This window comes from Bradyrhizobium forestalis, assembly GCF_002795245.1.
In the GTDB taxonomy this organism is placed as follows: domain Bacteria; phylum Pseudomonadota; class Alphaproteobacteria; order Rhizobiales; family Xanthobacteraceae; genus Bradyrhizobium; species Bradyrhizobium forestalis.
Map to the genome: position 1 here is coordinate 1 of NZ_PGVG01000025.1, position 56034 is coordinate 56034.

General features: G+C 64.9%; 53 protein-coding genes and 1 riboswitch (1 of these 54 only partly in view). Of the genes, 33 read left to right on the top strand and 20 right to left on the bottom strand.

The annotated features are described in order from the left end of the window. Positions 1-257: 257 nt before the first annotated feature. The 9 genes from CVM73_RS25630 to CVM73_RS25670 all read right to left on the bottom strand — a co-directional run bounded on the left by CVM73_RS25630 (position 258) and on the right by CVM73_RS25670 (position 9264). A complete protein-coding gene (locus CVM73_RS25630; protein ID WP_100234620.1) occupies positions 258-2129 on the bottom strand; it encodes a bifunctional sugar phosphate isomerase/epimerase/4-hydroxyphenylpyruvate dioxygenase family protein in 1872 nt (623 codons plus the stop codon). After that, positions 2126-2863 (bottom strand): ABC transporter ATP-binding protein, encoded by a 738-nt coding sequence (locus CVM73_RS25635; protein WP_100234621.1) that lies wholly within the window; start codon positions 2861-2863, stop codon positions 2126-2128. The genes CVM73_RS25630 and CVM73_RS25635 overlap by 4 nt, the downstream gene beginning before the upstream one ends. Positions 2864-2873: 10 nt before the next feature. After that, positions 2874-3617 carry an ABC transporter ATP-binding protein gene (locus CVM73_RS25640; protein WP_100234622.1) on the bottom strand — a complete coding sequence of 248 codons (744 nt, stop codon included), beginning with the start codon at positions 3615-3617 and terminating at the stop codon, positions 2874-2876. Next, positions 3614-4612, bottom strand: a complete 999-nt coding sequence (locus tag CVM73_RS25645) for a branched-chain amino acid ABC transporter permease (protein ID WP_100234623.1) — start codon at positions 4610-4612, stop codon at positions 3614-3616. The genes CVM73_RS25640 and CVM73_RS25645 overlap by 4 nt, the downstream gene beginning before the upstream one ends. Beyond that, positions 4609-5484, bottom strand: a complete 876-nt coding sequence (locus tag CVM73_RS25650) for a branched-chain amino acid ABC transporter permease (protein ID WP_100234624.1) — start codon at positions 5482-5484, stop codon at positions 4609-4611. The genes CVM73_RS25645 and CVM73_RS25650 overlap by 4 nt, the downstream gene beginning before the upstream one ends. A gap of 76 nt (positions 5485-5560) precedes the next feature. Next, positions 5561-6691 (bottom strand): ABC transporter substrate-binding protein, encoded by a 1131-nt coding sequence (locus CVM73_RS25655; protein ID WP_100234625.1) that lies wholly within the window; start codon positions 6689-6691, stop codon positions 5561-5563. A gap of 56 nt (positions 6692-6747) precedes the next feature. Further along, complete coding sequence (locus CVM73_RS25660; protein ID WP_100234626.1) at positions 6748-7626, bottom strand: shikimate dehydrogenase; 879 nt, start codon at positions 7624-7626, stop codon at positions 6748-6750. 132 nt (positions 7627-7758) lie between these two features. After that, positions 7759-8697, bottom strand: coding sequence for a LysR family transcriptional regulator (locus CVM73_RS25665; protein ID WP_100234627.1), 939 nt, complete (start codon positions 8695-8697; stop codon positions 7759-7761). Between the two features lie 390 nt (positions 8698-9087). Then, the gene (locus tag CVM73_RS25670) at positions 9088-9264 is read right to left on the bottom strand and encodes a hypothetical protein (protein WP_100234628.1); all 177 of its coding nucleotides are present in this window, start codon (positions 9262-9264) and stop codon (positions 9088-9090) included. Between the two features lie 168 nt (positions 9265-9432). Between CVM73_RS25670 and CVM73_RS25675 the strand changes: the two genes are divergently transcribed. The 7 genes from CVM73_RS25675 to CVM73_RS25705 all read left to right on the top strand — a co-directional run bounded on the left by CVM73_RS25675 (position 9433) and on the right by CVM73_RS25705 (position 14749). Beyond that, complete coding sequence (locus CVM73_RS25675; RefSeq protein ID WP_100234629.1) at positions 9433-10170, top strand: helix-turn-helix transcriptional regulator; 738 nt, start codon at positions 9433-9435, stop codon at positions 10168-10170. 85 nt (positions 10171-10255) lie between these two features. Continuing rightward, positions 10256-10912 carry an acyl-homoserine-lactone synthase gene (locus tag CVM73_RS25680; protein WP_167407052.1) on the top strand — a complete coding sequence of 219 codons (657 nt, stop codon included), beginning with the start codon at positions 10256-10258 and terminating at the stop codon, positions 10910-10912. 1 nt (position 10913) lies between these two features. Beyond that, positions 10914-11132 (top strand): hypothetical protein, encoded by a 219-nt coding sequence (locus CVM73_RS25685; protein ID WP_100234631.1) that lies wholly within the window; start codon positions 10914-10916, stop codon positions 11130-11132. Between the two features lie 292 nt (positions 11133-11424). Continuing rightward, on the top strand, positions 11425-12342 hold the full coding sequence (locus CVM73_RS25690; RefSeq protein WP_100234632.1) for a branched-chain amino acid ABC transporter permease: 918 nt from the start codon (positions 11425-11427) through the stop codon (positions 12340-12342). Continuing rightward, positions 12339-13283: a branched-chain amino acid ABC transporter permease gene (locus CVM73_RS25695; protein ID WP_100234633.1), complete on the top strand. Its 945-nt coding sequence runs from the start codon at positions 12339-12341 to the stop codon at positions 13281-13283. The genes CVM73_RS25690 and CVM73_RS25695 overlap by 4 nt, the downstream gene beginning before the upstream one ends. Beyond that, positions 13276-14043, top strand: a complete 768-nt coding sequence (locus CVM73_RS25700; protein ID WP_100234634.1) for an ABC transporter ATP-binding protein — start codon at positions 13276-13278, stop codon at positions 14041-14043. Before CVM73_RS25695 ends, CVM73_RS25700 begins: the two co-directional genes overlap by 8 nt. Next, on the top strand, positions 14036-14749 hold the full coding sequence (locus CVM73_RS25705; RefSeq protein ID WP_100234635.1) for an ABC transporter ATP-binding protein: 714 nt from the start codon (positions 14036-14038) through the stop codon (positions 14747-14749). The genes CVM73_RS25700 and CVM73_RS25705 overlap by 8 nt, the downstream gene beginning before the upstream one ends. Before the next feature lie 71 nt (positions 14750-14820). Here CVM73_RS25705 and CVM73_RS25710 read toward each other — a convergent pair whose 3' ends face one another. The 3 genes from CVM73_RS25710 to CVM73_RS25720 form a co-directional block, all read right to left on the bottom strand. Further along, on the bottom strand, positions 14821-15201 hold the full coding sequence (locus tag CVM73_RS25710; protein WP_100234636.1) for a hypothetical protein: 381 nt from the start codon (positions 15199-15201) through the stop codon (positions 14821-14823). A 288-nt stretch (positions 15202-15489) separates the two neighbouring features. Further along, complete coding sequence (locus CVM73_RS25715; RefSeq protein ID WP_100234705.1) at positions 15490-16926, bottom strand: glutamine synthetase family protein; 1437 nt, start codon at positions 16924-16926, stop codon at positions 15490-15492. A gap of 211 nt (positions 16927-17137) precedes the next feature. Continuing rightward, positions 17138-18496 (bottom strand): aromatic ring-hydroxylating dioxygenase subunit alpha, encoded by a 1359-nt coding sequence (locus CVM73_RS25720; RefSeq protein ID WP_100234637.1) that lies wholly within the window; start codon positions 18494-18496, stop codon positions 17138-17140. Positions 18497-18608: 112 nt separating this feature from the next. Here CVM73_RS25720 and CVM73_RS25725 point away from each other — a divergent pair, with 112 nt between their 5' ends. Then, positions 18609-19394, top strand: coding sequence for an IclR family transcriptional regulator domain-containing protein (locus CVM73_RS25725; protein ID WP_100234638.1), 786 nt, complete (start codon positions 18609-18611; stop codon positions 19392-19394). Positions 19395-19459: 65 nt separating this feature from the next. Continuing rightward, positions 19460-19792 carry a PRC-barrel domain-containing protein gene (locus tag CVM73_RS25730; RefSeq protein WP_100234639.1) on the top strand — a complete coding sequence of 111 codons (333 nt, stop codon included), beginning with the start codon at positions 19460-19462 and terminating at the stop codon, positions 19790-19792. Between the two features lie 36 nt (positions 19793-19828). Here the strand turns inward: CVM73_RS25730 and CVM73_RS25735 are convergent, their stop codons facing one another. Together CVM73_RS25735 and CVM73_RS25740 are read right to left on the bottom strand one after the other, a co-directional pair. Next, a complete protein-coding gene (locus CVM73_RS25735) occupies positions 19829-20224 on the bottom strand; it encodes a group II truncated hemoglobin (RefSeq protein ID WP_100234640.1) in 396 nt (131 codons plus the stop codon). A 131-nt stretch (positions 20225-20355) separates the two neighbouring features. Further along, complete coding sequence (locus CVM73_RS25740; RefSeq protein ID WP_100234641.1) at positions 20356-21264, bottom strand: helix-turn-helix transcriptional regulator; 909 nt, start codon at positions 21262-21264, stop codon at positions 20356-20358. A 121-nt stretch (positions 21265-21385) separates the two neighbouring features. On the opposite strand from CVM73_RS25740, the gene CVM73_RS25745 reads away from it, so the two are divergent. The 4 genes from CVM73_RS25745 to boxB all read left to right on the top strand — a co-directional run bounded on the left by CVM73_RS25745 (position 21386) and on the right by boxB (position 27398). Continuing rightward, on the top strand, positions 21386-22927 hold the full coding sequence (locus CVM73_RS25745; RefSeq protein ID WP_100234706.1) for a benzoate-CoA ligase family protein: 1542 nt from the start codon (positions 21386-21388) through the stop codon (positions 22925-22927). A gap of 230 nt (positions 22928-23157) precedes the next feature. Beyond that, entirely contained in the window at positions 23158-23976 is an 819-nt protein-coding gene (locus CVM73_RS25750; protein WP_100234642.1) for an alpha/beta fold hydrolase, read from the top strand. Between the two features lie 132 nt (positions 23977-24108). Further along, positions 24109-25797, top strand: coding sequence for a 2,3-epoxybenzoyl-CoA dihydrolase (gene boxC / locus CVM73_RS25755; protein ID WP_100234643.1), 1689 nt, complete (start codon positions 24109-24111; stop codon positions 25795-25797). A gap of 149 nt (positions 25798-25946) precedes the next feature. Next, entirely contained in the window at positions 25947-27398 is a 1452-nt protein-coding gene (gene boxB / locus CVM73_RS25760) for a benzoyl-CoA 2,3-epoxidase subunit BoxB (protein WP_100234644.1), read from the top strand. Positions 27399-27576: 178 nt separating this feature from the next. On the opposite strand, the gene CVM73_RS25765 is transcribed toward boxB, so the two are convergent. Next, positions 27577-28377, bottom strand: coding sequence for an SDR family oxidoreductase (locus CVM73_RS25765; protein ID WP_100234645.1), 801 nt, complete (start codon positions 28375-28377; stop codon positions 27577-27579). A 275-nt stretch (positions 28378-28652) separates the two neighbouring features. Continuing rightward, a complete protein-coding gene (locus tag CVM73_RS25770) occupies positions 28653-29711 on the bottom strand; it encodes a polysaccharide deacetylase family protein (protein WP_100234646.1) in 1059 nt (352 codons plus the stop codon). 164 nt (positions 29712-29875) lie between these two features. On the opposite strand from CVM73_RS25770, the gene CVM73_RS25775 reads away from it, so the two are divergent. The 10 genes from CVM73_RS25775 (at position 29876) to phoB (ending at position 39864) form a co-directional block, all read left to right on the top strand. Continuing rightward, positions 29876-31270, top strand: a complete 1395-nt coding sequence (locus CVM73_RS25775; RefSeq protein ID WP_100234647.1) for an OmpA family protein — start codon at positions 29876-29878, stop codon at positions 31268-31270. A 2-nt stretch (positions 31271-31272) separates the two neighbouring features. Then, on the top strand, positions 31273-31575 hold the full coding sequence (locus tag CVM73_RS25780; RefSeq protein WP_167407053.1) for a hypothetical protein: 303 nt from the start codon (positions 31273-31275) through the stop codon (positions 31573-31575). A 451-nt stretch (positions 31576-32026) separates the two neighbouring features. Beyond that, positions 32027-33082: a lysylphosphatidylglycerol synthase domain-containing protein gene (locus tag CVM73_RS25785; RefSeq protein WP_100234649.1), complete on the top strand. Its 1056-nt coding sequence runs from the start codon at positions 32027-32029 to the stop codon at positions 33080-33082. A 60-nt stretch (positions 33083-33142) separates the two neighbouring features. Further along, positions 33143-34435, top strand: a complete 1293-nt coding sequence (locus CVM73_RS25790; RefSeq protein WP_100234650.1) for an ATP-binding protein — start codon at positions 33143-33145, stop codon at positions 34433-34435. 150 nt (positions 34436-34585) lie between these two features. Continuing rightward, positions 34586-35599 (top strand): phosphate ABC transporter substrate-binding protein PstS, encoded by a 1014-nt coding sequence (gene pstS / locus CVM73_RS25795; RefSeq protein WP_100234707.1) that lies wholly within the window; start codon positions 34586-34588, stop codon positions 35597-35599. 160 nt (positions 35600-35759) lie between these two features. Next, positions 35760-36749, top strand: a complete 990-nt coding sequence (gene pstC / locus CVM73_RS25800) for a phosphate ABC transporter permease subunit PstC (RefSeq protein WP_167407065.1) — start codon at positions 35760-35762, stop codon at positions 36747-36749. Position 36750: 1 nt separating this feature from the next. After that, positions 36751-37596, top strand: a complete 846-nt coding sequence (gene pstA / locus CVM73_RS25805; RefSeq protein ID WP_100234652.1) for a phosphate ABC transporter permease PstA — start codon at positions 36751-36753, stop codon at positions 37594-37596. Further along, positions 37593-38414, top strand: a complete 822-nt coding sequence (gene pstB / locus CVM73_RS25810; RefSeq protein WP_100234653.1) for a phosphate ABC transporter ATP-binding protein PstB — start codon at positions 37593-37595, stop codon at positions 38412-38414. The genes pstA and pstB overlap by 4 nt, the downstream gene beginning before the upstream one ends. Positions 38415-38425: 11 nt before the next feature. Next, complete coding sequence (gene phoU / locus CVM73_RS25815; RefSeq protein WP_100234654.1) at positions 38426-39142, top strand: phosphate signaling complex protein PhoU; 717 nt, start codon at positions 38426-38428, stop codon at positions 39140-39142. A gap of 14 nt (positions 39143-39156) precedes the next feature. Next, positions 39157-39864, top strand: coding sequence for a phosphate regulon transcriptional regulator PhoB (gene phoB, locus CVM73_RS25820; protein WP_008143479.1), 708 nt, complete (start codon positions 39157-39159; stop codon positions 39862-39864). A gap of 255 nt (positions 39865-40119) precedes the next feature. Here the strand turns inward: phoB and CVM73_RS25825 are convergent, their stop codons facing one another. Beyond that, complete coding sequence (locus CVM73_RS25825) at positions 40120-40632, bottom strand: GcrA family cell cycle regulator (protein WP_100234655.1); 513 nt, start codon at positions 40630-40632, stop codon at positions 40120-40122. Between the two features lie 456 nt (positions 40633-41088). On the opposite strand from CVM73_RS25825, the gene CVM73_RS25830 reads away from it, so the two are divergent. From CVM73_RS25830 to CVM73_RS25845, 3 genes are all read left to right on the top strand, one after another. After that, positions 41089-42297, top strand: a complete 1209-nt coding sequence (locus tag CVM73_RS25830) for an aspartate aminotransferase family protein (RefSeq protein WP_100234656.1) — start codon at positions 41089-41091, stop codon at positions 42295-42297. Next, on the top strand, positions 42297-43232 hold the full coding sequence (argF, locus tag CVM73_RS25835; RefSeq protein ID WP_100234657.1) for an ornithine carbamoyltransferase: 936 nt from the start codon (positions 42297-42299) through the stop codon (positions 43230-43232). The genes CVM73_RS25830 and argF overlap by 1 nt, the downstream gene beginning before the upstream one ends. A 260-nt stretch (positions 43233-43492) precedes the next feature. After that, positions 43493-44500, top strand: a complete 1008-nt coding sequence (locus CVM73_RS25845) for an Hsp33 family molecular chaperone (RefSeq protein WP_100234659.1) — start codon at positions 43493-43495, stop codon at positions 44498-44500. A gap of 1161 nt (positions 44501-45661) precedes the next feature. Here the strand turns inward: CVM73_RS25845 and apaG are convergent. Next, positions 45662-46054, bottom strand: a complete 393-nt coding sequence (apaG, locus tag CVM73_RS25860) for a Co2+/Mg2+ efflux protein ApaG (protein WP_167407066.1) — start codon at positions 46052-46054, stop codon at positions 45662-45664. 208 nt (positions 46055-46262) lie between these two features. Here apaG and CVM73_RS25865 point away from each other — a divergent pair, with 208 nt between their 5' ends. From CVM73_RS25865 to CVM73_RS25875, 3 genes are read left to right on the top strand one after another with little or no spacing between them, the layout of a single operon-like run. Beyond that, the gene (locus tag CVM73_RS25865; RefSeq protein WP_100234661.1) at positions 46263-47504 is read left to right on the top strand and encodes an OpgC domain-containing protein; all 1242 of its coding nucleotides are present in this window, start codon (positions 46263-46265) and stop codon (positions 47502-47504) included. After that, positions 47504-48283 (top strand): SGNH/GDSL hydrolase family protein, encoded by a 780-nt coding sequence (locus CVM73_RS25870; RefSeq protein WP_100234662.1) that lies wholly within the window; start codon positions 47504-47506, stop codon positions 48281-48283. Before CVM73_RS25865 ends, CVM73_RS25870 begins: the two co-directional genes overlap by 1 nt. 12 nt (positions 48284-48295) lie before the next feature. Continuing rightward, positions 48296-49294: an SGNH/GDSL hydrolase family protein gene (locus CVM73_RS25875; RefSeq protein WP_100234663.1), complete on the top strand. Its 999-nt coding sequence runs from the start codon at positions 48296-48298 to the stop codon at positions 49292-49294. 69 nt (positions 49295-49363) lie between these two features. On the opposite strand, the gene CVM73_RS25880 is transcribed toward CVM73_RS25875, so the two are convergent. Next, complete coding sequence (locus CVM73_RS25880; protein WP_167407054.1) at positions 49364-50551, bottom strand: O-succinylhomoserine sulfhydrylase; 1188 nt, start codon at positions 50549-50551, stop codon at positions 49364-49366. Between the two features lie 72 nt (positions 50552-50623). Then, positions 50624-50703, bottom strand: a riboswitch (SAM riboswitch). Positions 50704-50783: 80 nt separating this feature from the next. Between CVM73_RS25880 and CVM73_RS25885 the strand changes: the two genes are divergently transcribed. From CVM73_RS25885 to CVM73_RS25900, 4 genes are all read left to right on the top strand, one after another. Continuing rightward, positions 50784-51920: a 2'-deoxycytidine 5'-triphosphate deaminase gene (locus CVM73_RS25885; protein WP_100234665.1), complete on the top strand. Its 1137-nt coding sequence runs from the start codon at positions 50784-50786 to the stop codon at positions 51918-51920. Between the two features lie 216 nt (positions 51921-52136). Continuing rightward, complete coding sequence (locus CVM73_RS25890; RefSeq protein ID WP_100234666.1) at positions 52137-52550, top strand: PAS domain-containing protein; 414 nt, start codon at positions 52137-52139, stop codon at positions 52548-52550. Positions 52551-52654: 104 nt separating this feature from the next. After that, positions 52655-53707, top strand: coding sequence for a hypothetical protein (locus tag CVM73_RS25895; protein ID WP_100234708.1), 1053 nt, complete (start codon positions 52655-52657; stop codon positions 53705-53707). Between the two features lie 266 nt (positions 53708-53973). Further along, positions 53974-55416, top strand: a complete 1443-nt coding sequence (locus tag CVM73_RS25900; RefSeq protein WP_100234709.1) for an MATE family efflux transporter — start codon at positions 53974-53976, stop codon at positions 55414-55416. A 209-nt stretch (positions 55417-55625) separates the two neighbouring features. On the opposite strand, the gene CVM73_RS25910 is transcribed toward CVM73_RS25900, so the two are convergent. Next, a protein-coding gene (locus tag CVM73_RS25910; RefSeq protein WP_167407056.1) for a hypothetical protein crosses the window boundary here: on the bottom strand, positions 55626-56034 show its 3' portion. Its footprint extends 56 nt past the window's final position; 409 of the gene's 465 nt are visible here — the last part of the coding sequence; its start codon lies beyond the right edge, outside the window — the gene reads right to left on this strand; it ends in the stop codon at positions 55626-55628.

Here is a 56034-nt window from a genome sequence, read left to right on the forward strand (position 1 = left end):
CCCAGTCGACCAGCTCGCAAATCCGCCTCAGCACCGGGCTCCCTTTTCCTCGCCGCGACACCAGCGCGTCCGCAAAACTCGGTTGCCCAACCTGTCGATATGCCATCCCGAGCCCCCTCCGAACCTAGGCCCTATGGAATCGCTGATTCGCCTTTGTGCAAAGCTCTCGCAAGCGGGAGAGGCGAAGCAAGCTCGCAGACAATCCCCGTGAAATCGATATGCGATCGCCCGCCGCAGGCGGGGAGAGGCGGAGACAGTCACACCCGCGGCATGCTCGCGGGCCGCACCTCGCGGGCCTGCGCTGCGAGCCTGATGCCGGCGTTGGCCGCGCCGAATCCCTGATAGTTCCTGCGCTCGACGATCTCGAAGAAGAAGCGCTCGTCGAAAATGTGGGTGTAGACCTGGAAGAACTCGCCGTCGCCGTCGCGATCGTAGAGGATGTGGTTGGCGCGCAGCTGTGCCATCAGCTCGGGGGCGAGGTCGTACTTGGCTTCGATGTCGTCGTAGTAGTTCTCGGGGATATCCAGGAAGTCCGCGCCGCGCTGGCGCATCGCGGCAACGGTCGCGAAGATGTCCCGGCACGCGAAGGCGACGTGTTGCACACCCGAGCCGAAGAACTCGGAGATGAAGCGCGCCGGCAGGGTGCGGTTGGCCGAGGAGCCGTTGAGGACGAAGCGCAGGCTCTGGTCGGCGTTGATGATGGCCTGGCTTTGCACGAGGCCTCTGGGATCGGCGATCTCCATCTGCGGCAGCCGCTTCAGGTCGAGAATGCCGGTGTAGAACAACAGCCAGGACAGCATCTCGTCATAGGGCATCGACTGCGCGATATGGTCGACGGCGATCAGGGCGTCGGCGCTTGCATCGCTTGCGACTGGTTCGAAATCGGTGTCCCAGTTCTTGCCGGCCTGATCCAGGAAATAGAGCAGGCTGCCGCCGACGCCGTGGATGGCCGGGATTTCCAGCTCACCCGGCCCGACCGGCTGGTAGAAGGTGCGCGCCTTCAACGCTTCGGCGCGCTGCATGGCAAGGCCCGCATCGTCGACGTCGAGCGCGATGGCGCAGACACCGGGGCCGTGAGTGACGTAGTGCGAATGCGCGAACCCGTCGGTCTCGCAATTGATGACGAGCTCGACCTTGCCCTGTGACCAGCGCTCCACCGCCTTGCTGCGGTGCTGGCCGGTCTTGCGGAAGCCGAGCTGCGAGAACAGGCGGGCAAGCTCGCCGGCCTTGGTCTCATTGACGGCGAACTCGACGAAGCCGGTGCCGCGGCTTTTCGCCTTCTGTGCCAGCGGCTCGCGGGCAAGCTTCGGCCAATCCGGTGCAAGCTGGTCCTCCAGCAGGATCAGCGAGCGCAGGCCGTCCACCGCGGTCTGCGCGGCTGAGCCGGCGCGGAACTGGTCGTTGAAAATCTCGAGCGAGAGCGGCCCGGCATAGCCGGTCGCCGCGATCGCGGCCATGAACTCGCCGACCGGCAGGTCGCCCTGGCCGGGGAAGGAGCGGAAGTGCCGGCTCCAGGACAGCATGTCCAGCTCGAGCTTCGGCGCGTCCGCGAGCTGCACCAGAAAAATCTTGTCGCCGGGGATCGAGGCGATCGCGCGGGTCGGAAAGCCCGGCGCGAGCGCATGGAAGCTGTCGAGGATGACGCCGATCGCGGGATGATCGGCACGACGCACGATCTCCCAGGCGTCGCGATAGTCGTCGACGTGGCGGCCCCAGGCCAGCGCCTCGTAGCCGACGCGCAAGCCACGTTTGGCGGCGCGCTCGCCAAGCTCGCGAAAATCGTCTGCGGCGCGGTCGATGCCGCCGAGCGAGGCCGGCGAGACGTTGGAGCAGATCAGCAGGAGGTCGGTGCCGAGCTCCTGCATCAGATCGAACTTCCGCTCCGCACGTGCAAAGTTGCGCGAGCGCTGCGGCTCCGGCATGCCCTCGAAATCGCGGAACGGCTGGAACGCGCAGATCCCGAGATTGAGATCTTTGCAGAGCTTTGCGATGTCGCGCGGGCCGGCGCCGAACGACAGCAGGTCGTTCTCGAAGATCTCGACCGCGTCGAATCCGGCGGCCGCGACGGCACGGAGCTTTTCGTCCAGCGCCCCTGAGAGAGAGACGGTCGCGATCGATCGCTTGTTCATGCTGCGCTCTCCTCCATGGCGCCCCCGAGGAACAGTTGCCCGATGCGGGGATCGCCCAGGATGCGTTTCGCATCGTCGACCATGCGGGTCTGGCCGAGCTCGAGCACGATGCCGATGTCGGAGATCTCCAGCGCCGAGCGCGCGTTCTGCTCGATCATCAGGATGGTGACACCGCGGTCGCGCAAGCCTTTGAGGATGTCGAATGTCTGCTGCACCATCAGCGGCGACAACCCGATCGAGGGCTCGTCAATCAGCACCAGCTTTGGTTCGAGCAGCAGCGAGCGGGCGATCTCGAGCTGCTTCTGCTCGCCGCCCGAGAGCGTCGAGGCCTGCTGCGTCGATTTGCGGCGCAGCGCCGGGAAGAGGTCCAGCGCGGCCTCGATCCGCCTGGGCAGGTCGAGGCCCTTCTCGGCGGCGACGCCGCCGAGCTCGATATTGTGGCGCACCGACAGCTCGGGGAAGATGTTGCGGCCCTGCGGCACATAGCAGATGCCGGCATTGAGCAGCGCGCGTTGGCTCAGATTGGTGACGTCGCGCCCCGCAAAGCTGATCTTGCCCTCACGCAGCTTGAGCAAGCCGAAGATCGCCTTGAACACGGTGGATTTGCCGGCGCCGTTGGGGCCGATGATGGTGGTGATGGTCGCCTCCGGCACGGCGAAACTCGTGCCGTTCAGGATCGTCATCTTGCCATAGCCGCCGACGAGGTTGTGAACCGAGAGGATCGGGTCGCTCATGGTCGGCTCCTCAATGCCCTAGATATGCTTCGATCACGGCGGGATTCTTGCGGACCTCGTCCGGCCGGCCCATCGCCAACACCTTGCCTTCCGCCATCACCATCACGCGCGAGCACAGCGACATCACGAATTCCATGTTGTGCTCGATGACCACGAAGGTGGCGTTCTTCTCGCGGTTGATCGCGACCAGGCGCTCCTTCAGGTCAGCCAGCATCGACGGATTGACACCGCCGGCGGGCTCGTCGAGCAGCACCAGGCGCGGGCCACCCATGAAGGCCATGGCGGCATCGAGCAGTTTTTGCTGGCCGTACGAGAGACCACCGGCTGGCTCGTCGGCGAGATGATCGAGCTTGAAGAAGCCGATCATCTGGTTGGCGGCGTCGGTCAGTCCGGCATCGGAGCGGCCGACGAGGCGCGAGGCCATGTTGCCCTGGTGCTCCTGGCCCGCAAGGATCAGGTTCTCGCGCACCGAAAGCTTTGGGAATACCTGCAGCAGCTGGAAGGTGCGGCTGACCCCGAGCTTGTTGAGCTCGGAGGGGCGCAGGCCCGTGACCAGCTTGCCATCGAGCTTCACCTCGCCGCCCGACGGCGTGAGCTGGCCGAGGATGCAGTTAAACAGCGTCGACTTGCCGCAGCCGTTCGGCCCGATCAGGCCGAGGATCTCTCCTTCGCGTACGTCGAAAGAGACGCCGTTGACTGCGTGGATGCCGCCAAAGCTCTTCTTGATGTCAGTGACTTCGAGGACCGCACTCATTGCGCCGTCTCCAGGCGGGATTTTGCGACGGCGCGGAGCGCGGACGCCGCCTTGGTGCGCCGTTCAGCGAGATATCGATCCAGGATTCCCAGAATGCCGGTCGGCGACCAGATCAGCAGCAGCATCACGGCGATCGCGTAGAGCATCAGATAATAGCCCTCGGTGAAGCGCAGCCATTCCGGCAACAGCACCGCGATCATCGCCCCCAGGAACGGACCGAAATAGAAGCCGGCGCCGCCGACGATCACCATCATCAAGAGGTCGAGCGAGAGCGACAGGTTGAACGGAACGGGGTCGATATATTGCGTCAGCGGCGCATAGAGCGCGCCGGCGACGCCGCCGAGCGCCGAACCGATCGCGAACGCCATCAGCGTATAGTGGCGCGTGTCGACGCCGAGCGATTGCGCGCGCAGCGGATTTTCGCGCAGCGCCATGAAGGCGCGGCCCCAGGGCGAGCGGATCAGCCACCACACGGCGAGCGAGACGATCGCAAGCGAGCCGAGGCAGACATAATAGAACGGCAGCGGCTTGTTGGTGGCGATGCCGAAGATGTGCGGACGCGGGATGTTGGAGATGCCGTAGATGCCGCCGGTGAGCCAGCTCTCGTTGCGGAACACCAGGAACGCCAAGGTCGAGAAGGCGAGCGTGACGAAGGCGAGATAGTGGTGCTGCACGCGCAGCGCGGGATAGCCGAGCACCCAGCCCACCGCGAAGCTCAACGCGATCGCGACCAGGATCGCGGCCGGCAGCGGCCAGCCATGGGTGGTCATGATCGCGGCGGCATAGGCGCCGATGCCGACGAACGCGCCCTGCGCCAGCGAGACTTGGCCGGCATAGCCGAGTGTGAGGTTCAACCCCATCGCGGCGATGCTCATCACCGCCCACTGGCTCAGGATGAACAGGCCGTAGCGGTTGAAGTTCATGGGGACAACGATCAGCGCGGCGACGACGGCAAGGCCGAGCGCGATCTTCAACGGTTTGGCGAAGCCGCTCATACGGTGCGCTCCTCGGCGCGGCCGAGCAAGCCCTGCGGCCGGAACAGGATGACGGCGATCAGGAAAATCATCGGCACGGCGGCGCGATACTGCGTCGAGACATAGGCGGCCGCGAGATTGTCGAGCACGCCGATCAACAGGCCGCCGGCGATCGCGCCGCGCACCTGGTTGAAGCCGCCGACGATCGCAGCAATGAAGGCAGCCTGGCCCAGCACCTCACCGGAGGAGAATTTTGCGAGGTAGATCGGCGTGATCAGCAGCGAGGCCAGCGCCACCAGGAAGGCGTTGATCAGGAAGGTCAGCAGGATCATGCGCTCGACCGGGACGCCGATGATGCGCGCCACCGTCGGGTTCTGCGCCGCCGCCTGCATCTGGTGGCCGAGCGAGGTGCGGTTCAGCAGTGTCGTCAGTCCAAGGACGGCCAGAATGGCGACGACGAGGACGCCGATGCTTTGCAGCGAGACGGCGTGGCCGAGGATTGAGATATCACCGGTCGGTACGATCGACGGGAAGGGCGAGGCCTCGGCGCTGAAGAACTGCTTGACGGCCTCCTTGATGCCGATCGCGAGCGCCATGGTCGCGATCGCGAGCGGCAGCACGCCATGGCGCATCATCGGATCGACCAGCAGCAGCTTGAAGGCAAGGCCGAGCAGGATCATCGACATGAGGATGCCAAGGATGATCGCGAGCCAGAACGGCGCGCCCACATGCATCGCCGCCAGCATCAGGAACGCCGGCAGCATCACGAACTCGCCTTGCGCGAAATTGATGGTTTGCGAGGTCTGCCACAGCAGCGTGAAGCCGACCGCAACCAGCGCATAGATCGCACCAGTGGCAAGTCCCGCGACCAGAAGATCGAATAGGCTGGACATTTTCCTCTCTTTCCTCTCCCCGCTCTATCGTCTCCCTCACCCCGCGAAGAGCGGGGAGAGGGAGAAGGGCAGCGCCTCACTTCACTTTCGGCAGCACCTGCTTCACCACCTGCTTGCCTTCGACCACCTCGACCAGAAAGCTCTGGCGGTCGATGTCGCCGGTGTCGCTGAAGGTGACGTCCATCAGGATGCCCGGCTCGTCCGCGGCCTTGATGGTGAGGCCGTGCAGCGTGTCGGCGAACTTCTTCGGGTCGACCTTGCCCATCTTCTCGGTGGAGGCTTTCACCATGTAGACGGCGAGGTAGCCCTTCAGGCCGTTATGATCAGGGACGTAATTGTACTTCTTGGAGAACTTCTCGCGGAACGCCTTGATCAGGTCGACCGGGGCGTCGGTGGTGAGGCCGACATGGCCGCGCGCGCCGTTGGCGGCATCGCCGGCGAGCTCGATCACCTTCTGGCCGATCAGCGTGGTCTCGCCCATCAGCGGCGCGGTGACGCCCTGGCGCTTCAGCTCTTTCAGGATGCGTGCGCTCTCTTCTTCGTTGAGATAGACGAACACGGCATCGGGATTGGCGGCCTTGATCTTGCCGACGTCGGCGGCGAAATCGGCCTGGCCCGCTTCGGTCGAGAGATCGGCAACCACCTTGGAGCCGAGCCGGTCGAGCTCCTTGACGATGACGTCGCGGCCGCCGCGGCCGAAGTCGTTGTTGACCCAGACCACCGCGACCGTCTTCGCCTTCATCTCGTCATGGATGTACTTTGCGACCTTCGGCATCGAGGACTGCTGGCCGAACGAGGTGCGGAACAGGAACTTGTTGCCTGCTTGCGTCAGCTCGGCGGCTTCGCCGCCCATGATCTGCGCGATGCCGGCTTCGTCCGCCAGCGGCGCGGTCACCTTGACCGAGCCGGAATAGCCGGGTCCGAGCAGCACGTAAGGTTCAGCGTCGAGCGCCTTCTGCACCTGGGCGCGCGCCACTCCCGGGTTGGACTGCGAATCGGCGTGGGTCACCTCGAGCTTGCGGCCGAGCACGCCGCCCTTGGCGTTGATCTCCTCGATCGCGAGGTCGATGCCATTCTTCCAGTTGGTGCCGACGGTGGCGCCGCCGCCCGAGAGCTCGGCAACGTCGGCGAGCTTGATCGCCTGGGCAAAGGCGCTCGTTGTGGTCACGACGGTGAGCAGCGCGCCCACCAATAGCGTTGATTTCATCGTCCTCTCCTCCCGTTTCAAATCTTGCAAGCGGCCTTGTATCCGGCCGCTTCGTCTCAAGCTGCCTGATAGGCCGCGCTGCGCGCAGCCATCACGGCGTCAAAAGCCTCTCCCATGATCTCGGTCGATGGGGCAAGGCCGGTGAACAGTTCGAAGGCGTCGGCGGCCTGGTAGATCGCGAGCTCGCGCCCGGTCATGATCCGGGCGCCTTTCTCTCGCGCTGCGGCAAGCAGCGGCGTGATCAGCGGCGAATAGACGGCATCGGCGACCCACAGGTCCGGCCTGAGCAGCGCTGCCGGTACCGGCGTGTCACGGTTCGGCAGCATGCCGACCGGCGTGCCGTTGACGAGACCGGTCGCACCATCGAGCGCATCCTCGACGCTTCCAGCCACCTGCGCGCCGCCCTGTGTGGCAAGCAGCGAGGCGAGTTTTTCGGCGCGCGCCGGCTCGCTGTCGAAAATGCGGATGTCGGCCACTTTCAGGCTCGCCAATGCGAACGCGATGGCCTTGCCGACACCGCCGGCGCCAATCACGGCGACGGCGTTGCCGGACGACGCCAGCAGCGGCGTCACCGCCCTCGCAAAACCCGTGGTGTCGGTGTTGTGGCCGGTCAGCCGGCCATCCCTGACCACGACGGTGTTGACCGCGCCCATGCTGGCTGCGCCCGGCGCCAGTGCGTCGAGCAGCGGGACCACTGCTTCCTTATAGGGGTAAGTGACGTTGACACCGGCAAAGCCGAGCCGCCGTACGCCTTCGAGCATCATGCGCAGCTCGGCCGCGTCGGCGCCGGCGACTTCGATGAGCTGGTAATGGCCGCGCAGGCCAAGCGCCTCGGCGGCGCGCTCATGCATGGCGGGGGACGCGGAATGCGCGATCGGCGCGCCGATCAGGCCGGTGAGAAGCTTCTTGCTGGCGGCGTATCCGCGCTTCGACATGGTTCGCTATCGTCTCGTTGGGAGCGTCCGGTCCCGGCCATTAGCGGGGAAATCCGCGCAATTCCAGCTGCGACGATAGTCTTTCCCCGGCCTAACACAATTACCCTTTTATCCGACAAACCTAACATCATGTTATTTCTTCCGCCCGCGCGCCGGGGCGGCCCTGCCGTTGCCGCGGGAGGGCTCCACCGCGCGCATCTCGGTGCGCAGAGCGTCGATGAAGTACTCGGCGTGCAGCGACAGCGGCGCGCCGCGCTTGACCGCGATATAGGTGTCGAACCGCGTCGGCTCGGTGATCTTCAACAGCTCGATCCCCGGATAGCCGCCATGGGCCACCGTGAACTGGTCGATGATGGCGATCCCAAGCCCCGCCTTCACCAGTGCGCAGACCGTGGTGCCGAAACGTGCACGGATGGTGATGTTGTAGTCGAGCCGGTTGCGCGCAAAGATCCCGGCCATGATCCGGCCGTAGGGATCGTTGGGATCGATGCCGATCAGCGGATAGCGGGTGATCTCGGCGGCGGAGACCTGCTTGCGGCCGGCGAGCTCATGCCCCGGCGGCACGATGCAATAGAGCTCGCCCGAGGCGAGCGGCATGAAGTCGAGCCCGGAATGCTCGAGCCGGTAGCTCATCGCCACGCACTCGCCGCGGCCGAGCATCAGGTAGTCGATGGCTTCCTCGAGCTTGAGGATGTTGATGTCGATGCCGAGATCGGGATAGCGGCGGCGGACGCGCTCGATGGCGCGCGGGACCATCACCTGGGAGATGCTCGGCACCGAGCCGATGCGCAGCTCCGACAGGCCGCCGCGTCCGATCTTGGAGATGATCTCGGAGAGGTCGTCGACCTTCTTGTAGACGCCGTTGATCTGCTCGAAGATGTTCTCGGCTTCCGGCGTCGGGAAGTAGCGACCGTTCTGGCGCTGAAAGAAGCGGATGCCGAGCGAGCGCTCGGTGTACTTGACGAGGCGGCTGATGCCTGGCGCCGAGACGTTGAGCAGCTTCGCAGCGCCGCCGATGGTGCCCGTCACCATCACGGCACGGATCACTTCAACCTGGCGCAGCGTCATCATGGCCTTGGCATCCGAAAGACGATCGTGGCGCCGATCATCTCACGAGAACGGCGATGCCATCCAGCGGCAAGTGTGTGCGATCGGGGTGAGGACTGCCACCCTCCCCTGGAGGGGGAGGGTCGATCGCGCGTAGCGCGAGCGGGGTGGGGTGAACTCTCCACTCGGGCACTGCTCAATGCGGAGAGACCGTCACCCCACCCCGTCTCTCATCCTCGCTCCGCTCAGATGTGAGCCGACCCTCCCCCTCCAGGGGAGGGTAAGAGCAGCTGACTCGCTGCTGATGGCGGCGTAACTTCGCGGTCGGAGTGTTTCGACTAACATCTGCGCGTTCAAATAGAGAGCCGGCGTCGCGCGATCTGTTGTGTCGGCGTCGTTTGCTGTCGCTGCGCTCTAGCTCGCCGGGCCCTCGGGAGACACGCGGTCACCCAGCTCCGCGCGCTCGCTTCGCAGCACCTCGCGCGCAAACTCGATGATCTTCTGCTTGTTGGCCGTTTCGCGGACGGCAAAAAACACGCGGTTCAATTCCAGGCCGAGCACGCTGTTGAGGGCGATGTCCTCGTCTTCCATCGTGGTTTTCCCGCTTCGGACGCGTTCAGGTGTAACTTGACCTCACTTCTTCCACAAGTAGATTAAATCTTCGGAGCAGGCAGAACACCGGCAAACTACGGGAGCAGCGAATTGAGGCAGCCCCCAAATACATGCTATATGGGAGGGCGAGGGTCAGGAAACGCACCGATGTCCGCCGCAGATGCCGTAGATTATGGCCGGGAGGCGCTCGACTTCATCGAGGGGCTTAGCGCCTATACCAAGGTTCCGGACGCCGTGGATGCGCTTTCGACCGCGTTCGGTCGGTACGGCTTCGAACACATCATCGTAACGGGCCTGCCCAATCCCGATCAGCGCTTCTCCCAGATGGTGCTCGCGAAGAAGTGGCCGGCGGAGTGGTTCAGCCTCTACACCCAAAAGAGCTACGACCGCGTCGATCCCGTGATCCGCAAATGCCGGCAGACGGTGAACCCTTTCGAGTGGTCCGAAGCACCGTATGATCCGGAGCTGGAGCCGGGCGCGGTGGAGGTGATGCGGCGCGCCGCCGATTTCCGCATGTCGCGCGGCTTCGTCGTGCCGATCCACGGCTTGACCGGTTATGAGGCCGGCGTCTCGCTCGGTGGCGTCCATCTCGATCTCAACGCCCGCAGCAAGCCGGCGCTGCATCTGATCGCGATGTATGGCTTTGATCACATTCGCCGTCTGCTCGATCCGGCGCCGCATCCGTCGACCCGGCTCACCCCCCGCGAGCGCGAGGTGCTCGCCTGGGCCTCCCAAGGCAAGTCCGCCTGGGAGATCGGCGAGATCCTCAGCATCACGCAACGCACGGCGGAAGAGCATCTTGCAACTGCCGCGCGCAAGCTTGGCGCCGTCAACCGGACGCATGCGGTCGCGATCGCGATCCGCCACAGAATCATCAGTCCTTGAAATCCTCGCCTACTGGGAAATTTCCCAATAGTCGGCTTTGCCTTTTTCGCTGAGGCTTCCCTCATTTCGAGCCATGGGGGAGTTCATGATTCATGTGATTTCTGCCGTCAACCGGCACCTCTACGAGGGCGTCCTCGAACAGCATTTTCGGGTCCGTCATGAGATCTTTGTCGAGGAGCGCAAATGGGAGGCGCTACGCAAGCCCGACGGCCGCGAGATCGATACCTACGACAATGAGGACGCGGTCTACCTGCTGGCTCTCGAAAACGGCCGGGTGCTCGGCGGCTCCCGCCTGTATCCGACCACCAAGCCGACGATGATGAGCCAGGTCTTCCCGCATCTCGCCGCGGTGCGCGGTTGCCCATCGGACCCGCTGGTCTGGGAGTGGTCGCGCTTCTTCGTCTCGCGCGAGCGCCGCGACGGCGTGTTCAATCTGCAGTTGATGGCGGCAGCGCAGGAGTTCTGTCTCGATCAGGGCATCGAGCGGCTCTGTCTCGTCATGGAGACTTGGTGGTTGCCGCGCTTCCATGACATCGGATTCGTCGTGACGCCGCTGGGATTACCGGCGCTGGTCGAGAATTCCTGGACCATGGCCGCGACGATCGATATCCGGCAGGAGTCGCTTGATATCGTGCGTGACCGTATCGGGATGACGAGCGTCGTCCGGCAGGACGGTCCGCGTATCGACTGCATCGCCCGTGCCAACCTTTGCGGCCTCGCCGCGCAACGAAAGAGCGCCTGAGATGTCGAACATGATGCGGGACAGCCAGATCATGGCGCAAACGAAGGACGAGAATCTCGGCTACATGTCGGACATGGCGCTCGAGCTGGCGCAGATGGCGGACGATTCTGGATTGGCGACGCTCGCCTATCTGTTCCGGATGGCGGCGCTGGAGGCCTCGACGGCCAACAGCGTGCTCGCCGAACCGGACGACCTTCCCCGGCAGATGACGTCGCACTAGACATCCCTGCATTCCGACGAATCGTGCACCCTCTCTCCGGCCCGCCGGCGAGAGGGTGGTCGTTTGGGTGCGGCAGGTTGCCCCAGCCTGCACGGCAGCTTTCTTGCAAGCCGATTTCGATCGCATGCATCGGCATGCAACAAAGTGCATGTTTGGTGTCGAATCGCTCTTGCCTCGGAACGATACTGCCATTACCCATTTTTCGGCCTTGAAGAGGCAGGGGGAGCTCTTTCACTGATGGCGACTGTGTTCGAACATCGGCGCGACGCTGCGTGCGCCTGAAAGAGTCTTGATGCTGCTCGTCGTCGAACAGTTCTTGAACGGATTGCAGTTCGGCCTGCTGCTGTTCCTCCTCGCCGCGGGCCTGACGCTGGTGTTCGGGATCATGGATCTCGTCAACCTCGCGCACGGCTCGCTCTATATGATGGGCGCCTATTTCGCCGCGACCTTTGCGGCCTGGACCGGCAGCTTCCTGCTCGGCGCGCTGATGGCGCTCGGCGCGACGCTGGTGCTCGGTATCGTGCTGGAGATGACCGCGCTCCGGCATCTCTATGGCCGCGACCATCTCGATCACGTGCTTGCCACCTTCGGCCTGATCCTGTTCTTCAACGAAGCCGTGCGGCTGATCTGGGGCCCGGCGGGCCTGGCGCTGCCTTTGCCGGCCTGGCTCACCGTGCCTGTGCCGATCCTGCCCGGCATTCACTATCCCGCCTATCGCCTCGCCATCATCGCGGTGGCGCTGCTGGTTGCGCTCTTGCTCTATCTCGGCGTGATGCGCACCCGCATCGGCATGCTGATCCGCGCCGGCGCCTCCAACCGCGAGATGATCGGCGCGCTCGGCATCAACATCAAGTTGCTCTACACGCTGGTGTTCGGCTTGGGAGCCGCGCTCGCCGGCCTGGCCGGCCTGATGCAGGCGCCCATCCTGACCGTGCAGATCGGCATGGGCGAGAACATCCTGATCCTCGCTTTCGTCATCATCGTGATCGGCGGCATCGGCTCGATCCGCGGCGCGTTCCTGGCCGCGATCTTCGTCGGCATGATCGACACGCTCGGCCGCGCCTTCCTGCCCAATCTGCTGCGGCAGGTGCTGAGCGGCGCCGCCGCTTCCACCGCCGCGCCCGCGCTGTCCTCCATGCTGATCTATCTCCTGATGGCGATGGTGCTGGTGGTGCGGCCGGAGGGGCTGTTTCCGGCCCACCGTCGATGAAGAGTTTGAGCGTGAGCAAGGCCGTCACGGCCCTGATGCTGGCGGGCCTCGTGCTGCTGCCGCTCTATTCGTCGCTGTCCGGCAACATCTTCATCCTGACGCTGTTCACCCGCATCATCATCCTGGCGCTGGCGGCGGCGAGCCTCAACCTCATCATGGGCTTTGGCGGCATGATGAGCTTTGGTCATGCGGCCTATCTCGGCATCGGCGGCTACGCCGTCGGCATGCTGGCGCAGGAAGGCGTCGGTTCCGGCTTCATCCAGTTTCCGGTCGCGCTCGCGGCCTCCGCGATCTATGCGCTCGTGATCGGCGCGCTCTCGCTTCGCACCCGCGGCGTCTACTTCATCATGATCACGCTCGCCTTCGCCCAGATGGCCTATTACGTCGCCTCGGGCCTGGCGCGCTACGGCGGTGATGACGGCCTCACCATCTACAAGCGCAGCGATTTCTCCGGGCTGGTCGATCTGTCGAACCGCACGCAGTTCTATTATCTCTGCCTGGCCTGCCTGTTCGGCGTCATCTTCCTGATCTGGCGCATCGTCAATTCACGCTTCGGCCTCGTGGTGCAGGGCCTGCGCTCCAACGAGCAGCGCATGCAGGCGATCGGCTTTCCCGCCAAGCGCTACCAGCTGGTCTGCTTCGTCATATCAGGCACCATGTGCGGCCTTGCCGGCGCGCTGCTCGCCAACAACACCGATTTCGTCAGCCCGGCCGTGATGTACTGGACCCGTTCCGGCGACCTCATGGTGATGGTGATCCTGGGCGGCATGGGGACGCTGTTCGGCCCGGTCATGGGCGCGGTGGTGTTCCTGTTGCTGGAAGAATTCCTGTCGCAGATCACCGAATACTGGGCGCTGATCATGGGCCCGCTGTTGCTGCTGATCGTGCTGTTCGGCCGCGGCGGCATCATGGGCATGCTCGGGAGGGCTGGCCGTGGCTGAACCCTTGCTCCGCGTCGAAAAGCTGGTGCGCCGCTTCGGCGGCATCCTCGCGACCGACAACGTCTCGCTCGACGTCGCCAGCGGCGAGCTGCATGCCATCATCGGTCCGAACGGCGCCGGCAAGACCACGCTGATCAGCCAGCTCACCGGGCATCTCGAGCCGCATTCCGGCAGCGTCTCGCTGGCGGGGCGCGACATCACCTATCTGCCCGCCTATCGCCGCTGCGCGCTGGGGCTTGCCCGCTCGTTCCAGATCACCTCGCTGTTGCTCGACTTCACCGCCGCCGACAATGTCGCGCTGGCGGCGCAGGCGCATGCCGGCACCTCGTTCCGCTTCTTCGCCAACGCTCGCAAGGAGCGATCCTTGCGCGATGCCGCCCATGCCGCGCTCGATCGCGTCGGCCTCGGCCACCGTGCCGATATCGTGGTGAACAGGCTCAGCCATGGCGAGCGGCGCGAGCTGGAGCTTGCGGTTGCGCTCGCGAGCAAGCCGAAGCTCTTGCTGCTCGATGAGCCCATGGCCGGCCTCGGCGTCACCGAATCCCAGCGCATGGTGAAGCTGCTCCAGGAGCTGCGGAAGGAAGTCTCGATCGTGCTGGTCGAGCACGACATGCCGGCGGTGTTCGCGCTGGCCGATCGCATCTCGGTGCTGGTCTATGGCCGCGTCATCGCCTCCGGCGATCCCGCCGCGATTCGGGCCAACGAAGACGTCAAGCGCGCCTATCTCGGCGATCAGCATGTGGTGACGCATCATGGCTGACACGCTGCTCGACGTCGACGGCATCGAGACCTGCTACGGCCTGTCCCAGGTGCTGTTCGGCCTTTCGCTGTCGATCAAGCCGGGCGAGATGGTCTCGCTGATGGGCCGCAACGGCATGGGCAAGACCACCACCATCCGCTCCATCATGGGCCTGACGCCGGCACGCGCAGGCAGCATCCGCTTCGCTGGCGCCGAGGTGCGACAGCTTCCGTCCTATAGAATTGCAAAGCTCGGCGTCGGCCTCGTCCCCGAGGGACGTCAGATCTTCCCGAACCTCACCGTGCGCGAAAATCTGGTCGCGGCCGCGGCGGATCGCTTCAACAGCAATAATCCCTGGACGCTCGCCGCAATCTACGTGCTGTTCCCACGCCTTGCCGAGCGTGCGTCCAACATGGGCAACCAGCTCTCCGGCGGCGAGCAGCAGATGCTCGCGATCGGCCGCGCGCTGATGACGAATCCAAAACTCCTGATCCTGGACGAGGCGACCGAAGGGCTCGCGCCCCTGATCCGCGAGGAGATCTGGAGCTGCCTGTCGCTGCTCAAGAGCCGGGGACAGTCAATCCTGGTCGTCGACAAGAACGTCGACCACCTCGCCCGCATCTGCGATCGCCACACGATCATCGAGCGCGGCAAGACGGTGTGGAGCGGTACCTCGAACGAGCTGATGGCCGCGCCGGACTTGCAGCACAAATATCTGGGGATTTGACTCCCCGCTCTCCCCGTCATTGCTTCGTCGCAAGGGCGCCTCGCAATGACGGGGTAGAGAGCGGCGAGCTCTCACCAATAAATCCCGTGCCGATGCAGCTCGCGGATCACGCGCGCCTCGGTGGACGGCTGACGGTGTTTCGGTTTCGCCCTTTCGCTCGTCTTCACCACTGGTGCGGTAGTGGACTGAACGGGCGTCGTGGCAACCGGAGCGGTTGCGGCTGGAGCCGCTGCGGTGGTCGGCGCGACAGCAGTGCTTGCCGCCGTCGGTGTCGTCGTCGCGGTCTGCACATTTGACGACTGCGTCACCATCGGCGGCTGCGGCGTGACTGCCGTCGGCTCGGTCGCCTGCTGGCTCGCATCTGTTGCCGCCAGGCTCAGGCTGCGCGAACCGCCGGCATAGGCTTGGGTCGCCAGCAGCGACATCGTCGCGATCAGGATCAGCTTGCGCATGGAAGTCCCCTTCATTCGGTCAATCTGTCTGACCTGATTTGCGCGCCGTCAGCGCGCCAGCCGATGCGTCCCGATCTCGATCAGGGTGGTCCGGCAGGAGAGGCGGTAGATCAGGCTGAATAATTGGTCCCACATGATCGAACTCCATTGTTCATCACGGACGTAATCTAGACCCGGCGTCTTTCCGCCGGTTTTCGAGGGATGAGGAAAATGGCTTCGTCGGGCGGCTACGAGATGTCGTCGGAACCGGTGGGACGAAACAGCCTCACGGCGGTGTGAGAGCCGCGCTCAAAACACCTCGAAATATTCGCGATGCTCCCAGTCGGTCACCTCGGACAGGAAGCGGTCGATCTCGGCGTTCTTGATGTGGGTGTAGTAGTCGACGAACTCTGGTCCCAACTTTTCGCGGAAGAACGGATCGTCCTTCAGCGCGCTGACCGCATCGCGCAGCGATTTCGGCAGCAGCGGTGCCCTGGTCTCGTAGGGCGTGTCGGCCGAGGGGCCGGGATCGAGCTTGCGGTCGACGCCGTCGAGCCCTGAGAGGATCTGCGAGGCCATGTAGAGATAGGGATTGGCGGCGGGCTCGCCGATGCGATTCTCCAGGCGCGTTGCGGCATCGCCGGCGCCTCCGAGCACGCGGACCATCACGCCGCGATTGTCGCGCCCCCAGATCGCGCGGTCCGGGGCCAGCGAATAGGACCGATAGCGCTTGTAGCCGTTGATGGTCGGGGTGGTGAACACGGTCGATGCGCGGGCGTGATCAAGCAGGCCGGCGAGATAGGCGCGGCCGAACGCGCTGAGATGTTCGCCGTCGTCCTTCGTCATGAACAGGTTGTCGCCGCTCGCGCGCGAGACGACGGACTGATGCAGGTGCCAGCCGCTCGCGAACACGTTCGGCAGTTTTGGGCGGCACATGAAGGTGGCGTGATAGCCATGGCGGCGTGCGATCTGCTTCACGGCGCTGCGGAACAACACCATGTTGTCGGCAGGCTCGAGCCCCTTCTTCGGCGCGAAGGTGAATTCGCACTGGCTGGGTCCGAACTCGACCTCGACCGAGCGCAAGGGCAGCCCAAGCGCCACGATGTCACGCCGCAAGATCTCCAGCACCGGCTCCATCTGATCGAAGCGCTGCTCGGTGAGGTATTGATAGCCGTGGCTGAGCAGGCTCACCGAGGGCGGCGTGCCCGGCTGGCCGGCATCCTCAGGCCGCATGTGCGCGTCGTCGAGCCTGAAGATGTGGAATTCCACCTCGAGCCCGGCGACGAAGTCGTAACCGCGCGTGCCGAGCTCATCGAGCACGCGCTTGTAGAGCCCGCGCGTCGCGAACGGCACCGGGCGGCCGTCGTTGAAATAGAGGTCGCACAGCACCCACCCTGTGGCAAGCGCCCACGGCAGCACGCGAAACGTGGTGGGATCGGCGACCATCAGCACATCGGCCGCGCCCTCCATCTCTTTCATGCCGAAGCCGCCGCCGGAAGTGAACACCGGAAATACCGTACGGTGCGAGGTGTCCTTGGCGAGCATGGTGGTGGTGATGGAGCAGCCGCTTTCCAGAGCGGCGATCGCCTCGGAGGCGACGATGGTCTTGCCGCGCAGGATGCCGTGCTGGTCGGGGAAGGCGAGGCGGATGACCTCGAGGTTCTTTTCCTCGGCAATGCGCCGCATGCGCGCCGCCGCGTCTTTCTGCTCATCCGACCACAGCGCATGGCGCGCGACGAAAGTCACTTTGTTCGTTCCTTCTCGCTCGACGGGAGTATAGGGCACACTGTCATCGTCCGCCTTGTGCGCGCTGCGCACTGGGGCGGACGATCCAGTATTCCAGAGACGGCAAGGTATCCACGAGAGGCCGCGGCGTACTGGATGCCCCGCTTTCGCGGAGCATGACAGCGGAGGATGAGGAGCCGCCGTCGCGGCTCGCTGGCGGCGATTGGCATCGTCACTCCGCCGCCGTTAGCCGGTGCACGTTGTCCGCGAGCTCCTTCGGCACCGGCGCGGTCCAGGGCGCGCCGCGGCGGCGCTTGACGTCGACTTCCATCCAGTAGGTCTCCCAGCCCCGCGTCGGCCCGATGCCGTCCATCGTCGCCGGTCCCTGGATCGAACGCGCGTTGGCTTCGTCCAGAAACAGCATCGGCTTCTCGCCGCCCTGGACCTTCTCGATCTCCTGCCGCAGCAGGCGGCGGTATTGCACGATCGCCTTGTCGCTCGAACCGAGATGCTCCTTGGTGCGGTCCTGGATCGCGCCCATCGACTCCACCGCCCATTGGTCGTGGACGTTGATGTCGGTGCCCATGCCGGTATAGGTCGCGGTCTGCTGCTCGTGCGGATCGAAGCCGTAATCGTTGCTGCGGTTCTTGCGCGAGACGTAGTCGGGCAGCTCATAGAGCTCGAGCCGCTGGTCGCGCATCTTCTGCTTGTCGACCGGGTTCGAGTAGCTGGTGAAGATCGCGTACCAGTAGCAGTTCTCGTCATCGACCGGCACGTGCCACTGCGTGATCGTCATCTCCGTGCTCATGGGGATGACGAAGCCGTGCGGGAAGAGCTGGTTGGTGACGCGCACATGGGTGCGCTCTTCGTCGATCTCGCGCAGCGCGATCAGCCGCAGGCCATATTCGGTGTGCTCGACATTGATGATCGGGCGGTCGTATTCGCGCAGGATTTTTGTCATCGGCAGGTCGGAGCCGGCGGAGGCGCCGCGAAATTGCTTGCCGTAGGCGGTCGAGGTGTCCTCGTCCTCAAAGAAGCGGTGCAAATAGGAGGCGTGGGCGGGATCGATGCCGACTTCCAGCGCCTGCAGCCAGTTGCAGGCCATGTGGCCCTTGAACGCGAATGTATGGCTGCCCGGGGCAATGAAGCAGTCGATCTCCGGGAATGCGGGCGGCTCACCCTCGCCGAGATAAGCCCAGAGGATGCCGCTCTTCTCCACCACGGGATAGGAGCGTTGGCGGATGTTCTGGCAGAGCTTGGAATCCTTCGGCTCGGCCGGCGTCTCGATGCACTGGCCGATGGCGTCGAACAGCCAGCCATGGAAGGCGCAGCGCAAGCCGCCATGCTCCAACCGTCCGAAGGCGAGGTCGGCACCGCGATGCGCGCAGTGGCGGTCGATCAGGCCATAGCGCCCGCTCTCGTCGCGGAACAGCACCAGGCTCTCGCCGAGCAGTCTGACGGGACGGATCGGCCGCGCGCCCTCCAGCTCGTCGACCAGCGCCGCCGGCTGCCAGTAGCTCCGCATCAGCTTGCCGCAGGGGTCCTTGGGCCCGGTGCGGGTGATCAGGTCGTTCTGCTCCTGGCTCATCATGGCGAGTGCATCCTTGTGGAGTGGCGAGTGTTCGCCTATTGAACGAATGGGCGAATTATGACATGCCTTGGAGCGGCAGCAAGCACTATTTTGCAGGATTGTCCCTGACACCATGCCCAAGCTGAAGCGAAGTGAGACTGACGAGCGTCCGACGGATTTCGTCGAGGCCCTCGACCGCGGCCTGCGCCTGCTGCAGTGCTTCGGCACCACGGCCGGCCCGATGACCCTGAGCGATCTCGCCCGGGCCGCCGATCTGCCGCGCGCGACGACGCGGCGCATGCTGTTCACGCTGCAGCGCGGCGGTTTTGCCAGTGGTGACGGAAAGCTGTTCGCGCTGACGCCGCATGTGCTGACGCTGGCGGCGTCCTATTTGCGTTCGAGCCAACTTGTCGCGGTGCTTCAGCCCTTGCTCGATCGCATCGCAACGGCCGCTCAGGAGATCTCCTCGCTCGCGGTGCTCGATGGCGATGAGGTCGTGTTCATCGCGCGTGGCGGTCCGACGCGGGTGTTCTCCGGCGGATTGGAGATCGGCTACCGCCTGCCGGCCTTCTGTACCTCGGTCGGCCGCGCCATGCTCGGCCAGCTCGACGATGCCGAGCTCGCCGCGCGCCTGACGACGATGAAGCGGGAGGCGCTGACGCCGCAGACGGTGACCGATCCCAAGGCGCTGCTCGCGCGCATCGCCGCAGACCGCGCACAGGGCTATGCGCTGGTCGACCGCGAGGCCGAGCCGCATTTCCGCTCGATCTCGGTCCCTGTCCGCCGCTACGACGGCGTGATCGTCGCCGCCATCAACATGGGCGCCCATGTCGATCGCGTGCCGGCGCGGGAACTGGTCGACCGCTTCCTGCCGTTGCTGCGGGACGGCGCGGAGGCGGTGCGTTCGCAGCTTCTATAGCTGCTCCCGCCGCCTCGAAACCGGTGCTATAATTGTCGTGAACACAAGAGAACAGGGAGGACACCATGAACCACACCATGGTTCCCAGTGATCGCGTGGAGCACGTCGCCGTCTACGGACGCGACGGCACGAAGCTCGGCGCGATCGAGCGACTGATGCTCGACAAGGTGAGCGGAATGGTCGCCTATGCGGTGATCAAGACCGGCGGGCTGCTCGGGACACATCACCATTATCCGCTGCAGTGGAGTGCGCTGAAATACGATCCGGGACGGCAGGCGTTCCAGATCGACACGACGCTGGAGGAGCTCAGCAGCGGCCCGTGCGAGTTCGATGGCGACGCGTTCGACTGGGGCGACCGCTCGCGGCCGTACCCGCATCCGCATTACTGGGCGATCTAGCGGCGTCGGGAGTATTGTAGCCCCGGGTGAGCAGCGTCACGTCCGGTTGCGCATCCAATCGGCAAGACCTGACAGCGCCTTGTCGAGAGCCTGCCGTGCGGCGCTGTCGGTCACCGTCTCTTCCAGCGCGCCGTGCATGCAGAGCATCCAAGCGTCGCGCTCGGCGTCCCCAATGGCGAAGCCGAAATGGCGCTGGCGCAGCCGCGGATGGCCCTTCTCGACGGAGTAAAGCCGCGGGCCGCCGGTCCATTCGGTCAGATAGCGCTTCAAGACGTCCCTGATCAGGCCGAGATCGGCCGCATGCATGGCGCGGATCACTTGCGCTTCCGGCAGCGTGTCCATGCGGTCGTAGAAGCGGTCGACAAGTCGATCGATCGTGGCGCTGCCGCCGATCCGCTCGAACATGGAGATGGTGACGTCGCTGTCGGTCATCGTCTATCCCAAGGGTTGCTGTTGGGCTCGGATATAGGGACATCGTGGCGTACCCACAAACTCCGCTGTCGTCCCGGATCTGCGCTTACGCTTGTCCGGGACGACAGCGGAGGGCGTGGATACAGCTACAGCTACAGCGCCACGCTGCGCAGACCGAAGCTGCGGGCTTCATTCTGCAGCACCGGCCGCACCGCATCGATCAGGCGCGCAGCTGCGGCATCGACCGACAGCCCCGCCGTATCCACCACCGCCGTCGCGCGCGAATACAGTGGCTCGCGGCTGAGCAGGATGTTGCGCAGCTCTGTCATCGCCGAGCGATCATCCGCCATCGGGCGCAGATCGCCCTGGCGGCGGACGCGGGCCATGTGCTCCTCGGGCTCGGCCTTCAGCCAGATCGTGTAGAACGAGCTCAGGACCTGATCGAAGGTCAGCGGCTCGGAGACGATGCCGCCGCCGGTTGCCAGCACCATCAGCTCGTTGCGCGCGAGCAGCTGCTGCAGTGCCGCCTGCTCCATGCGACGAAAGCCCTCCTGGCCGTAGAGCGCGATGATCTCGGCGACCGAGAGCCCGTTCTGCTGCTCGACCTCCTTATTGAGCTCGACGAAGCTCCAGCCGATCTTCTTCGCCAGCATCCGCCCAAGCGTCGATTTGCCGGCGCCGCGCAGGCCGATCAGCGCGATGCCGCAGAATGGCGCGCGCCGGGCTGCGGACGCGCTACCGCCGGCGAGCAGATCCTTGGCCTGCGCGATCTGGCTAGGGGTCGCCTTGCGCAAGAGGTCGCGAAACATCTGCCAGTCCGGCGTCGGATCGGCGCTAGGCAGCAGGTCTTCGAGATGCGCACCCATCGCGTCGGAGACGCGGCGCAGCAGCACGATCGAGACATTGCCCTTGCCGCTCTCGAGCTGCGCGATGTAGCGCTCCGAAATTCCTGATACCTTGGCGAGCACTTTGCGCGACATGCCACGCAGCGCGCGCATGGTGCGCACGCGCTGGCCGAGCTGTTCGAGGAAGCGGGATTCGGCGTCGGGACTTTCGGTCATGAGCCTTCTTTACAAATGTCCTGCGGCGCGTTTTAATGAAACATAGTGCCTGCTGGCATTGACAGCAAGCCGCCGTGGTGTCTTTCTATGAATTATAATTCTAAATTCAGGGGAGATGTCCGTGAGCGAGGGATCCTACAACGCGGTGACCTGGCTGCTCGACCGTAACGTCGAGGAGGGCCGCGGCAGCAAGCTCGCCTTCGACGACACCGTCTCGCGGCTCACCTATGGCGAGCTTCAGCGCGAGACCCGGCGCGCCGCCAACATGCTGCGCCGGCTTGGCGTCCGCCGCGAGGAGCGCGTGGCGATGATCATGCTTGATACGGTCGATTTCCCGATCGTGTTCCTGGGCGCGATCCGCGCCGGCATCGTGCCGGTGCCGCTCAACACGCTGCTGACTGCGGACCAATACGCCTACATCCTCGCCGACTGCCGCGCGCGCGTGCTGTTCGTGTCCGAGGCGCTCTATCCCGTCATCAAGGACGTCGTCGGCCGCATGCCGGATCTCGAGCATGTCGTGGTCTCCGGCGCCAAGCAGAATGGCCACAAGCAGCTTGCGGAGGAGATCGCCGGCGAGAGCGATCAATTCACCACCGCCGCGACGCACCCCGATGAGCCGGCGTTCTGGCTCTACTCTTCAGGCTCGACTGGCATGCCCAAGGGCGTGCGCCATCTGCATTCGAATCTGCAGGCGACCGCAGACACCTACGCCAAGCAGGTGCTCGGCATTCGCGAGAGCGATGTTTGCCTGTCGGCGGCGAAACTGTTCTTCGCCTATGGCCTCGGCAATGCGCTGACCTTCCCGATGTCGGTCGGCGCCAGCGTGATCCTCAACAGCGAGCGGCCGACGCCGGCGCGCATGTTCGACCTGATGAACCGCTACAACCCCTCGATCTTCTACGGCGTGCCGACGCTGTTCGCGGCGATGCTCAACGACGAGGCGATGAAGAGCGAACGCGGCGGCAAGTCCTTGCGCATCTGCACCTCGGCCGGCGAGGCGCTGCCGGAATCCGTCGGCAACAGCTGGAAGGCGCGGTTCGGCGTCGACATCCTCGACGGCGTCGGCTCGACCGAGCTGTTGCACATCTTCCTGTCGAATGCGCCCGGCGACATCAAATACGGCTCGTCCGGCAAGCCGGTGCCGGGCTATGCGGTGCGGCTGGTCAACGAGGCCGGCCAGGACGTCGCCGATGGCGAGGTCGGCGAGCTCTTGGTCGATGCGCCTTCCGCCGGCGAGGGCTATTGGAATCAGCGCCACAAGAGCCGCCGCACCTTCGAGGGGCCATGGACCCGCACCGGCGACAAATATGTTCGTGACGCGGATGGCCGCTACACTTTCTGCGGCCGCGCCGACGACATGTTCAAGGTCTCCGGCATCTGGGTTTCGCCCTTCGAGGTCGAGAGCGCGCTGATCACGCATCCGGCCGTCCTGGAGGCGGCCGTTGTCCCCGAGGCTGATCCGGAAGGATTGCTGAAGCCCAAGGCCTTCGTCGTGCTGCGGCCGGGCGCAGCCACGACGGACTTGCAGGAGATGCTGAAGGCGCACGTCAAGCAGAAGATCGGCCCGTGGAAATATCCGCGTTGGATCGAAGTGGTGGAGTCGCTGCCGAAGACGGCGACCGGAAAGATCCAGCGGTTCAAGCTGCGCGAGGGCGCGCATTGAGAACACAGGCGACGGACTCGCTTGCTTACCCTCCCCTGGAGGGGGAGGGTAAGCAAGCGAGCGCAGCGAGATGCGTGACGGGGTGGGGTGATCTCTCCACACGGGCGGTGCATCTGCGGAGAGACTGTCACCCCACCCCGCTTCACAGCTCGCTGCGCTCGCTGTGAATCGACCCTCCCCCTCCAGGGGAGGGTGGCATCTCGGCATCGGCTAGGAATGGGAATTCGATCATGACCAATCTCACCCCCACCGGCTTCCTCAGCATCGGCGGCGCCAGCCTCGAATACAAATGGCTTGCGCCGCAAGCTGCCGATGCCTCGACCATCGTCATGCTGCATGAAGGCCTCGGCTCGGTCGGCCTCTGGGGCGACTTCCCGGAGAAGCTCCAGCAAGCCACGGGCGCGGGCGTCTTCGTCTACTCGCGCGCAGGCTACGGCCAGTCCAGTCCGGTCGCGCTGCCGCGGCCGCTCGACTACATGCAGCGTGAGGCGCTCGACGTGCTGCCGAAGGTTCTCGATGCGATTCAGTTCAAGCGTGGCCTGTTGCTCGGCCATTCCGACGGCGCCTCGATCGCGACGATCTATGCCGGCGCGCATCAGGATCATCGCCTCAGCGGCCTCGTGCTGATCGCGCCGCATTTCATCGTCGAGGACGTCTCGGTCAAATCCATCGCCGCGATCAAGACGACGTTCGAGACCACGGACCTGAAGACGAAACTGGCGCGCTGGCACAAGGACGTCGACAACGCCTTCTACGGCTGGAACGGCGCCTGGCTCGATCCAAAATTCCGCGATTGGGATATCTCGGAGTACCTCGCCTATATCCGCGTCCCCATCATGGTCGTGCAGGGCGTGGACGACCAGTATGGCACCCTGCGCCAGGTCGAGATCGCGCAGGAGGAGTGTTACTGCCCGGTCGATCTGAAGATCATTTCAGGCGCGGGACATTCTCCGCATCGTGAGGCGCCGGCGCCGACGCTCGAGGCGATCGAGCAATTCGCACGGGCGGCCCTGCGCGACGATCAGGGCTTGCAAGGACGCGCCGCCTAACGGCGGCGCAGAATGGCTGCTATGAAACAAAGTGCATGCTTAGGCGTTTGAGGGCTAGACGCGCTCCAAAAGATGCACTATTGTGCATCTAACGCTCAAGTCAGAACGCAAAATCAAGCTCAGGGATGACCCATGGCCGGGGAAGATCGGCGCCTCGCAGGCGGCGCGACATTCATCGATTTCCAGACCGAACCGTCCCGCTACAAGCACTGGAAGCTCGCGGTTGACGGCGACGTCGCGACGCTGACCATGGACGTCGACGAGAATGGCGGCCTGTTCGAGGGCTACCTGCTCAAGCTCAACTCTTACGACCTCGGCGTCGACATCGAGCTTGCCGACGCGGTCCAGCGGCTGCGCTTCGAGCATCCCGAGGTGAAGGTCGTGCTGCTGCGCTCGGCCAAGAACCGCGTGTTCTGCGCCGGCGCCAACATCCGCATGCTGGCGGGCTCGACCCATGCCCACAAGGTGAACTTCTGCAAATTCACCAACGAGACCCGCAACGGCATGGAAGACTCTTCGGAGAATTCCGGCCAGCGCTTCATCACGGTGGTGAACGGCTCCGCCGCCGGCGGCGGCTATGAGCTGGCGCTCGCGACCGACCACATCATCCTCGCCGACGACGGTGCGTCCGCCGTCGCGCTGCCCGAGGTGCCGCTGCTCGCGGTGCTGCCCGGCACCGGCGGCCTCACCCGCGTCGTCGACAAGCGCAAGGTGCGCCGCGACCACGCCGACTTCTTCTGCACTATCGAGGAGGGCGTGAAGGGCAAGCGCGCGGTGCAGTGGCGCCTCGTCGACGAGATCGCGCCGAACTCGAAGTTAGAGGCCAAGATCACCGAGCGTGCCAAGGAGTTTGCGGCCGCCTCGACGCGCAAGGGCAGCGGCAAGGGCATCGCTCTGACGCCGCTCAAGCGCTTGATCGACGCCACCAGCATCCGTTACGGCTTCGTCACCGTCGACATCGACCGCGCGGCGCGCATCGCCACCATCTCGATCAAGGCGCCGGAGGCCGCGCCGCCCGCCGACATCGACGGCATGATGGCGCAAGGGGCCTCGTTCTGGCCGCTCCAGGTCGCGCGCGAGCTCGACGACGCCATCCTGCACCTGCGCATCAACGAGCTCGAGATCGCCATGCTGGTGTTCAAGAGCCACGGCGACCGCGCCCATGTGCTCACGTGCGATGCCTTCCTCGAAGCCAACAAGGCGCACTGGCTGGTCAACGAAATCAGGCATTACTGGAAGCGCGTGCTCAAGCGCATCGACGTCACCTCGCGCACGCTGGTGACGCTGGTCGAGCCGGGCTCCTGCTTTGCCGGCACGCTGGCCGAGCTCGTCTTCGCCGCCGACCGCTCCTACATGCTGATCGGCACGCGCCAGGGCGACAACCGTCCGCCGCCGTCGATCGAGCTGTCCGCCATGAATTTCGGTCCGTATCCGATGAGCCATGGGCTGACGCGGTTGCAAGCGCGCTTCCAGGCCGATCCGTCCGATGTGGAGCGCGCGGAAGCAACGCTTGGCACCAGCCTCGATGCCGAGCAGGCGGAAGAGCTCGGCCTCGTCACCTTCGCGCTCGACGACATCGATTGGGACGACGAGGTTCGCGTGTTCCTCGAGGAGCGCGCCAGCTTCTCGCCCGACAGCCTCACCGGCATGGAAGCGAGCCTCCGCTTCGTCGGTCCCGAGACGATGGAATCAAAGATCTTCGCGCGCCTCACCGCCTGGCAGAACTGGATCTTCCAGCGCCCCAACGCGGTCGGCGAGGAAGGCGCGCTGCGCCGCTACGGCAGCGGCCAGAAGCCGAAATTCGATATGACGCGGGTGTAACGACTTTAGCGTCCCGGGCGCGGCGCAGCGCGAAGCGGTGCGACGCAGAACCGGGACCCAGAAGGACCAGACATAGGTCCCGGCTCAGCAGTGCAGCACTTCGCGCCGCACTGCATCCGGGACACGAGACCGATCAAGGAGAAGCGGCCATGAACATGAACATCATGAACGTCGACTACTCGACCAAGATTCCCAACAACGTGAATCTCGCCGAGGACCGCCAGGTGCTGAAAGCGCTGGAAGGCTGGCATCCCGGCTACATGGACTGGTGGAGCGACATGGGGCCGGAAGGCTTCCAGGAATCGCTGGTCTATCTGCGCACCGCTTACTCGGTCGATCCGCGCGGCTGGGCCAAGTTCGATTACGTCCGCATGCCCGAATATCGCTGGGGCATCCTGCTGGCGCCGCAGGAAGAGAACCGCGTCGTGCCGTTCGGCGAGCATTATGGCGAGCCGGCCTGGCAGGAGGTCCCGGGCGAGCATCGCGCCATGCTGCGCCGCCTGATCGTGATCCAGGGCGACACCGAGCCGGCCTCGGTCGAGCAGCAGCGCCATCTCGGCAAGACCGCACCCTCGCTCTACGACATGCGCAATCTGTTCCAGGTCAACGTCGAGGAAGGCCGCCACCTCTGGGCGATGGTCTACCTGCTCCAGAAATATTTCGGTCGCGACGGACGCGAGGAGGCCGATGATCTCTTGCGCCGCCGCTCCGGCGATGCCGATGCGCCGCGCATGCTGGGCGCCTTCAACGAGGCGACGCCGGACTGGCTGTCCTTCTTCATGTTCACTTATTTCACCGACCGCGACGGCAAGATGCAGCTGCACTCACTGGCGCAGTCGGGCTTCGATCCGCTGTCGCGCACCTGCCGCTTCATGCTGACGGAAGAGGCGCATCACATGTTCGTCGGCGAGACCGGCATCACCCGCGTCGTGCAGCGCACCTGCGATGCGATGAAGGCGGCCGGCATCACTGATCCCACCGACATCGCGAAAGTCCGCTCCCTCGGCGTCATTGATCTTCCGACCATCCAGAAGAAGCTGAACCTGCACTATACGCTGTCGCTCGACCTGTTCGGCTCGGAAGTCTCGACCAACGCGGCCAACGCCTTCAACGCCGGCATCAAGGGCCGCTATCACGAGACCCAGATCGACGACGATCACCAGCTCAAGAACTCCACCTATCCGGTGCTCAAGCTGGTCAATGGCGAGATCAAGCTGGTCGACGAGCCGGCGCTGACCGCGCTCAACATGCGGCTGCGCGACGATTACAGCCAGGATTGCGTCAAGGGCATGCTGCGCTGGAACAAGGTGATCTCGACCGCGGGCTACGATTTCAAGCTGACGCTGCCCAACGTCGCTTTCCACCGCCACATCGGCGAGTTCAAGGACGTGCACGCGACGCCCGACGGCATCCTGATCGACGATGCGACCTGGGCGAAGCGACGGGACGAATGGCTGCCGTCGGCGAGCGACGGCGACTTCATCACCTCCCTGATGCAGCCCGTCACCGAAATCGGCCAGTTCGCCTCCTGGATCTCGCCGCCCAAGGTCGGCATCGACAACAAGCCCGGCGATTTCGAGTACGTGAAGATCGAGTCGTAGGCGTCAGGGGCGAACACTCTTGCCATTCGAAGACTGTCATCACCCGCGAAGGCGGGTGATCCAGTATTCCAGAGACGGTTATGATAGAGCCGAGAGGCCGCGGCGTACTGGATGCCCCGGTCAAGCCGGGGCATGACAGCGAGTGTGTGGTGAGGGTGGAGCGTAAGCAGCCCGCCCCCTACCCCGCGATCTCCAGCCCCGCATTGGCGTAGACCACGCCGCCATCCACCGCGATGGTGTTGCCGACCACGTAATCGCCCGCACGCGAGGCGAGATAGATCGCAACGCCAGCCATGTCCTCGTCCGTGCCGATCCGCCGCGCCGGAATGCGCTTTGCGACCTCGTCGGCGTGGTCGCGCGCGGCGCGGTTCATGTCGGACTTGAACGCGCCCGGCGCGATCGCGGTGACGTTGATGTTGTCCTTGATCAGCTTCGTCGCCATGCGCCGCGTCAGATGGATCACGGCGGCTTTGCTGGCGGCGTAGGAATAGGTCTCGCTCGGATTGACGAAGATGCCATCGACCGAGGCGATGTTGATGACCTTGGCGGGCCGCTCATGCGAAGCTGCCGCGCGCAGCGGTTTCGCCAGCGCCTTGGTCAGGAAGAACAGCGACTTGACGTTGAGGTCCATCACCTTGTCCCAGCCGCTCTCCGGGAATTCGTCGAATTCCGCGCCCCAGGCGGCACCGGCATTGTTGACGAGGATATCGAGCTTCGGCTCCAGCTTGATGATTTCGCCGGCGAGCTTGTTGCAGCCTTCGACGGTCGAGATGTCGATCGGCAGCGCGATGCATTCGCCGTCGTATTGCGCGGTGAGCTCCTGGGCCGTGGCCTCGCACGGTCCGGCCTTGCGCGCGGTGATGTAGACCTTTGCCGCGCCGGCGCTGAGAAATCCCGCCGCGATCATCTTGCCGATGCCGCGCGAGCCGCCGGTCACCAGCGCGACACGGCCTTTGAGCGAGAACAGATCGTTGAACATGGTACCTCCCTTGGTTGGCGCTGGTTGTGAGCGGGGCGGCGAGGGGAGTCAAGGAAGGCTGCGCGCCGGGTGCATCGGTCGTTCAACCAGCTCGGTGTCGTCCCGGACAAGCGCAAGCGCAGATCCGGGCCCCATAGCCACAGGGAGACGTTTGGCGAAGATTGGTCGTTCGGGATTGGCAGCGCATACGAACGATAAATTCCGCGGTATGGGTCCCGGATCGGTGCGCGCGCTTAGGGCGCGCTTGTCCGGGACGACAGCGGAGCTTGGAGCGGCTACGCCGCCGCGATCCGGCGAAAACCGTTCCACATCGCGGTCGCGGCGCCCGAGGTCAGCACCGGCAGGATCCGCGTGTCCTGGTAGTTGCCATTGAGCGAGACGCGGGGCAGCGCGGTCATGTGGCCGGCATTCTCCGCGAACAGCATGCCGGGCCGTGTCGTCACCGCGGTCTTGAAGCCGGCGGAAGCGGCAAGGGCGAATTCGCGCATCCCCGCGGCCTCGCGGTCGCCATAGGGGTAGGCAAGATGCAACACAGGGCGCTCCAGCGCCTGCTCGATCCGCGCGCGGCTCACGGCCATCTCCTGCGCGGCGATGTCTTCCGCCTGCTTGGCGAGGTTGCAATGGCTGACGCTATGCGCGCCGATCGTGACCAGCGGATCGGCGGCAAATGTCTTCACCTCGGCCCAGGACAGGCACAGGCTGCGGCACAGCGCTTCCATGTCGACGTCGTACGCCGTGCACAGCGCCCCGATCTCACGCGCCAGGTCGTGCTCGCCCGGCAGCGCGCGCAGCCAGTCGTGCAGACGGTCGAACGCCGCCTGCTTCGCCGCAGTCGTCGTCGCATCGAGCCGCAGCGCGGAATTGCCGATTCTGACGTCGATCTGCTCGGCTTTGGCGATCACGGCCTCCAGCGCCGTCCACCACAATCGTCCGGTGCCCTCGGCAAAATCGCTCGCGACATAGACCGCCAGCGGCGCGTCAAATTCGCGCAGCACCGGCAGTGCGTAGTCCAGATTGTCGCGATAGCCGTCATCGAGGGTGAAGGCGGCGAAGCGGCGGTCGAACCGGCCCTGCACCAGCCGCTCGTGCAGCTCGTCCATGCTGACGATGTCGATGTCGCGCGAGCGCAAATGGCACAGCGTCGCGCGCAGGAATTCGGGGGTGACTTCGAGATGCCGGTTCGGCTGGAATGCGGCATCACGGGCCGGCCGCACGTGGTGCAGCATGAAAATGGCGCCGACGCCCGACAAAAGCGGGCGTAACAGGTGGTGCGCGCCGCTGAAATAGAGTGCTCCCAGCCCGGCGCGGATGACGTTGTTACGCAGTTGTTTCATGACCGGCTGGGGGACTCTGGCATTCCGCCTTCAACTTACGGAAGAACCCTTGAAGAAAGAGTTATTCCGATTGTCCGACCCGGGCCTTCGGAACGGCACCATTTCCGGTTTGACAGCCTGCCAAGGGTTTGTTTTGTCTCCGTTTCCAGAGTTCGGGTCGTCGAATGCAGAAGCTTTTCAGGTGGGCCAGCAAATGGTGGCCGGGGCTGATCCCCCTGGCCGTCATGTGGGGATTTGCGGCTTGGAATAATACCTTACCGGTCGAGGCCGATCTGTCGGCCCGCAGCTCGGCTGCGTTGAAGGATACTGTTCTGGACAAGACCCGCATCGCGGTTGATGGCCGCGACGTCAGCCTGGCCGCGGACGCCTTCTCCGGGGAGGGGCGCCGCGACGCCGTTATGGCGGTCGAAACCGTCCCCGGCGTGCGGCTGGTCGACGACCGGACGCGGCTTGTTCCTGAGGCCAAGCCCTTCGTCTGGAACGCCGAGCGCGATGTGGTGCGGGTGACGCTGTCAGGCTCCGCGCCCTTGCCGTCGATGAAGGCCCGGCTGACCGAGGCCGCCCGCAAGGAGGTCGGCGGCGTCGAGGTGGCCGACCAGATGGGGCTGGCCCGCGGCGCGCCGCCTCGGTTCGAGGCCGCAGCGATGCTGTTGCTGGATCAGATCGGCAAGCTGAAGGACGGCAAGATCACGATAACGGACACCAAGGTCAATCTGTCGGGCATGGCGCGCGAGCTCGGCGGCCGTGAGGCCATTGCGGCGGCGTTGAAGAACTTGCCGGAGGGCTTTTCGATTGCCGCCAACGAGATCAAGGCGCCGCCCTATATCTTCCAGGCCTACAAGGATCCGGTGGCGGCGACGGTGACGCTGACCGGCTATGTTCCCGACAACAACGTCCACGCGGCGATCGCGACCAGCGCTTCGCGAAAGTTCTTCACCGAAAAGGTCGTCGACAATCTCAAGGCCAGCATCGGCGCGCCCGGCTCCTTCAGCACGGCGGTGGTCGCAGCGCTCGGCGCGCTGTCGCGGCTGTCGACCGGCACGCTCGTCGTCTCCGACCGCGAGGTGAAGCTGTCGGGGGATGCGCTCTACGAAGGAGCCGCCAACGACATCCGCGCAGGCCTCGGCAAGGACTTCCCGAAGAACTGGCAGTACAAGCCGGAAATCACCGTGAAGCCAGCGGCAGGCCCGGTCGACGGCACCGTGTGCCAGCAATTGTTCTCGGAGCTCCTGACCAAGGGCAAGATCCGCTTCGCGGCCAAGCGCGCGGACATTGATCCTGATTCGGCCGGCATCCTCGATCGTCTCATCGAGACGGCGCTGCGCTGCCCCACCACCAATATCGAGGTGGCCGGACATACCGACGCCGACGGCGAGGATTCCTTCAACCAGGCTCTCTCGGAAAAGCGCGCGCAGGCGGTGATCGACTACCTGGTCAAGGCGGGCCTACCCGCCAGCCGTTTCACCGCGGTCGGCCATGGCAGCACGCAGCCCGTCGCCGGCAACGACCCCGATGAAGGCAAGGCGCAGAACCGCCGCATCGAATTTCTGGTGAGGTGACGATGCCCTATCTCGTCTCGTTCCATCTGGGCTGGCTGATCGGCTCGCTGCTGCTGGGCTTTTGCATGGGCTGGATCTCGGTGGTCCAGCGCGGCAACGGCACCTCGAAGGTCACCGCGCGGTGGCTCGCCGCGCTTGCCGCGGGTCTGGTTGCCGCGTCGCTCACCCATGTGGTCCCCGGCCGTTTCGGCTATTGGCTCGACCTCGGCCTGATCATGTTCGCGTGCTATCTCGTCGGCTGCCCCGTCGGCGCCTGGTTGCGCGACCGGGTGGTCTCGCGCACCGCGCCGCCAGCCGCTGTGTGATGTTGCCGTGCACCCTCACTCATTGGACGGGTGCGCGTCCGCCGCGGCCCTTCGGCGCATCAGAAACCCGTGACCGGCCGCTTCGGTCACCCCTCTTTCAACAGGCAGGCGTGCCCCATAGATTGACGTCGGCTTAAGTCGTGACGGAACATTGTGCCGTCGAAATCATCAAAACTTCATGGCGTCTGCGCAGGATTGCCCTGAAGATTCGCGTCAAGCCTTGCCGCCGAAAGCGCCAAACCGTGCATCAGGAGCCGTAACCCTGCCTAAAATATTGAAGGCACGTGTTTTTGTTCGAATTGGCGAATTCCACTTCGCCCGAAAACGCGCTACTGGAGGGGCAGGGGGCATGCGCGATGCCGGAGCCGGCGGTGAGGGGCCGCCGCGTGCCTGTGCGTCGTTCGCCTGTTCGCCGGCCGTCCTGGCCGCTGAAGCGTTGTTCGAGGTCTAGATGCTGGAAGCCATACGCAGGGCGATGACGTTTCTGCGCCAGAAGCAAATCCTGCATAAGCTTGGAGTTGTGATCAGCATCGCGGTCATCGGCATCGCTTGCTATGTGCTCTACCACATGCTGCGCGGCATCGATTTCAACGAGGTCCTCGAAGCGATCAAGAGCACCGAGCCGAGCCAGATTGCGATGGCGGCGCTGTTCGTCGCCGCCGGCTATTTCACCCTGACCTTCTACGACCTCTTTGCCACGCGCGCGATCGGTCATGCCCATGTGCCCTATCGCATCAACGCGCTCGCGGCCTTCACCAGCTATTCGATCGGCCACAATGTCGGCGCGTCCGTCTTCACCGGCGGCGCGGTGCGCTACCGCATCTATTCGGCCTATGGGCTGAACGCGATCGACGTCGCAAAGATCTGCTTCCTCGCGGGCCTGACCTTCTGGCTGGGCAACGCCGCCGTGCTCGGCCTTGGCATCTCCTACCATCCGGAGGCCGCGGCCTCGATCGACCAGCTGCCGCCCTGGCTGAACCGGACGCTGGCGCTGATGATCATCATGGCGCTGGTCGGCTACGTGGTCTGGGTCTGGACCCAGCCGCGGGTGGTCGGCCGCGGCCCCTGGACCGTGGTGCTGCCGGGCGGGCCGCTGACACTGCTCCAGATCGCGATCGGGATCGTCGACCTCGGCTTCTGCGCCCTGGCAATGTACGTGCTAGTCCCGGACGAGCCCAATCTCGGCTTCGTCGTGGTTGCAGTGATCTTCGTCTCGGCGACCCTGCTCGGCTTCGCCAGCCATTCGCCCGGGGGGCTAGGGGTGTTCGACGCCGCCATGCTGGTCGGCCTCTGGCAGATGGATCGGGAGGAGCTTCTGGGCGGCATGCTTCTGTTCCGCGTCCTCTATTATCTGTCTCCCTTCGTCCTATCTGTAATCTTGCTGACGTTTCGAGAAGTTATCATCGGCGCCCGATCGAAGCGCTTGCAGCAGGCGGCGCTCAAGCTGGATCCCGGCCCGGCGCCTGAAGCCGCCTATGTGAGAGAGCGCAGCGACAGCGGCACCTGACCGGTGCCAGGCCTTAAGACGAGGCCGTTAGGACAAGTCCTCCAGGAGAAGCCCGCCCCGATGGCGATCGACGCCCCATCTTCTCCCTCCGCCCAGCCCTGGTCCGACCGGCTGCGGCACTCGACCGTCATCCTGATCGCCGCGGCGCTGGCGCTGTCCGTCGTGGTCTCGCTCGGCGAATTGTCGGCACTGCACGCCGCAATCGTGTTCCTCTGCATCGCGGCGGCTGCCCTGATCCCGTGGCGGCTGCACGATCCCGCCGCCTCCCGTGACGATGTCAGGCGCATCAACCCGGTCGAGAGCGCGGCGGTGGCCGCGGTGGTCGCCGGCATGCCGGATCCGGCGGTGCTGCTCGACCGCGCCGGCCGCGTCATCCACCTCAACGCCGCGGCCGCCCAGCTCGCGCCGGCGCTGCGCAGGAACGAGCTCGCCCAGTTCGCGCTGCGCTCGCCGGAGATCATCACCGCGCTGCGCGAGGCGATCGCGACCACCGAGCCGCGGCGCGCGACCTATCTCGACCATGTTCCGGTCGATCGTTGGATGGAGCTCATGATCACGCCGGTGCCGGTGCCGACCAGCTTCGGCGGCGCCGACAAGTGCATGCTGATGACCTTCCACGACCAGACGCCGCTGCGCCGGGTCGAGGAAATGCGCGCCGACTTCGTCGCCAATGCCAGCCACGAGCTGCGTACCCCGCTGGCCGCGTTGTCGGGCTTCATCGACACGCTCCAGGGCCAGGCCAAGGACGATCCCAAGGCGCGCGAGCGCTTCCTCGGCATCATGCACAACCAGGCTACCCGCATGGCGCGCCTGATCGATGATCTCTTGTCGCTGTCGCGGGTCGAGCTGTCGGCCCATGTCCGGCCCGACACCCTGGTCGATCTCGTGCCGATCATCCGCCAGGTTGCCGACGGGCTGGAGCCCTTGGCGCGCGAACGCCAGGTCGAGGTCGAGATCCATCTGCCGGAACCGCCGGTGATGATCGCGGGGGACCGCGAGGAGCTGCTCCGCCTGTTCGAGAACCTGATCGAGAACGCGCTCAAATACGGCGCTTCGGGCGGACGCGTCATCGTGTCGCTGACATCAAGCGCCGGCACTGATGGAACTCAGGAAATCCGGGTCATGGTCCGCGATTTCGGTCCGGGCATCGCGCCCGAGCACCTGCCGCGGCTGACCGAGCGCTTCTACCGGGTGGACGTCGGCGACAGCCGCTCGCAAGGCGGCACCGGGCTCGGATTATCGCTGGTGAAACATATTCTTAACCGCCATCGCGGCCGGCTTCTGATCGAAAGCGTGCCCCGGCAGGGCGCCACTTTCACGGCCTGTTTTCCCCAGACCAAGACTCCGGTATAGGCCTGAAACTCAAGCGATTTCAATCGCTTGAGGGTGTCATCCAGCTGTCACGAAACCTTCGTAAAAGCACAGCCGACCGCTCCTAAAGGGGCGGCGCGGGGAGCGCGATCGGGCGCGGATGGCGCTTCGCTCCCCTGTATGGAGACCAGCATGAATTTCCTCAAAACTATGGTCGCTGCTGGCTTGGTCGCCGCATCGACGACGGCAGCCTTTGCGGCCGACATCACGGGTGCCGGCGCGACGTTCCCGTTCCCGATCTATTCGAAGTGGGCTGACGCCTACAAGAAAGAGACCGGCAACGGTCTGAACTACCAGTCGATCGGCTCCGGCGGCGGCATCAAGCAGATCCAGGCCAAGACCGTGACCTTCGGCGCCAGCGACGCGCCGCTCAAGGCCGAGCAGCTCGAGAAGGACGGCCTCGTCCAATGGCCGATGGTGATGGGCGCCATCGTCCCCGTCGTCAACATCGAGGGCGTGAAGCCCGGCGAGATGGTGTTCGATGGCGAGACCCTGGCCAACGTCTATCTCGGCAAGATCACCAAGTGGGACGATGCCGCGATCAAGAAGCTTAATCCGAACGTGAAGCTGCCGTCGGAGGCGATCACCGTGGTCCGTCGCTCGGACGGTTCGGGCACCACCTTCAACTTCACCAACTACCTCTCCAAGGCCAGCGCGGATTGGAAGAGCAAGGTCGGCGAGGGCACCGCGGTCGAGTGGCCGGTCGGCGTCGGCGCCAAGGGCAACGAAGGCGTGTCGGGCAACATCAGCCAGACCAAGAACTCGATCGGCTATGTCGAGTACGCTTATGCCAAGCAGAACAAGCTGACCTACACCGGTCTCGTCAACAAGGCCGGCAAGCCGGTGCAGCCGACCGTCGAAGCCTTCCAGGCGGCCGCCTCCAACGCCGACTGGGCCAAGGCGCCCGGCTACTATGTCATCCTGACCGACCAGCCCGGCGACAAGTCCTGGCCGATCACCGCGGCGACCTTCATCCTCATGCACAAGTCCGCCACCGACAAGGCGGCCTCGCAGGAAGCCATCAAGTTCTTCCGCTGGGCCTTCAAGAGCGGCGGCAAGGCGGCCGAGGAGCTCGACTACATCCCGATGCCGGACAGCGTCGTCCAGCTGATCGAGAAGACCTGGGCTGCCGAGATCAAGAGCTAAGCTCTCTGCTCTCGTGTCCCGGACGCGGCGCAGCACGCAGGTGCTGCTCCGCAGAGCCGGGACCCACGACCAGGCTCCGGATCGGCATTGCGCCGCATCCGGAGCGCAAGACCGGCAACAAGCGTATATAAAACGGGTACAGGGGATCGGCGTGGCAGAGATGGCCGTTCAGAGCGATGTAGTCGACGACGCCGGACCGTATGACCGCGCCAAGGCCTTGAGCGCGTTCAAGCTCGGCGATGTCACCTTCTACTGGATCACGCGGCTGTCCGCGATCTCGGTGCTGCTGATCCTCGGCGGCATCATCATCTCGCTGATCGTCGGTGCGTTTCCGGCGATGAAGGAGTACGGCCTCTCCTTCCTGTGGACGCAGCGCTGGGCGCCATCGGCCGATCCGCCGGTGCTCGGCGCGCTCGGGCCGATGTACGGCACGCTCGTCACCTCCTTCATTGCGATGCTGATCGCCATTCCCGTCGGTCTCGGTATCGCGATCTTCCTCACCGAGCTCTGCCCGCAATGGCTGCGCCGCCCGATCGGCATGGCGGTCGAGCTGCTCGCCGGCATTCCCTCGATCATTTACGGCATGTGGGGCTTCTTCGTGCTGGGCCCGTTCCTGGCCAACACCTTCCAGCCCTTCATGATCAGGGTCTTCGACGGCGTTCCCGTGCTGGGGGCGATCTTCGCGGGTCCCCCGTCCTATCTCAGCCTGTTCAACGCCGCGCTGATCCTCGCCATCATGGTGCTGCCCTTCATCACCTCGATCTCGGTCGACGTGTTCAAGACGGTGCCGCCGGTCTTGAAGGAAGCCGCCTACGGCGTCGGCTGCACCACCTGGGAAGTCGTCCGCAGCGTGGTGATCCCCTACACCCGCGTCGGCATCATCGGCGGTGTCATGCTGGCGCTGGGCCGCGCCCTCGGCGAGACCATGGCGGTGACCTTCATCATCGGCAACTCGTTCCGGATATCCTCGTCGATCTTCGCCCCGGGCACCACGATCTCGGCGGCGATCGCATCCGAGTTCGCCGAGAGCGACGGCCTGCATCAGTCCGGCCTGATCCTGCTCGGCCTGCTGCTGTTCGTGCTGACGTTCTTCGTGCTCGCGGCCGCGCGGCTGATGCTGCTGCGCCTGGAACAGAAGGCGGGGAAGTGACATGAACCCGATTTACGCACGCCGCCGCCGCAAGGACATCGTCATCCGCGGGCTCTGCATTGGCGCCGCCGCCTTTGGCGTCACCTGGCTCGCGCTGATCCTGATGACTCTGCTCTACAACGGCCTGTCCGGCCTGAACCTCCAGGTCTTCACCGAGAACACGCCGCCGCCGGGCTCGACCGAGGGCGGCCTGCTCAACGCCATCGTCGGCTCGCTGATCATGACCGTGCTCGGCGTCGGCATCGGCGCGCCGCTCGGCCTGTTCGCCGGCACCTATCTCGCCGAGTACGGTCGCAACGACAAGCTGACCTCGGTGATCCGTTTCATCAACGACATCCTCTTGTCGGCGCCCTCGATCATCATCGGCCTGTTCATCTACGGCGCGGTGGTGGTGCCGATGCGCGGCTTCTCGGCGATCGCAGGCAGCCTCGCGCTCGCCGTCATCGTGATCCCGGTCGTGGTGCGCACCACGGAAGACATGCTGCTGCTGGTGCCGAACCCGCTGCGCGAAGCCGCCAGCGCACTGGGCTTGCCGCGCTCGCTGGTGATCAAGCGGATCGCCTATCGCGCCGCGCGCTCCGGCCTCATCACCGGCGTGCTGCTCGCCACGGCCCGCGTCGCCGGCGAGACCGCGCCGCTGCTGTTCACGGCGCTGTCGAACCAGTTCTTCAGCCTGAGCCTGAACAAGACGATGGCCAACCTGCCGGTCACCATCAACAACTTCGTGCAGAGCCCCTACGCCTACTGGAAGCAACTCGCCTGGAGCGGCGCGCTGCTGATCACCCTGACCGTGCTTGCCCTGAACATTGGCGCGCGCATCATTGGCGCCGAGAGGACTGCAAAATGAGTGAGATGTCTGTTTCCGTCAGCGCGCCGACCGTTCATCCCGGCTCGCAGCCGCTGCCCGAGGCGCCCGCCAAGGTCATCGCGCGCAACCTGAATTTCTATTACGGTGAGCACCACGCACTGAAGAACATCAATCTGGCGCTCGGCACCAATCGGGTCACGGCCTTCATCGGCCCGTCGGGTTGCGGCAAGTCGACCCTGCTGCGCATCTTCAACCGGATGTACGATCTCTATCCGGGCCAGCGCGCCACCGGCCAGCTGCTGCTCGATCACACCAACATTCTCGACCCCAAGCTCGATCTCAATCTGTTGCGGGCGCGGGTCGGCATGGTGTTCCAGAAGCCGACGCCGTTCCCGATGACGATCTACGAGAACATCGCCTTCGGCATTCGTCTGTATGAGAAGATCTCGAAGTCGGAGATGGATGACCGCGTCGAGAAGGCGCTGCGCGGCGGCGCGCTGTGGAACGAGGTCAAGGACAAGCTCAATGCCTCCGGCCTGTCGCTCTCCGGCGGCCAGCAGCAGCGCCTCTGCATCGCCCGCACCGTTGCGGTGCGGCCCGAGGTGATCCTGTTCGACGAGCCCTGCTCGGCGCTCGATCCGATCTCGACCGCCAAGGTCGAGGAGCTGATCCAGGAATTGTCCGAGAACTACACGATCGCGATCGTCACCCACAACATGCAGCAGGCGGCGCGCGTCTCCGACAAGACCGCCTTCATGTATCTCGGCGAGCTGATCGAGTTCGACGATACCAGCAAGATCTTCACGTCGCCGAGCGACCGGCGCACGCAGGATTACATCACCGGCCGGTTCGGCTGAGGAGACGGAATATGGGTTCTGAACATACCGCAAAGGCTTTCGACACCGACCTCCAGGAGCTCACCCGCCTGGTCGCCGAGATGGGCGGCATCGCCGAGCGCATGATCGTCGATTCCGTCGACGCGCTGATCCGCCGCGACGTCGCGCTCGGCCAGCGCGTCGTCGCCACCGACGCCGAGCTCGACACGCTGCAGAGGAAGATCGAGGAGCGCGCCGTGCTCACCATCGCCCGCCGCCAGCCGATGGCGGTCGACCTGCGCGAGATCGTCGGCGCCATGCGCGTGGCGACCGATCTCGAGCGCATCGGCGATCTCGCCAAGAACATGGGCAAGCGCGTCGCGGCGCTGGAGACCGATTTCCATCCGCTGAAGCTGTTCCGCGGCCTGGAACACATGACCGACCTCGTGCAGCAGCAGGTCAAGTCGGTGCTGGACGCCTATGCCGCGCACGATCTGCCGGCGGCGATGGCGGTGTGGAAGGGCGACGAGGAGGTCGATGCCATCTGCACCTCGCTGTTCCGCGAGCTCCTCACCTACATGATGGAGGATCCGCGCAACATCTCGTTCTGCATCCACCTGATGTTCTGCGCCAAGAACATCGAGCGGATCGGCGATCATGCCACCAACATCGCCGAGACCGTGTTCTATATGATCGAGGGCCAGGCGATCACCGACAAGCGGCCGAAGGGCGACATGACGACCTTCGCCACGACGGTGCCGAATACCTAAGGAGCGACGACAACATGGGCGCACGCATTATGGTGGTTGAGGACGAGGAAGCTCTCACCGAGCTTCTCCGCTACAACCTCGAAGGCGACGGCTATGACGTCGAGACGGTGATGCGCGGCGATGACGCCGACACCCGCCTCAAGGAGCACATTCCCGATCTGATCGTGCTCGACTGGATGCTGCCGGGCCTGTCAGGTATCGAGCTGTGCCGGCGGCTTCGTACCCGCCCCGAGACCAAGCAGCTGCCGATCATCATGCTCACCGCGCGCGGCGAGGAGAGCGAGCGGGTGCGGGGACTTGCGACCGGCGCCGACGACTACATCGTCAAGCCGTTCTCGGTGCCGGAGCTGCTGGCGCGTGTGAAGGGCCTCTTGCGGCGCGCCAGCCCCGAGCGGCTCGCCACCGTGCTCGCCTATGGCGATATCGAGCTTGATCGCGACAAGCGCCGCGTGGCGCGCTCGGGCCGGCCGATCGATCTCGGCCCGACCGAATATCGCCTCTTGGAGTTCTTCCTGGAGCATCCCGGCCGCGTGTTCTCGCGCGAGCAGCTGCTCGACAGCGTCTGGGGCCGCGACATCTACATCGACGAGCGCACCGTCGACGTCCATATCGGCCGCCTGCGCAAGCTGCTCAATCTCGGCCGCGAGCAGGATCCGATCCGCACCGTCCGCGGCGCCGGCTATGCGCTGGACGATCGCTTCGCGAAGGCGGAGCAGACCTAGGGCTTGCGAGCGTTGGTTTGGCGAGCTGCTGCCATACGCTCAGTGTCGTCCCGGACGAGCGTCAGCGCAGATCCGGGATCCATAACCACAGGGCGTGATTGTTTTGCGAAAGGGTAACTCCGAGTCCCCGTAGCCACAGCTTGCGGTCGCTATGGGTCCCGGATCTGCGCGCGCTTGTTGCGCGCTTGTCCGGGACGACATCGGATGTGTTGAGCCGTCATCGTGTGACGGCTGCAATCAGCTAGATCAACAAACTCACCGCGTGCCCGGCTTCACCGGCGCGCGACGGCGATCCGCTGCGGGCTGATAGGCCACGCGCGAATGTTGGGCGCAGTAGGGCAGGCCGGACAGCGCCTTGCCGCCACAGAAGAAGAAATCCGGGCTGGAGGGATCACCGACCGGCCAGTGGCAGGTCGCCTCGTTCAATTCCAGCAGTGACAGCCGCTGGCTCATCGGCACCACGTTGTCGTAGGTGACAGGTTCGGCCTCCACCTCGACCTCGAAGGCCTGCGCCAGCGCGGTATTGCCGCGCGCGACGGGGCGCGTCACCCGCATCATGTGCTGCGCGGGCCGCGCCTTGCGCGGCCGGGGCGCTGCCGATGAAGGGCTCTTGGCGCGGCCGGACAGGCCGAGCCGGTGCACTTTGCCGATCACGGCATTGCGGGTCACATTGCCGAGCTCCGCCGCGATCTGGCTGGCCGAAAGTCCGGCCTCCCAGAGCTTTTTCAGCTGCTCGACGCGATCATCGGACCAGGTCAAAACCGTCATTGCACCCTTTCCCTCGCCGCGCGCCTGCCGTCCTGGGGCCTTCGCAGCGAATGCCTAAGCCTTGAAAAACCCGTGCCGCCCGAATCCCTTAAGGCTCGCCGGGCGCAATCAAGGCGCCCGAACGTTTACGCCGGTACATGAGGACTCTTGGGATCAGAACCGCTGCACGAGATGTCGTATCTGACAGGCCAAACGCTACAATATGGCGTGACTCCCGCGCAAGAGTCCGCCGACTCGCTTCCACATGTTCCGTGGTGAAAACCCCGCAAAATCGGCACCGCAAGACTACGGATTCAGCGTTTCGCGAGGCTTTCCGGGCGGCATTGACACCCGTCTTGCCAAGCATAAGATAGTCCCACGTGCCGCCCTTAAAAGGCGGCACGTTTCGTTTTCCGGGCCGGTCGATGGTGCGTTGCGCAATGCATGCGTCGCCGTCCGCAACATTCAAGTGACGTCATGACCAACAGCGCCGCGCCGCATTTGCTCCCCGTTTTCGCCAGGGCCGACCTCGGTTTCGAGCGCGGCGAAGGCTGCTGGCTGATCGCGACCAATGGCGATCGCTATCTCGATTTCACCTCGGGCGTGGCGGTGAATGCGCTCGGCCATTGTCATCCGCATCTGATCAAGGCGCTACAGGAGCAGGCGACCAAGCTCTGGCATATGTCGAACCTGTTCCAGAGCCCGGACGGCGAGAAGCTCGCTGCGCGCCTGTGCAACGAGAGCTTTGCGGACTTCGTGTTCTTCTGCAATTCCGGCGCAGAGGCGCTGGAAGGCGTGATCAAGCTGGTGCGCCACCATCACTTCTCCAAGGGACATCCGGAGCGCTACCGCATCATCACCTTCGAGGGCGCCTTCCACGGCCGGACGCTGGCGACGCTCGCCGCCACCGGGTCTGCAAAATATCTCGAGGGCTTCGGACCGCCGATGGACGGGTTCGACCAGGTGCCACATGGCGACCTCGACGCCGTCAAGAAGGCGATCGGCCCGCACACCGCCGGCATCCTGATCGAGCCGATCCAGGGCGAGGGTGGTGTGCGTTCGACAACTCCGGCCTTCCTCAAGGCGCTGCGCCAGCTCTGCGACGAGAAAGGTCTGCTGCTTGCGTTCGACGAGGTGCAGACCGGCATGGGCCGCACTGGTGATCTCTTCGCCCACAGGCGCACCGGCGTCACGCCTGACGTGATGTCACTGGCAAAAGCGCTCGGCGGCGGCTTCCCGATCGGCGCGGTGCTGGCGACCGCAGAGGCGGCCTCCGGCATGGGGCCCGGCTCGCACGGCTCGACCTTCGGCGGCAATCCGCTCGCGATCTCGGCTGCGAACGCCGTGCTCGACGTCATGCTCAAGCCCGGCTTCTTCGACCACGTGCAGAAGATGTCGCTGCTGCTCAAGCAGAAGCTCGCCTCCGTGATCGACCGTCATCCCGATATCGTCAGCGAGGTGCGCGGCGAGGGCCTCCTGATCGGCATCAAGGCCGTGGTGCCCTCGGGCGATCTCGTTGCGGCGCTGCGCGCCGAAAAACTGCTCACCGTCGGGGCCGGCGACAATGTCGTGCGCTTCCTGCCACCCTTGATCGTCACCGAGGCGGAGATCGAGGACAGCGTCGGGCGGTTAGAGCGCGCCTGCACTGCGATCTCGTCCAGCCAGATCAAGCGGGCGGCAAGCTGATGAGCAAGACGCCCAATAAAGCTCCAAGGCACTTTTTGGACATCAATGAGCTGCCGCTGTCGGAGCTCAAGAGCATGCTCGCCGCCTCCTCCGCCATGAAGGCGAAGCAGAAGGCGCATCAGCCGGTCAGGCCGCTCGAAGGCAAGACGCTGGCGATGATCTTCGAGCGTCCCTCGACCCGCACTCGCGTGTCGTTCGACGTCGGCATGCGCCAGCTCGGCGGCGAGGCGATCATGCTCACCGGCGCCGAGATGCAGCTCGGCCGTGGCGAGACCATCGCCGACACCGCGCGCGTGCTGTCGCGCTATGTCGATGCCATCATGATCCGCATCCTCAATCACGATGCGCTGCTGGAGCTTGCGGCCAACGCCACCGTGCCGGTCATCAACGGCCTGACGCGACGCTCGCATCCCTGCCAGGTGATGGCCGACCTCATGACCTATGAGGAGCATCGCGGCCCGATCGAGGGCAAGACAGTGGCCTGGACCGGCGACGACAACAACGTGCTGGCGTCGTGGGCCCATGCTGCCGAGCGCTTCAAGTTCCAGCTCAACGTCGCAACGCCGCCAGAGCTCGCGCCGAAAAAGGCAATGCGCGACTGGATCAAGACGTCGGGCGCGCCGATCGTGCTCGGCACCGATCCGGAAGCTGCCGTGCGCGGCGCCGATTGCGTCGTCACCGACACCTGGGTGTCGATGGGCGACAAGGAGGGCGAGCACCGCCACAACGTGCTCAAGCCCTATCAGGTCAATGCCAAGCTGATGTCGCTGGCCAAGCCTGACGCGCTGTTCATGCACTGCCTGCCGGCTCATCGCGGCGAGGAGGTCACGGATGAAGTGATCGACGGCCCGCAATCGGTCGTGTTCGACGAGGCCGAAAACCGCCTGCATGCGCAGAAGGGCATTCTGGCCTGGTGCTTTGACGCGGTGAAGTAGGTATTGGCGCGTGTGAGGCGTTGCTGTCGCTCCACACGACGCTGTCGTCCCGGACAAGCGTAAGCGCAGATCCGGGACCCCTAGCCACAGGACGTGGTTTGGCGAAGACTCGCGGTTGCCAGCTCGCGCTACACGTCTCCCTGCGGTTGGGTCCCGGATCAGCGCTCGCTCCGCTCGCTTGTCCGGGACGACAGCGCAATATGTGGTGACAGCTGCCCGCCCCCTTCCAATCCCCCACCTCCGACCCCAGATAGAGCGCCATGGTTTCCCAATCCCCTGACATGAAAACCGGGCCTGAGGGCCCGGTTCGCGCACCATCGGCGGTTCCGATCGACGACGCTGTGCTGCCTTACGAAGTCGACGCCCTCGATGTGCGCGGGCGCCTGGTGCGGCTTGGTCCGACGCTGGACGACATTCTCACCAAGCACGATTATCCGGCACCGGTCGGCAAGCTGCTCGGCGAGGCCATCGTGCTGGCGACGCTGCTCGGATCTGCGCTGAAGTTCGAGGGCCGCTTCATTCTTCAGGCCCAGACCGCCGGCCCGGTGTCGTTCCTGGTGGTGGACTACAAGGCGCCTGACCATCTGCGCGCCTATGCCCGCTTCGATGCCTCGCGCTTGGGCACGGTGAAGGATTCCGGCACGCTGCTCGGCCGCGGTCATCTCGCCATGACCATCGACCAGGGCCCCGATATGAGCCGCTACCAGGGCTTGGTCGCGCTCGACGGTGGCAGCCTGGAAGACGCCGCCCACGAATATTTCCTGCGCTCCGAGCAGATCCCGACCAAGGTGCGCCTCGCGGTCGGCGAGGAGTGGCGCAGTAGCGACGGCGGCAAGCATCGCTGGCGCGCCGGCGGCATGCTGATGCAGTTTCTGCCCAAGGCGCCGGAGCGCGCGCGGCAGGCCGATCTGCATCCGGGCGATGCGCCCGAAGGCGCCGAGGTGCACAACGTCGCCGAGGACGACGCCTGGGTCGAGGCGCGCTCGCTGATCGAGACCGTCGAAGACGTCGAGCTGATCGATCCCGAGCTCTCCGGCGAGCGGCTGCTGTTTCGCCTCTTCCACGAGCGCGGCGTGCGCGTGTTCAATCCGCAGGTTCTCGATGCGCGGTGCTCCTGCTCGCGCGATGCGGTCGCCTCGATGCTCAAGAGCTTCTCGCCTGACGACCGCGCCGCGATGGTCAAGGACGACAAGGTCGTCGTCACCTGCGAGTTCTGCTCATCGGTGTACCAGTTCACGCCGCACGAGGCGGGCGCGGCGGACGCGTAACAAGGCGCTGCCGTAGCCCGGGTGAGCCAACGGGGCGGCGCCTCGCGCCGACCCGTTGGCTCATCCGGGCTACGAACTCAAGGAAGCTGTCGAGGCGTTGTCGCGCTTCATTCAATAGCGATGCGCCCAACGGATGGCGCGACGGCCTGTTTCGCCTCTTTGTCAATCCATCCGCCTGAAAATATTCCGCTTTACCGAAATTCGGATTTATCGTATGTGTCGCCCATCCCGGCTCATCCTTGAGGGGCGATCATGTGGTCGTCATTGTCGCGAGCCGGGCTTGCGGTGGACGCAGCAGCGTCGTGTGCGAGATGTCAAGGGCAGGGCGGATTGCTCTCCGTGAGCCCAAAGGCTTCGTGCGGACGAGCGGCGCTGTCAGGTTCGTCTCGTCTGTAAGTTTCCGGCTCTGTCGACAGGGTCGGGAAAACTGCGGCGAAATGGCGGGCCGTGCGTACGGCAAAGCCGTGTGGTCTTGGCCGTCGTTGCTACGGCCAAGCGCTTGCGGAGGCGGCAGTCGCGTCAACCGGTGCGATGCTGGTGAATTCCGTGAGAGTGAGGGAGGCCAGAACGAACTCGGCTCCCGGGAGAGCGCGGCATAAGCCGTCCGACCATCGCGCAGGGAAGGCCGAGTGATGGCCACACCTGTATGCTGCTGTGCGGTTCTTTTGCGCTACCTTTCGCGCAGCGGACCGCGGGTGCGAGGTCCGCACCCGGTCTTCCCTGCGCCCTCTTGGATCGAGAGGGACGAAAGATGAAGCAAAGCTCGGGCGAATAAGCCGCGAGGATGAATATGCACGTCTGCGACCACACACTCGCTGTCATCGCCCGGCTTGACCGGGCGATCCAGTACTCCGAGACGGCAGTGATTGAACCGAGAGGCCGCGGCGTACTGGATTCCCCGCCTGCGCGGGGAATGACAGTGATGCTTGGAGGGCGAGCCGTCGCCCTCATACTCCGTCATTGCACAGCAATGACGACGTTGAGAATGCGCGCCTCACGCTCCTCTTGTGCCCCGGACGCAGCGCAGCGCGTCTTCAGCGGTGCGCTGCTGAGCCGGGGCCCATCTCGCCGCGCCCTTCGGTGTGGCCTTCTAGGTCCCGGCTCTGCGCAGCAACGCTCAACGCGTTGCTGCTTGTCCGGGACACGAGAGCGAGCGCTGCCCTAATTCAACACCCGCTTGTTATCCGGGCTGTCCAGCGAGAACGACGGCACGTCGATCTCGAAGCGCTCGCCGGTTTCGCTGACCATCTGGTAGCGGCCGGTCATGAAGCCCGAGGCGGTCGAGAGCGGCACGCCGGAGGTGTATTCGAAGCGTTCGCCGGGGGCCAGGATCGGCTGCTCGCCGACCACGCCCTCGCCCTTCACCTCCTGCTGGCGGCCGGAGGCATCGGTGATGATCCAGTGCCGCGTCTTGAGCTGCACGGTCTCTTCGCCCGAATTGGTGATGACGATGGTGTAGGACCAGAAAAAGCGCGACCGGTCGGCCGACGACTGCTCCGGAACAAAGTTCGGCTCGACGGTCACTTCGATCTGGCGGGTCACGGCGCGGTACATGGTTGCCATCATACCGAAATCCGCCCCGGGAACCAAACGCCGCGGACGGCTTTGGCGACATCGTCCCGCCAGAATTCGAGGGAAAGGACACCCCCAAGACATCCCCAAAGGAAGATATCCTTATGTGATCCGGCCGCTTTGCGAGACGACAGCCGGACCATTACACTCCTTCAACGTCGCGATTTGCGGAAGGGTTTTTAGGCCCCCGATGACCATTGCCGACCAAGTGACGGGATCGACCATCGCGGGAACCGCGGGGACCAAGCCGCGCGCCGCCGCGCCGGCCATCACGCTGCCCGCCATCGGCGAGCGCGAGCTCCGGCTCGATCTGTTCCGCGGGCTCGCGCTATGGCTGATCTTCATCGACCATCTGCCGCCAAGTCTGCTGACCTGGTTCACCATCCGCAACTACGGCTTCAGCGACGCCACCGAGATCTTCATCTTCATCTCCGGCTACACCGCCGCGTTCGTCTATGGCCGGGCGATGCTGGAGAGCGGCGTCGTCATCGCCACCGCGCGCATCCTGCGCCGGGTCTGGCAGATCTACGTCGCCCACGTCTTCCTGTTCACGATCTTCCTCGCCGAAATCTCCTATGTGGCGACCAGATTCGAGAACCCGCTCTACACTGAAGAGATGGGTATCATGGACTTCCTCAAGCAGCCCGACGTCACGATCGTGCAGGCGCTGCTCTTGCGCTTCCGCCCCGTGAACATGGACGTGCTGCCGCTCTACATCGTGCTGATGCTGGCGCTGCCCCTGATCCTGTGGTCGATGAAATGGCGGCCCGACGTCACGCTCGGCCTTTCGGTCGTGCTCTACGCGGTGACCTGGGAGTACGATCTCTATCTATCGGCTTATCCGAACGGCTTCTGGGCCTTCAATCCCTTTGCCTGGCAGCTGCTGTTCGTGTTCGGTGCATGGTGCGCGCTCGGGGGGGCGCGCCGCATGTCGCGCATCCTGGCCTCGCCCGTGACGATGTGGATCTCGATCGCCTATCTCGTCGCGGCGTTCTACGTGACACTGACCTGGTACGTGCCGCAGCTCTCCCAGTTCATGCCGAAGCTGATCGAGCAATGGATGTATCCGATCGACAAGACCGACCTCGACGTGCTGCGCTTCACGCATTTCCTGGCGCTGGCCGCGCTCACCGTGCGCTTCCTGCCCAGGGACTGGCCGGGTCTGAAATCGCCCTGGCTGCGGCCGCTGATCCTGTGCGGCCAGCATTCCCTCGAGATCTTCTGTCTCGGCGTCTTCCTGGCCTTTGCCGGCCATTTCATCCTGGCCGAAGTCTCCGGCGGCGCAGCCATGCATGCGCTGATTAGTCTCTCCGGAGTCCTGATCATGTGGGGCGTGGCCTCGGTGATTTCGTGGTACAAGCGCGTGGCTGACAAAAGCGGTGCGAAAACCAAAAACGCCGTCGGCAACGCCGATCTGGCGGGAGGGGGCTGATGAAGGCGAAGGTTCTCCTGAGCCTGATCCTGCTATGCGGTGGCCTCGCCGCGCCCGTGGCGCGTGCGGGCGATGCTGCGCCTGCCGCTTCCCCTGCGCCCGCGGCCTGCGAATTGCCGTCCTATCTGCTGACCAGCGAAAGCCAGCTGCCCAAGGTCGCCGACGCGGTCAAGGCTGGCAAACCGCTCGACATCCTGGTCATCGGCAGCCGCTCGACTACGATTCCGTCTTCGGAAAGCAGCTCGTATCCGGCGCGCATGGAGGCGAACCTCAAGGAGAAGCTGCCGGCGTCCGAGGTGGTGCACGTCTCCGTAGAAATACAGAGCAAGAAAACGGCAGAGGAGACCGCTTCCACCTTCGTTAAGCTGATGGAAGCAAAAACGCCTACCTTGGTGATCTGGCAGACCGGGACGGTGGATGCTATCCGATCCATCGATCCCGACGAATTTCGCAGCGCGGTGACCGATGGGGTTGCTGCGCTGCAAAAGGCAGGGGCTGACGTCGTCTTGATGAATCTGCAATACAGCCCGCGCACCGAAACCATGATCTCGGCGCAGCCTTTTCTCGATAATATGCGCGTGGTGGCGCAGGAGCACGACATCCCGCTGTTCGATCGTTTCGCGATCATGCGGCAGTGGAATGATCAGGGCCAGTTCGACCTGTTCAGCCCGTCCCGCGGGCCTGAGCTGGCGAAGCAGGTCCATGATTGCCTTGGCCGGGCGTTGGCACAGTTCGTGATCGACGCAGCTCATTTGGAGCCGGCCCAGCAGCAAAATTGAGGTCTAGCGTTAATGAGTTCTCTCCGCCCTTTTTACCCGACGTCATGGCTGGCTGCGCCTGCAGCAGCAGTGCTGTTGTTGCTGACGCCGGCCCCGCAATCGCATGCGCAGACGCAAGCCGCACAGGCGACGCCCGCACCTGCCCAGTCGGCTGATCCCGCTTCGCCCTCCCAGACCGCCGCCGCCGCGACGTCACCCGAGCAGCGCGGCGTCACGGCGCGCGCCGTCGACAAGGTGAAGCAGGTCGCCAGATCCGCCGCCGACATCTTCAGCCGCGTGCCCTGCCTGCCGCCCAAGGACGCGAACAAGGGCGGCTCGAAGGCGATGGGCTCGCTGCCGCATGTTGCAAGCAAGCTCGTCGCCGGTCAGCCCGTCGTCATCGTCGCGTTCGGCTCGTCGTCGACCGCGGGATTCGGTGCGAGCTCGCCGGAGTTCAATTATCCGAACCGTCTCGCCACGCAGCTGCGCCGGCAGTATCCGACCGCCGACATCAGCGTCATCAATGCCGGCGTTGGTGGCGAGGATGCGCCCGAGATGATGAAGCGTCTCCAGACGCAGGTGATCGATGTGCATCCGGATCTCGTGATCTGGCAGGTCGGCACCAACGCGGTGCTGCGCAATCTCGATCCCGGCGACACCGCCAAGCTGGTCGAGGACGGGATCGGCCGCATTCAGGCCGCTGGCGGCGCCGACATCGTGCTGGTCGATCCGCAATATTCGCCGGCCGTCAACCAGCGCAAGGAGAACGCCGGCAAGATGATCAAGCTGCTCGGCAAGGTTGCCGAGCTCCGCCACGTCGGCATCTTCCCGCGCTTCGAGGTGATGCGCGACTGGCACGAGAACCAATCGATCCCGGTCGAGAGCTTCGTGATCGCCGACGGCCTGCACATGAACGATTGGGGCTACGCCTGCTTCGCCCAGCTGCTCGGCGACGACATCATCCGCTCCGTCGGCCAGATCAAGCTGGGTGTGAACGTGCCGGCGGACGTGCGAACGTACCGGCCGATGTAGAGGCGAGTAGGGAATGGCGAGTAGCGAGTAGATCGATCTATTCGCCACTCACTATTCGCCATTCGCCCGCTACGCCTTCTCCAGCGCCGCGGTCAGATCCTCGATCAGATCATCCGCATGCTCCAGCCCCGCCGAGAAGCGGATAAAACCTTCGCTGATGCCGAGTGCGGCGCGGTCTTCCGGCTTGAGGCGCTGATGCGTCGTGGTCGCCGGATGCGTGACGAGGCTCTTGGCGTCGCCGAGATTGTTGGAGATCTTCGCCAGCTTCAATTCATTGAGTACGCGGAACGCCGCCGCCTTGCCGCCCTTGACCTCGAAGCCGACCAGCGTCGAGCCGCCGCGCATCTGCTTCCTCACCAGCGCCGCCTGCGGATGATCGGCGCGGCCGGGATAGACCAGTCGCGAGATCTTCGGATGGCTCGCCAGCACCTCGGCAATGCGCGCCGCGGTATCGGTTTGCGCGCGCACGCGCACGCTCAGCGTCTCCAGGCCCTTGAGCAGGACCCAGGCGTTGAACGGCGAGATCGACGGGCCGGTCTGGCGCATGAAATTGTGGATGTGCTCGGCGATGAAGGCTTCCGAGGACAGGATGATGCCGCCGAGGCATCGGCCCTGGCCGTCGATATGCTTGGTCGCGGAATAGACGACGACGTCGGCTCCCAGCGCGAGCGGGCTCTGCCAGATCGGGGTTGCGAACACGTTGTCGACGACGAGCCGCGCGCCGCCCTTGTGCGCGATCTCGGCGATGCCGGGAATATCGAGCACGTCGAGGGTCGGGTTGGTCGGGCTCTCCAGGAAGAAGGTCTTGGTGTTGGGCTTAAGTGCGCGCTGCCACTGATCGAGATCGAGGCCGTCCACCAGCGTGGTCTCGATGCCGTAGCGGGGCAACAGGTCCTGGATGACGTAGAGGCACGAGCCGAACAGGGCGCGAGAGGCGACCACGTGATCGCCGGCCTTGAGCGGCGCCAGGATCGCGGTCGTGACGGCGGCCATGCCGGTCGCCGCCGAACGGGCGGCTTCGGCGCCTTCGAGCTCGATCATGCGGCGCTCGAACATCGCGATGGTCGGGTTGGAATAGCGCGAGTAGATGAAGCCGGGATCCTCGCCCTTGAACCGCGCCTCGCACTCCTCCGCGCTGTTGTAGACGTAGCCCTGCGTCAGGAACAGCGCTTCCGACGTCTCGCCATATTGCGAGCGCAGGGTGCCGGAATGGACCAGGCGGGTTTCGGGGCGGTAGTTGGCAGGCGACTTCGACATAGGACCCTCCGACATGGCCGCCGAGCGAAACGGCCACAAAAAAACCGGCCTGGATATCTCCACGGGCCGGGATCACAGAGGTCCCCGGCCTGTTTAGCGACTTATTTAACGTGGCTGCAAGCCGGCCGGCTCAAATCACCACGGGATAAGTGATGCTCATATTCCGCAATCCCCTTTCCGTCAAGGCGTCCATCGGCTAGCCGTAAAAGGCTGGTATGTCCCGCATTTCGGGATGCGTTTGACCCCTGATGAGGACCCCCGGTTGACGTTCACGGTCGCCGCCGACGCCAATGGTATCCTGCCCGACCGCATGATCGCGGCGATGGCGGAGGCAGGCCTCATCCTGCCCGAATACGACTTCGTCGAGAGCCAGATCCAGCCGGCGAGCCTCGATCTTCGCCTCGGCGACATCGCCTATCGCGTGCGCGCCAGCTTCCTGCCCGGTCCCGGCGCCACCGTCGCCGAGCGTATCGACGAGTTGAAGCTGCATGAATTCAGTCTCGCCGACGGCGCCGTGCTGGAGACCAACTGCGTCTACATCGTGCCGCTGCTGGAGAGCCTGGCGCTGCCGCCGGAGATCGTCGCGGCCGCGAACCCCAAGAGCTCGACCGGCCGGCTCGACGTCTTCACCCGCGTGATCGCCGACGGCACCCGCCGCTTCGACATGATCGGTGCCGGTTATCATGGGCCGCTCTATGCCGAGATCAGCCCGAAGACGTTTCCGGTGCTGGTGCGCGAGGGCTCGCGCCTGAGCCAAGTGCGCTTCCGCACCGGCGATGCCATTCTCAGTGCCGACGAACTCGATGCGCTGCATGCCGCCGAGCGCCTCGTCGACATCGACGATGCCGATCTCTCCGGTGGCGTCGCCGTCTCGGTCGATCTCTCCGGCGAGAAAGCCAACGGCTTCGTCGGCTACCGCGCCAAGCGCCACACCGGCGTCGTCGACGTCGATCGCCGCTCCGGCTATGCGGTGGAAGATTTCTGGGAGCCGATCGCGGCGCGTCCGGACGGCAACCTGATCCTCGATCCCGGCGAGTTCTACATCCTCGCCTCGAAAGAGGCGGTGCAGGTGCCGCCCGACTACGCCGCGGAGATGGTGCCGTTCGATCCCTTGGTTGGAGAATTCCGCGTGCACTATGCCGGATTCTTCGATCCCGGCTTCGGCTATGCCGGCGCCGGCGGGCAGGGCGCGCGCGCGGTGCTGGAAGTGCGCTCGCGCGAAGTGCCTTTCATCCTCGAGCATGGCCAGATCGTCGGCCGCCTCGTCTACGAGAAGATGCTGGCCCGCCCCGACGCGATGTACGGCCAGCGCATCGGTTCCAACTACCAGGCGCAGGGCCTGAAGCTCAGCAAGCATTTCCGGGTGTAGCCGCACACTCCACTGTCATGCCCCGGCTTGCCGTCTTCGCTGAAGCTTCGCCGGCCGAGCGCCCTTGTAGGCCCGGCGTAGCCTAGCGGAGCCGGGACCGGGGCATCCAGTACGCCGCGGCCTCTCGATTTGATCACTCCCGCTTCGGAGTCGGGCGATGACACCGAATGTGTGGCAGAATGTCTAACCCAATCCGGCATCATGCAGGGTGATGACATGGTGGACCAATCCCAACTCGACGCAAGAATCCTCGAAGACGTCGCGGACGCGCTGATCTATTCCGATCGCGCCGGCACGATCACGCGTTGGAATCGTGCATCGACCGCTCTGTTCGGCTTCACCGCCGATGAAGCGCTCGGCCAGAATCTCGACCTCATCATTCCCGAGCATCTGCGCGCCGCGCACTGGAGGGGTTTCGAGGCCGCGCTCGCGAGCGGGACGATGAAGCTTGCCGGCAAGCCCACGCTGACCCGCGCGCTGCACAAGAGCGGACGCAAGCTCTACATCGAGATGACCTTCGCGCTGGTGCGTGACGCCGAAGGTCGCGTGCAGGGATCGGTGGCGATGGCGCGCGATGTCACCGAACGCGCCGAGCGCGAGCGCGCTGCCAGGCTTGCGCAAAATTCGTGATGCGGAATTGTCGCGCCGCCGTGCAGGGAGCCTTGCGCGCGCGTCATGTTGCCTGTCAGCGGAGGCAGTGACACACTCGATCAAAACAACGATCGGGAGTGAACATGACCGCGCCAGCCGACACCGCGCAGCAAGCCCAATGGAAGTGCTGGCGCGCGGTCGCCGATCTCTATCACGCCTATTTCACCGGCCTCATCCTCACCGTGGTCACGCGCCGCGGCACGGCGGATGCCGCAGAATTCGTCTTCCGCGTGTTCCGCCGCCAGCAGCAGGAGCGCTTCCTGCCTGGGCTCAGGAAGCTCGGGATCGATCATCTGCCGCCGGCGGTGGCCGCCGCGCAATATCACTATCTCTCCAACTGGATCGGCGGCGTCCATGTCGAATACATGTACGAGAGCGATACCAAGGCTTGGATCCGCTATCCGCCGCCGCGCTGGATCTGGAAGGGCACCGCGATCTGCGGCGTGCCGGGCGAGGTTTCACGCGCGATGCTGCGCGGCTGGCACGCCAATAACGGCGTCGCGCTCGGCGATCTCCGCCTCGGCTTCGTCTGCACCAAGCAGAGCGTCGATGGCCAGGACGGGCTCGAGGGCTATTATCATCAATACGACCATTCCCTCGAGCTGGACCAGCGCCTCGTGTTCGCGCGGCATCTGGAAGCACCGCTGTTCGATGTGAAGACCGCGCCGGCGCTCCCGGTCGCGAGCTGGCCGAAACCGCGGCTGGAAAAAGCCTATCGCAACTACGCGATGGAATATGTCCGCACCGCCGCGCCGGTCATGGTGCAGCTGTTTGGCCCGGAGGACGCCGGCTACCTCCTGCACCTAACCGGCAAGCTGATCGGCATGCAATATTTCGACGAGGTCGCGGCGGCGCTGGCGATGAAACGTGGCGACGCAAGCGAGTTCGCGTCATTCCTGAGCGCACTGTTTGCCGCGCAGGATGATCAAGCGGAGATCACGACATCCGAAGGCAGCTTCGAAATCCGCCAGCAGAGCTGGAGGCTGATGGATGGCGTCGCCGACTATCACCGCGCCTGTGCCAACGTTCTGGAGGGATTGTTCGAAGGCCTGGCTGCGGGATGCGGCCGACACATCGGCGTGCACCTGCGCTCGACCGTGGGCGGTCGTTCGCCGTTGGTCTGGACCATCGAATAGGCGGTGGTGCCGCTGCGCAATCGGCCTCTCCCCGCCTGCGGCGAGAGGCCGGAATTTGCGAGCGTGTAAGAACGGGGAGAGGGAGACGAGAGAGCCGCAATTCCATCGATCGAAATGCGCTGCCGCAGGGCACGCCTGCGCTCTGCGCAGGCGGAATCGGCAATCGCCGTGCTAACAAGCCATTGCCCGCGCCTTTCGCGCGAAAAAGTCATTTGCACACCAAGTGATTGCCGCGCCGCGAATGGCGCCTGCGTCCGGGAGAGGACATGTCCGACATCGCCGAAATCCCGGTCGATGAACAAGAGCGTCCGCTGCCGCCGCCTCCGCGGCCGGCGCGAAGCACGCTGACCGACGGGCCGATCCTGCGCACGCTGCTCTCCCTCGCCTGGCCCAACGTGATCGGGCTCTCGGCCGGCATGTGCGTCGTCATCGCGGAGACGTCCTATATCGGCCGGCTCGGCGTCGAGGCGCTGGCGGCGATGGCGCTGGTGTTTCCGACAGTGATCCTGACCATGACCATGTCCGGCGGTGCCATGGGCGGCGCGGTGGCGTCCGCCATTGCACGCGCGCTCGGTGCCGGCGACCGCGAGCGTGCCGGCACGCTTGCCATGCACGCGATGCTGATCGGCATCAGCTTCGGCCTCGTCTTCATGCTGGGCATGCTGATCTTCGGGCCAAAAGTGCTCGAGATGCTCGGCGGCCGCGGCGATGTGCTGACGCACGCGATCGCCTACACACAGGTGTTTTTCGGCGGCGCCGTGCTGCCTTGGCTGCTCAACACCATGGCCGGCGTGTTGCGCGGCACCGGCAACATGAAGCTGCCGTCGTTCCTCATCCTCAACTCCGCGGCCTGGCAGATCGTGCTCGGCGGCACGCTCGGCCTCGGGCTCGGCCCGGTGCCGCAGCTCGGCATGCGCGGCGTCGCGGCCGGCGCGCTGATCGCCTATTCCATGAACATCGGCATCATGGGCTGGTACCTGTTCTCCGGCCGCGCGCGGATCGTACCGAAGCTGCGCGGCCTGCGCATCCAGTGGGCGATGTTCTTCGACATCCTCAAGGTCGGCGCCATCGCCTGCTTCTCGCCGCTGCAATCGGTGCTGACGATCTCGATCTTCACCCACATGCTGGCGAAGTTCGGCACCGCGATCCTCGCCGGCTATGGCATCGGTGCGCGGCTGGAATTCTTGCTGACCTCGATCGCGTTCTCGTTCGGCATCGCCTGCGTGCCAATGGTGGGGATGGCGATCGGCGCCGGCAACATCGCGCGCGCCCGGCGCGTCGCCTGGATCGCCAGTGCTGCCGCCTTCGTTGCCGTCGGCGCGCCGGCGTGCGTCGTTGCGATGTTTCCCGATCTCTGGATCAACATCTTCACCGACAGCGCGGCCGTGCGCGCGGCGAGCCATCAATATCTCTCGACGGTCGGACCGTTCTACGCCTTTTTCGGCCTTGCCACGACGATGTACTTCTCCTCGCAAGGCGCAGCCAAGGTGATCGGGCCGGTGCTGGCGCAGACGGCGCGGCTGGTCTACATCTCCGGGGTCGGTTGGTGGCTGTCGACCCATGAAGCCACCGCGCAGAGCTTCTTCTGGCTGGCCGCAAGCTCGATGGTCGTGCTCGGCCTGCTGTCGTGCTCCAGCGTGGTGCTGACACGTTGGGGGCCGCGCGAGACGAAAGCTGCGATCCGCCCGGCGCTTTCGACGGCCGAATAAAGCGCGATGAAATGAAGCTTGATCGCTGCAACGACGGAGGTGCGCTCCCTCTCCCGCTTGCGGGAGAGGGTTGGGGAGAGGGTGCTTCCGCGATGGGACAATCCCCAAGAGGAGAAAGCCCTCACCCGGCGCTTCGCGCGCCGACCTCTCCCGCAAGCGGGAGAGGTGAAGGAGCCGCGGCAATCGATTCAATCTAAAGCCATTCCACTTTAGCGGTGCTTGTGGCGACGATGGCCGCCACCGCCGCTGGCATTGGCGAGCCGCATCAGCTGCGGGATCATCGCCATCATGTCGCCGCCGCCCATGCCGCCGATCCCGACTGGCATATAGCCGCCGCCCATCGGCGTGTAACCGCCGTAGTTCGGCGCACCGAATCCGCCGCCAAGGTTGCCACCGGACAGGCCGCCGCCGCCCATCATGCCACCAAGTCCGCCGCCGTTCTCCATCATGCGGCTCATCATCGGGCCCATGGTCTGCATCAGCATGGCGAAGCGGCGCTTGCCCATCTTCGCCTTCATCATCTCCAGCATCGGCGCCATCTGGGTCATCATGTCCTCGCCGCCGCCACCTCCGCCGCCGAAGCCTGCGAGCTGCGCCTTCGCCGGCGTGTTTGCGACG

Bases quoted from the DNA above. Each gene is read 5' to 3' on its own strand.
- CVM73_RS25825 (WP_100234655.1), bottom strand. From the start codon at position 40,632: ATGACGGTTTTGACCTGGTCCGATGATCGCGTCGAGCAGCTGAAAAAG.
- CVM73_RS25870 (WP_100234662.1), top strand. From the start codon at position 47,504: ATGAAGGCGAAGGTTCTCCTGAGCCTGATCCTGCTATGCGGTGGCCTC.
- CVM73_RS25830 (WP_100234656.1), top strand. From the start codon at position 41,089: ATGACCAACAGCGCCGCGCCGCATTTGCTCCCCGTTTTCGCCAGGGCC.
- CVM73_RS25720 (WP_100234637.1), bottom strand. From the start codon at position 18,496: ATGATGAGCCAGGAGCAGAACGACCTGATCACCCGCACCGGGCCCAAG.
- apaG (WP_167407066.1), bottom strand. From the start codon at position 46,054: ATGTACCGCGCCGTGACCCGCCAGATCGAAGTGACCGTCGAGCCGAAC.
- CVM73_RS25735 (WP_100234640.1), bottom strand. From the start codon at position 20,224: ATGACCGACAGCGACGTCACCATCTCCATGTTCGAGCGGATCGGCGGC.
- pstC (WP_167407065.1), top strand. From the start codon at position 35,760: ATGGCCGTTCAGAGCGATGTAGTCGACGACGCCGGACCGTATGACCGC.
- CVM73_RS25630 (WP_100234620.1), bottom strand. From the start codon at position 2,129: ATGAACAAGCGATCGATCGCGACCGTCTCTCTCTCAGGGGCGCTGGAC.
- argF (WP_100234657.1), top strand. From the start codon at position 42,297: ATGAGCAAGACGCCCAATAAAGCTCCAAGGCACTTTTTGGACATCAAT.
- CVM73_RS25640 (WP_100234622.1), bottom strand. From the start codon at position 3,617: ATGAGTGCGGTCCTCGAAGTCACTGACATCAAGAAGAGCTTTGGCGGC.
- CVM73_RS25655 (WP_100234625.1), bottom strand. From the start codon at position 6,691: ATGAAATCAACGCTATTGGTGGGCGCGCTGCTCACCGTCGTGACCACA.
- CVM73_RS25895 (WP_100234708.1), top strand. From the start codon at position 52,655: ATGACCGCGCCAGCCGACACCGCGCAGCAAGCCCAATGGAAGTGCTGG.
- CVM73_RS25660 (WP_100234626.1), bottom strand. From the start codon at position 7,626: ATGTCGAAGCGCGGATACGCCGCCAGCAAGAAGCTTCTCACCGGCCTG.
- CVM73_RS25765 (WP_100234645.1), bottom strand. From the start codon at position 28,377: ATGTTCAACGATCTGTTCTCGCTCAAAGGCCGTGTCGCGCTGGTGACC.
- CVM73_RS25635 (WP_100234621.1), bottom strand. From the start codon at position 2,863: ATGAGCGACCCGATCCTCTCGGTTCACAACCTCGTCGGCGGCTATGGC.
- CVM73_RS25900 (WP_100234709.1), top strand. From the start codon at position 53,974: ATGTCCGACATCGCCGAAATCCCGGTCGATGAACAAGAGCGTCCGCTG.
- CVM73_RS25770 (WP_100234646.1), bottom strand. From the start codon at position 29,711: ATGAAACAACTGCGTAACAACGTCATCCGCGCCGGGCTGGGAGCACTC.
- CVM73_RS25650 (WP_100234624.1), bottom strand. From the start codon at position 5,484: ATGTCCAGCCTATTCGATCTTCTGGTCGCGGGACTTGCCACTGGTGCG.
- phoU (WP_100234654.1), top strand. From the start codon at position 38,426: ATGGGTTCTGAACATACCGCAAAGGCTTTCGACACCGACCTCCAGGAG.
- CVM73_RS25665 (WP_100234627.1), bottom strand. From the start codon at position 8,697: ATGATGACGCTGCGCCAGGTTGAAGTGATCCGTGCCGTGATGGTGACG.
- boxC (WP_100234643.1), top strand. From the start codon at position 24,109: ATGGCCGGGGAAGATCGGCGCCTCGCAGGCGGCGCGACATTCATCGAT.
- CVM73_RS25730 (WP_100234639.1), top strand. From the start codon at position 19,460: ATGAACCACACCATGGTTCCCAGTGATCGCGTGGAGCACGTCGCCGTC.
- CVM73_RS25680 (WP_167407052.1), top strand. From the start codon at position 10,256: ATGATTCATGTGATTTCTGCCGTCAACCGGCACCTCTACGAGGGCGTC.
- CVM73_RS25695 (WP_100234633.1), top strand. From the start codon at position 12,339: ATGAAGAGTTTGAGCGTGAGCAAGGCCGTCACGGCCCTGATGCTGGCG.
- CVM73_RS25785 (WP_100234649.1), top strand. From the start codon at position 32,027: ATGCTGGAAGCCATACGCAGGGCGATGACGTTTCTGCGCCAGAAGCAA.
- CVM73_RS25790 (WP_100234650.1), top strand. From the start codon at position 33,143: ATGGCGATCGACGCCCCATCTTCTCCCTCCGCCCAGCCCTGGTCCGAC.
- CVM73_RS25690 (WP_100234632.1), top strand. From the start codon at position 11,425: ATGCTGCTCGTCGTCGAACAGTTCTTGAACGGATTGCAGTTCGGCCTG.
- CVM73_RS25705 (WP_100234635.1), top strand. From the start codon at position 14,036: ATGGCTGACACGCTGCTCGACGTCGACGGCATCGAGACCTGCTACGGC.
- CVM73_RS25780 (WP_167407053.1), top strand. From the start codon at position 31,273: ATGCCCTATCTCGTCTCGTTCCATCTGGGCTGGCTGATCGGCTCGCTG.
- CVM73_RS25710 (WP_100234636.1), bottom strand. From the start codon at position 15,201: ATGCGCAAGCTGATCCTGATCGCGACGATGTCGCTGCTGGCGACCCAA.
- pstS (WP_100234707.1), top strand. From the start codon at position 34,586: ATGAATTTCCTCAAAACTATGGTCGCTGCTGGCTTGGTCGCCGCATCG.
- pstA (WP_100234652.1), top strand. From the start codon at position 36,751: ATGAACCCGATTTACGCACGCCGCCGCCGCAAGGACATCGTCATCCGC.
- CVM73_RS25670 (WP_100234628.1), bottom strand. From the start codon at position 9,264: ATGGAAGACGAGGACATCGCCCTCAACAGCGTGCTCGGCCTGGAATTG.
- CVM73_RS25750 (WP_100234642.1), top strand. From the start codon at position 23,158: ATGACCAATCTCACCCCCACCGGCTTCCTCAGCATCGGCGGCGCCAGC.
- CVM73_RS25775 (WP_100234647.1), top strand. From the start codon at position 29,876: ATGCAGAAGCTTTTCAGGTGGGCCAGCAAATGGTGGCCGGGGCTGATC.
- CVM73_RS25885 (WP_100234665.1), top strand. From the start codon at position 50,784: ATGCGTTTGACCCCTGATGAGGACCCCCGGTTGACGTTCACGGTCGCC.
- CVM73_RS25890 (WP_100234666.1), top strand. From the start codon at position 52,137: ATGGTGGACCAATCCCAACTCGACGCAAGAATCCTCGAAGACGTCGCG.
- CVM73_RS25675 (WP_100234629.1), top strand. From the start codon at position 9,433: ATGTCCGCCGCAGATGCCGTAGATTATGGCCGGGAGGCGCTCGACTTC.
- pstB (WP_100234653.1), top strand. From the start codon at position 37,593: ATGAGTGAGATGTCTGTTTCCGTCAGCGCGCCGACCGTTCATCCCGGC.
- CVM73_RS25880 (WP_167407054.1), bottom strand. From the start codon at position 50,551: ATGTCGAAGTCGCCTGCCAACTACCGCCCCGAAACCCGCCTGGTCCAT.
- CVM73_RS25645 (WP_100234623.1), bottom strand. From the start codon at position 4,612: ATGAGCGGCTTCGCCAAACCGTTGAAGATCGCGCTCGGCCTTGCCGTC.
- boxB (WP_100234644.1), top strand. From the start codon at position 25,947: ATGAACATGAACATCATGAACGTCGACTACTCGACCAAGATTCCCAAC.
- CVM73_RS25740 (WP_100234641.1), bottom strand. From the start codon at position 21,264: ATGACCGAAAGTCCCGACGCCGAATCCCGCTTCCTCGAACAGCTCGGC.
- CVM73_RS25685 (WP_100234631.1), top strand. From the start codon at position 10,914: ATGTCGAACATGATGCGGGACAGCCAGATCATGGCGCAAACGAAGGAC.
- CVM73_RS25845 (WP_100234659.1), top strand. From the start codon at position 43,493: ATGGTTTCCCAATCCCCTGACATGAAAACCGGGCCTGAGGGCCCGGTT.
- CVM73_RS25865 (WP_100234661.1), top strand. From the start codon at position 46,263: ATGACCATTGCCGACCAAGTGACGGGATCGACCATCGCGGGAACCGCG.
- phoB (WP_008143479.1), top strand. From the start codon at position 39,157: ATGGGCGCACGCATTATGGTGGTTGAGGACGAGGAAGCTCTCACCGAG.
- CVM73_RS25725 (WP_100234638.1), top strand. From the start codon at position 18,609: ATGCCCAAGCTGAAGCGAAGTGAGACTGACGAGCGTCCGACGGATTTC.
- CVM73_RS25875 (WP_100234663.1), top strand. From the start codon at position 48,296: ATGAGTTCTCTCCGCCCTTTTTACCCGACGTCATGGCTGGCTGCGCCT.